Raw genomic sequence first — 56,974 nt, forward strand, 5'->3', positions numbered from 1 at the left:
CCAATGTGGTTCATTGCACCGCGGGTGGCGTAGTTTGCGTCAGATTTGGGCACTGTTTGCTTTGGGTCTTTGCCGGAATAAACAGCGACATAGCTGTCATCCCCACCGACGTGCACCGTATAGCCCGCGCCAGCCATGCCCTCGCCTTCCCAGCGGATACGCCAGCCAAATAGTTGCTCCAACATACGCGCGGTGCTTTTGGGGTTAGAGACGGTGATATTGATGTGTTCAAGACGGCTCATGTTTAGGTTCCTTTTCAGTTTGCCAATCATACGTTCAAGCAATCCACGCCGCCGGACAGATGGAAGCATGACGCTTTCATCTGTGTGACCCCAACCAAACCCGTCATGACGAAGGGCCGCAGCAGCACGGCTATCTGAAAGATAAAATCGTTGGCTAGAGTTATACATTGGCGTTTCTCACTAGATTTCTTCAGTGATTCAGGTTGTAATTTCTCAAGTTAACTTGAGATCAAGGATTATTTTCATGGCTGAAGGTTTATCCATCGGGGACTTGGCTGAACGCACAGGGTTAGCCGTCTCTGCGATCCGGTTTTATGAAACGCATGACATCGTCAAACCACTTAGAAACAAGGGTGGACATCGTCGGTATGGGCGTGCGGATATCAGACGTCTGTCATTCGTGATGGCCGCGCAAACGCTTGGCTTTCCGCTCGCCGAAATCGCAGAACACCTACGCGCCCTGCCCGATCACAAAGCGCCCAACAAGGCAGATTGGACCCGGATCAGCAAAACCTTTCGCGCAAAAATAGATGCTCGAATCGCGGCAATGGAGGAACTGCGCGACAAATTGGACGGCTGCATCGGATGCGGATGCCTAAGCCTGAAAAGCTGCGCGTTGTATAACCCGGCTGACATCAAATCGCGCGAGGGTCCTGGCCCGCGAAATTTGACCAAGCTACCGACTTGACTTTAGTCGGCGTGTGTCATTCCCATGCGGAATGGAACTCTCTGAACGTATTACGAATATCACCGCTGGCGGCTCTGACGGCTGGGACACATTTTATCGCGCAAGGCGTATGATCGCGGATGGAATCCCCGTGACCGAGCTCAACATCGGTGAACATGACATTCGCACCCACCCCGACATTCTGAACGCCATGCATAGCGCGGCGCTCGGCGGGCATACGGGCTACGCTGTTGTTCCCGGGACTGACAGCTTGCGCAGTGCAATCGCCCAACGAATCCAAGCGCGAACAGGTGTGCCAACCACCGCCGCCAATATTCTTGTGACACCGGGTGGTCAGGCCGGACTGTTCGCCGCGCATAACGCTGTATGCAACCAAGGCGACACCGCGCTTTACATTGATCCCTACTATGTAACGTATCCCGGTACGATACGCAGCGTCGGTGCTGTACCAAAGGCAATTATCACGACACCCGACACAGCGTTTCAGCCGACCCGTGCCGCGTTAGATACGGCAGCGCCGGGTGCGAAATCTCTGTTAATCAATAGCCCGAACAACCCAACGGGTGCTGTCTATTTGCGCGCTACGATGGAAAGCATCGCCGCCAGTTGCCAGCAACACGATCTTTGGCTGATCTCAGACGAGGTGTACGACACCCAAGTCTGGGACGGCGAGCACATCAGCCCCCGCGCCCTACCCGGCATGGCGGAACGCACGTTGGTTGTTGGTTCAATGTCCAAAAGCCACGCAATGACCGGTAGCCGCGTTGGTTGGGTTTGCGCCCCAGAGCATGTCATCAACCATCTGATTAACCTTGCCACCCATACGACCTACGGCGTTGCTGGGTTTGTTCAGGACGCGGCAGAGTTTGCTCTTGGCCAAGGCGTGTCGGTCGAAGAGACCGTGGCTGCGCCGTTTCGGCGGCGGCGCGAGCTGTCACTAAGTGTTCTGGCAGGTCAGAACGCAGTTCGCGCTGTACCTGCGCAAGGAGCCATGTACCTGATGCTTGATATCCGCGCGACCGGACTATCTGGCGAAGGCTTCGCCAATGCGCTGCTGGACGCCGAACAGATCGCGGTCATGCCCGGCGAAAGCTTTGGTGCGGCAGCCGCAGGTCACATTCGGGTTGCCATGACAATTGACGATGATCGCTATGTCGCCGCCCTGAAACGGCTGATCGCCTTTGCCTCTGATATGGTCAAACAATAGACGCCCGATTTTAGGCGGCACGACAGCCCAGAATCGCCTAAGCTGTTTTCATGCTTATGACCTTGCCAGATGACGACACGCTTTATGCAGCGTTGCTTGCCCGCGATGCGGCTTATGATGGAACCGCATTTGTAGGGGTTTCATCAACTGGCATCTTTTGCCGCCTTACCTGCCCTGCACGTAAACCAAAACGCGAAAACTGTAGCTTTTACAGCAACGTATCAGATTGCATTGATGCAGGTTTTCGGCCCTGCAAGCGATGCCATCCGGTCGCCCCTGCAGCGCAGAACGACCCCGCAATTGCCGCTTTGCTTGCGGCATTGGACAGTGATCCGGCGCGGCGCTGGTTTGAAGCTGATATTATCAGCATGGGATACGATCCTTCGACGATCCGGCGCAGTTTTAAGCGTCACTTTGGCATGACGTTTCTGGACATGGCGCGCCAAAGGCGGCTGGCCAACGGATTTACTGCGCTAGAAACTGGCAAGGTCATCGACGCCCAATTAGAGGCCGGTTTTGACAGCCCCGCTGCGTTCCGTACTGCGTTTGCTAAACTGCTGGGAACCCCGCCAAACAGTTTCAAAACTGACGCCATGTTACGTGCCGCAAATATCCCGACACCGCTGGGTGATATGATCGCAGTATGCGACAAACGCGCGCTGCATCTTTTAGAGTTTGCAGACCGCAATGCCCTGCCAACCGAATTAGCGCGTCTTCGTAAACTGACTAAAGGTGATATCGGCCTTGGTCGCTTTGACACAACGGATCAGGTTGAAACCGAATTGGCTGCATTCTTTGCTGGTGAAAGTGCCACTTTCGCAGTCCCTTTGGTTCTACACGGCACGCCATTCACGCGCCAAGTCTGGAACGTTTTGCAGCAAATCCCAGCCGGGGAAACCCGTAGTTATGGTGCGCTCGCGCAAGAGATCGACGCACCGGCCGCCAGCCGCGCCGTGGCCCGCGCCAATGGTGCGAACCAGATCGCACTGATCATCCCGTGCCACCGTGTGATCGGCGCGGACGGGTCGTTGACTGGATACGGTGGCGGCCTGTGGCGCAAACAGCGTTTGATTGATCTAGAAAAGACATATGCACAAAGGAATTTGAAATGACCCACCCCGGAGAAACATTTCGTGCCCTGCACATCGCGGGCGACCCATTTATTTTGGCCAACGTCTGGGACCGAGGCAGCGCTAAGATGATGCAGGTGATGGGGGCCAAGGCGTTAGCAACCTCATCCGCGGCACATGCGTTCACCATGGGGCGGCCAGACGGCGGCACCCTTACCCGGGATGAGGCGCTTGCCCACGCGAGCGATATCCTTTCCGTCGCGACGGTGCCCGTTCAAGGTGATTTCGAAAACGGATTTGGGGACAACCCTGAAGACTGCGCCGAGACTGTCCGCTTGGCTGGCGAAATTGGGCTAGCGGGTATCTGCATTGAAGACACGATCCTACCGGGCGATAGTCCCTATAATTTTGACCTTGCGGTTGAACGGATACGCGCCGCCGCCAGCGCCGCACGTGCGTTAAGCGACGATTTTGTCCTGACCGCGCGGGCTGACGGGATTATGATCGGGACCTACGATACCGACGAAGCTATCAAGCGCTTGCAGGCTTTTGCAGATGCAGGTGCCGACTGCTTGTACGCCCCGTTACCACCTAACATGGACGAATTGGCCCGCATCTGCCGGAGCGTAGACAAACCGGTAAATGCACTGGTTGCTGGCGACTTTGCCGCGAACAGTTTGGCCGACTTCGCGTCCATAGGCGTCGCGCGTTTATCACTTGGTTCGGCCCTTGCGCGGGTTACGCATCGCGCAATCTATGATGCCGGGCAGCAGATGTTCGGTGGGGTATTTAGCGCATTACAGAACGGGATCAGTAGCGACACAATTGATGAGATGCTGAAAGAATAGCAAAGGCCCACAGTTTTCACTGTGGGCCTAGCAGTTCATCCGTATGAGACCTCAGGGACAAAGGTTACCCATACGCATGAATTAAACGCGGTAACTCATTAGAACTGGAAGGATACGCGTGCCGCAGCAGTTGTCGCATCGATGTCTGTGCCAGTGCCGTCAAAGTCTTCGAACTGGTGTTGAAGAACTTCTGCACCAACACGAATACTATCGCTTACGCGGTATTCAGCACCCAGACCGGCAAAGCCGCCTGTGTCGTCTGCATCAATCGCACCAGATGTGCGGGCTTGCGCAACACCAGCAGTTACATATGGCAGCCAGTTGCCTGCATCGTAACCAAGGCGCAGTTTGGCACGTGTAATCGTGTCGACTGCAACGTCAGCAGTTTCATCTTCGATTTCTGTACCGTCGATATCTAGCTCGGCACCCAATACCCAGCTACCCATATCGTATAGGTAACCAGCGTGCGCACCGTATGTCAGACCATCTGGGTCTTCGGTCAGCGCATCAGAATCCAGCTGGCCGTAACCAAGTTGGCCACCAGCGTAGAAACCTGTCCAGTCAGAACCCGTCATAACAGGTGCAGCAACAGGCACTGGGGTCGGTGCTACGGTTTCAACTGGCTCAGAAAGCCCGCCTGCAGAGGCCATACCAGCGGCTAGTGCCAAAGGTGCAGCAAGGATGCTCGTGCGAACAATTTTGTAAGACTTAGTCATTTGTTTTCTCCGTTCGTCTTGTTGTCGTCTGTGCATACAACTGCCCACGAATGGAAAAGGTTCAATCCCACCTCACAACGCTGTGAATTAAGTCGGCGGGATCGAGCGCGCTACGGCTAAAAAGTGGCAAAACACCGCGTATTTTCAAACACTTGCCATCACATCACTGTGATCCAAAGGCATTTTACTTCGCAAGTGAATTGCGTGCGTCAGTCAATCACACTGAGTCGCGTGGCATTGCGACTCGGCCACCCGATATTGCGGCCTTTACGCCAGTCGTTTTAGGCGCAGAAATCGGCAAACCACGTGCAGCACGGACAGCGAGAAACGCAAAGGCTTGCGCCTCGAGCATATCGCCATCAAGCCCGACATCTTCGACAGAATGAACATCGCAACGAAGCGCAGCAGAGAGGCCATCCATGAGGGTCGCGTTCTTACGCCCGCCCCCACAAACCAGCAGACGGCTTGGCATTTCTGGACAGGCTGGCAGCGCCTGCGCGACACTTTCAACGACCGCTTGTGTCAATGTCGCGATGGCATCCGCGTCTGACAACGGCCCTATTGCAGCCGACAGTCCGGCAAAATCATCTCGATCAAGCGACTTGGGCGGCGGTCGTAAGAAATACGGGTGTGCTAGGAACTCTGTGATGACCTGCTGATCTGGCGTCCCTTGTGCGGCAAGCCGTCCCTCTACGTCATAACCCACGCCACGTCGGCTTTGCATCGCATCGTTGATCGGTGCATTCGCGGGGCCAGTATCAAAGGCAAGCAGTGCGCCACCCGCGGCCGGATCATCATGCCTTGGATCAACCCACGTGATATTCCCGACGCCACCAAGGTTGAGAAACGCAACCGGCGCATCGGCCTCAATCCATTTCGCAAGAGCAAAGTGATAGAAAGGTGCAAGCGGCGCACCCTGCCCGCCCTCGGCCACATCATTGCTACGAAAATCCCAAACGACAGGCACACCAAGCCCGTCTGCGATGCGCCGACCATCACCACATTGGTGCGTCCCACGTCCGCCGGGATCATGCGCCAAGGTCTGCCCGTGAAAGCCAGCGATATCGACACCGGCAAAGCGGGTCATGATCTCAAGATGTGCATCTTCGACAACCTTGGCCGCGTTCTGAACGCCGTCCTGTGGCCACAGGCCAAGGTGGCGACGCAAAACCTCCTGTTCCGTAGTTGTATAAGGTAGGTAATCGCCTTTTCCAAAACTCGCGATACTAACGCCATCCGTCTCGATCACAGCAGCATCAACGCCATCAAGTGACGTTCCTGACATCGTGCCAAGCGCCTTTACGAATCCAGTTTTCAACATACGCTTTCCCTTGCGCCTCGACCTGACTATAGAGTGCACCGTGCAAACCGCAGGAACAAGCCAATGACCTACCATCCGAAATCTGAATTTATGTCTGTCATGATGACGCGCGGCTTTCTGGCCGACTGCACAGACTATCAGGCGCTGGACGAAGCGCTGAGCAAAGGTGTTGTTCCTGCTTATATCGGCTTTGATGCCACAGCGAGTTCGCTGCATGTAGGATCGCTGATCCAAATCATGATGCTGCGCTGGCTGCAAAAAACCGGCCACAAACCGATCACCTTGATGGGCGGCGGCACGACAAAGGTGGGCGATCCTTCCTTCCGTGCAGATGAACGCCCGCTTCTTGGGCCAGAGCAAATTGACGCCAACATCGCTGGCATCAAAAAGGTCTTTGCGGCCTACATCGACTACGACACAGAGGCGCCTAATCAGGCACTCATGCTTAACAACGCTGAATGGCTGGACGAGTTGAACTACCTCGATTTTCTACGGGACATCGGGCGGCATTTCTCGATCAACCGGATGCTATCATTTGAAAGCGTAAAATCACGGTTGGACCGCGAGCAGTCACTGTCGTTCCTCGAATTCAACTACATGATCCTGCAGGCCTATGACTTCCTAGAGCTGAACCGCCGCTATGGCTGTTTGTTGCAGATGGGTGGTTCAGACCAATGGGGCAATATCGTTAACGGTATCGACCTAACACGCCGTGTGTTGGATCATGAAATCTATGGCCTGACCTCACCGCTGCTGACGACATCAGACGGTAAGAAGATGGGTAAATCCCAGTCTGGCGCAGTTTGGCTGAACGCTGACATGCTGTCACCGTATGAATTCTGGCAGTTCTGGCGCAACACAACTGACGCTGACACAGGTCGCTTCCTCAAGCTTTACACCGAGCTTCCGGTCGAAGAATGTGACCGCCTTGGCGCGCTGGAAGGTTCTGAGATCAACGCCGCAAAGATCATTTTAGCGAATGAAGTCACTACCCTGCTGCACGGTGCTGAAGCGGCAAAAGCTGCCGAAGCTACCGCACGCGAAGTCTTCGAAAAGGGTGGTGTTGGGGATGATCTGCCCACGCTGACGCTGACCGCAGATGAACTGGGTGACGGAATTTCCATCGTGCAGCTTTTTGTACGCTCTGGCCTTTCCGGCAGCGGTAAAGAGGCCAAACGCCTGATTGCTGAAAACGGTGCGCGTGTGAACGACGAACCGCTTGAAAACCCAGGTATGGTTATCGATGCGGCGGCACTTGCGAACCCAATCAAGCTTAGTGCGGGCAAAAAGCGTCACGCGCTTGTGCAGCTGGGCTAAAGCAGCAGTAAGTCTAGAACCAATAGAGCAACCCCAATTGGAAACGTAATCAGGGTGGCCACCACGGCCGCCCCTATTGTTGTTGGCCGGGGCGGCGGCGCATCGATCCCAGCAACGATATTTGAATTTTGGCTCTTTCTCATGGCTGCATTAACCACGCCTTAGGTTTCGAATGGCTTAACGGTTGGCATGTCCCTGCCCGTGTGCCTTCCGCTACAACAACATCCGCAATTTAGCGCCGCGCTAAACCGGATCGGCGTTTCGACCGCCGTTATTGTTCTGCCAAGCGCAGCCCCAGTGCAGGTAATCCGACGCTTTGGCCTAAATTTCGCAGCGCGCGGCCCAATATGGCATTCCGGTTCTCATGACGCGGATGAACTGAAGCGTTCCAGACTACGCCTCGTCAACAGTAACGGTGGCGATGCACAGGCCCTACGTGCCGCAGGGTTCAGGCAGCTAATGACACCGGCTCATGTCGCCGAACTTGCACTAGATCGCGACCTCGAACGACATATGGCCCCAAAATGGCGAAACATATGGCGGCGTGCGCAACATAGCCCGCTGAAAATATACAACGAACGTTACGACGGTGCGAAACATCAATGGTTGCTCAAAGCCGATCTAGGCCAGCAAAAGCAAAAGCGCTTTCGCGCGCTCCCCCATGGGATCATTCCCGGCTATTCCGCGATTGCACCGAATGATGTGACCGTTTGGACCGCTAAATCGCAAGGAGACATTGTTGCCGGAATGCTTTTTATTCGACATGGCAAATGCGCCACCTATCACCTTGGTTGGTCCAACGATGTGGGCCGCGAACACGCCGCGCACTATCGCATGTTGATCGCGGCAGCGGATGGTTTTGCGAAAACGGGTGTTGTCCAACTTGATCTAGGGACCGTCGACACCCACAGCGCCCCCGGCTTGGCCCGATTTAAGATCGGAACGGGCGCCAATATCCGCCCCTTAGGAGGGAGCTGGCTGCGGATGTTCTAGCGGGTAGCCCGGACGCACCCCACCTGATAAGACTTGGAAAATAATTCAGGGGACTACTATGACGCTGCTACAAATTACGTCGCTGCTTATTGTGCTAGCAGGGGTCTTTGGGTCCATTAATTATCTGTTTTTGCGGCTACCTGCGGCGATTGGCATTTTGGTTGTGTCGTTGTTGGCGTCATTTGGTGTGATGATCCTCGACTTTTTCGTGCCTAGCTTGGGCGTGGAAGCGGCTGTGCGTAGCACCGTCCTTAGCATCGATTTCTCAGATGCCTTGCTTGAGGGCATGTTGGGACTGTTGCTATTTGCAGGCGCATTGCATGTGAAAATCTCGGACCTGCGCCGCGAGTGGGTGCCCGTTGCGCTGATGGCGACGATCGGGATCGCGCTTTCGACCACGATTGTCGGCTATGGGTTTTCGTGGCTGACAGGCATGCCGATCCTAATTGCGTTGGTGTTTGGATCGCTGATTTCCCCCACGGATCCCGTCGCCGTTTTGGGGGTTTTACGCGAAGCAGACCTGCCAAAATCGCTAGAGACAAAGATCGCGGGCGAAAGCCTATTCAACGACGGTGTCGCCTATGTCGTCTTCCTAATCCTTGTTGGGTTGGCGTTTCCACACGGCGACAGTCACGGCAGCGGTGCCGCGGCAGCAGCTGAACTTTTCGTTCAAGAGGCACTTGGCGGCGCGGTTCTTGGTATCGTTTTGGGCTGGCTAACGTTCCGCGTTATGCGGCTTATTGATGATTACTCGCTTGAGGTTCTGATCACACTTGGCCTTGCTTTTGGTGGCTATGAACTCGCGGTGTACCTGCATGTCTCAGCACCCATCATGGCCGTCTGCGCGGGCCTTTTGATTGGCGACGTCGGCGCCAAACACGGTATGTCCGAAGAAACACGCCAATACGTTGATGCGTTCTGGAAGCTCATCGACGAGATCCTAAACGCTGTCCTGTTCCTGATGATCGGTGTCGAGGTCTTTGCTATTGCCTTCGACGCAAGCTTTGTTGTCACAGGCTTTACTTCCATTGCCCTTGCGCTGGTGGCGCGTCTGGCGGCGGTGGCCGTGCCAGTATTGATGCTCAAACCGTTCCGCAGCTTTGCGTCCGGTGTCATCCCGGTCATGACATGGGGCGGACTGAAGGGCGGCATTTCGGTCGCGCTCGCGCTGTCCTTGCCCGATAGTGAATGGAAGCCCGTCATCCTGACGGCAACCTATGTCGTGGTCATCTTCTCGATCATTGTGCAGGGGCTAACCATTGCAAAGCTGGCACAACGCGTCAGCAGTGAACCAGAGCTGCCCCAATGACCCACTACGTAGCCTATGACGTGTTCACCACACAGGCTTTCGGCGGCAACCAATTGGCTGTCATTCCCGATGCGGCAGCAATACCTGAAACCGACCTGCAGAAAATAGCGCGGGAATTCAACTTTTCGGAGACGACATTCGTCTATCCGCCCAGTGATCCTGCGCATACGGCGAAGGTCCGTATTTTTACGCCAACGATGGAGGTCGCCTTTGCTGGCCACCCCACCATAGGAACCGCGATTGCCCTGCGTGATCGCGGTCATACTTGCGATATGGTGCTAGAGCTTGGTGTCGGCCCGATCCCTTGTCGCTTTGACGGGGATACCGCGTCTTTCACGACCAGCGCCCCGCTTGAACGCATAAGCGAGCCTGAAACTGCGCTTGTTGCAGCAGCGCTGGGATTACCCGAAACAGCTATCACATCTGCTTCGCATAACCCGATTCAGTGCAGTCTTGGCCTGACATTTGTCATCGCAGAGCTTTCAGACCGCGAAAGCCTTGCCGCATGTGCGCCGGCCATGGACGCGATACGCAAAGGCGCGGAGAAATACCCTGCGGGTTTGGATTTCGCGATCTATGCCTATGTGCGCGATGGCAATGAGATTGATGCGCGAATGTTCGCCCCACTTGATGACATCCCCGAAGACCCGGCGACCGGTAGCGCAGCAGCAACGCTAGCCGCTCTACTGACTGAACAGACCCAAGCCCCACAACAGTTGTCTATCACTCAAGGCGAGGATATGGGGCGACCTTCGTTCATTACGGCAACAACCCAGCTAAAGACGCCGGTTCCGGTGACGATTAGCGGCTCTGCCGTGCGCACAATGGAGGGACAGCTTGTCTACTAACCCTACTCCCAAAGCTTTGCATGCATATGACATCACGCGTGATGGTCGCGCGACACCTGCCGCTGCGATTTCAGCCCAAGTACCAGAAGACATCGCTTATCGCTGGCTTCACTTTGATTTGTCGGACCCGGGACTGGCTTCGTGGTGCGCCGACGCATTGCCGCCCCGCGCAGCGCGCGCATTGCTTGCCGCAAAAACCCGCCCTCATATGGACGATGACGAAAAAGGCATCGTGCTAACCTTGCGCGGCATCAATATGAACGAGGGACAAGACCTGTCCAGCATGGTGTCGTTGCGCATTTGGATGACGGGAAATTTGGTCGTCAGCGTACGTCGTCTCAGGGTCTTTGCTATGGACGAACTCGGCAAGAGCGTTGCTAGTGGCGACTGCCCGGCCAGCTCTGCGCATATGATCTCACGGATTACAGAAAACCTTATTGATCGCATCGAAAACGTGTCCGTCGAGCTTGAAGAACAAGCCGACGCAATGGAAGACACCGTCTATGAAGGTGGTGCGACAGAGCTACCTGACCTGTTTGACATTCAACGCACAGCGATCCGGCTGCGCCGTCATATTGGCCCGATGAAGGATACGTTGTCAGCACTGGCTGAAAATCACAGTGGCCTTATGCCCGACAATCTACGTAACCGCATGCGCGACACGGCAAACCGTGCGATGCGATCCGTGGAAGAGGTCGAAGAAGTGCGCGACCGGTTGCGTGCGCTATCTGCTCATATCGATATGACCCACGAGGCAAAGGTTGCGCGAAACGGATATACTCTATCGGTTGTCGCGGCGATTTTTCTACCGCTCGGATTTATCACCGGCCTTCTTGGTGTGAACGTAGGCGGTGTGCCAGGAACGGATCATCCTCATGCGTTTGCGATTTTGTGCCTTATCATGGTTGCATTAGGGATTGGAACTTATGCCATTCTAAGATGGATCAAATGGTTCTAATCGGACCATCGCATCTGGAAACTGCTCGTCACTGACGCTAACAAGGACAAACCCAAAAAGCCGAGACGCCTATGAAACCCACAATCCTTGATCGTTGCGAATCCAATGGCCTGCGCATGACAGAACAACGCCGGACAATCGCGGCCGTTCTAGAGGCTGCAGACGACCATCCTGACGTCGAGGAATTATATAAACGCGCATCGGCCGCTGATCCGCGTATCTCATTGGCGACCGTCTACCGCACAGTAAAACTGTTCGAAGAATCCGGCATTCTGGAAAAGCACGAATTCGGTGATGGTCGCGCCCGGTACGAGACGGCTGATCGCGACCACCATGATCACCTGATCGACATGCACACCGGCGAGGTTATTGAATTCTTGGACCCCGAAATCGAAGCATTGCAAGAACGCATTGCGACTAAACTGGGCTATGAATTAAAGGGGCACCGCCTAGAGCTCTACGCAGTGCCCATCAAAAAAGATTAGACGCCAGTCAATCCAATCTCAGAGGTAAATGCCACGCGGCTTGGGCTCTGCGCTGTTGTCTTCACAATTTGCGCGGCTAACTGCAACGCGGTGCTGTCCCCAAAAACATTGTCGCTGCTAAGCGTTTGCACGGCCAAGTTCGGGATGCTTTCTGAATAGCGCGCGTCGGCAGCGTAATAGCCAGACACCAGCGCCTTTTCGAACGCGAGCTGCCCAACCAATAGCGCCTTTTCACCTGAAACGGCTGCTTGGGCGTTGCGGAATACTTCAAAGTGAACATGCGGCCAGCGGCCCCTATATGTCCCCGGCAGGATGCTGTTAAAAGTGACCGAGCCATTCGCATTGGCAATTTGCATCCCGCGCAGATAGTTTTGATCTTCGATTTCATAGAGCGAATACTGTCCCGCCGCGTCGCAATGCCAGATGTAAACGGCCATGCCGGCAATCGGGCTACAAGCCGTGTCGACGTTCACTAGGTTCATGGTCAGAGCCATGGGTACGCCTTCGGCCGTCCCTGACAGGCCCGCAATGCTACTTGTGATGTCAGGACGGATCACACCAGCCAGGGTCAGCGCGTTAACTGTCTGCCCTTCACGCGTGTTCGTGCCATCAGCCGGGAATGGGCCGTTGGTTTCTTGCGGCTGCCCGACACAGATCTCACCGTTCTCGGTAGTTCCTAAGACCTCAGGACTTGGGTTCATGGGAGGCGGGCGAACACCAGCCCCTTGCGCATAGAGCGCGGTCCCAGCCACTGACAACGCCCCTGCCCCAATTAACACATTACGACGTGTTAACATACGTTTGAAATCACTAGAAAAATCGCCGTCATGGTGCGGATCATTATCGTGCTGGGACATAGGGCCTTGCCTTTTTTATTGTGGCGCTGTGTACGCCGGATCAAAGCTGATACGCATCGCCCCGGAATTTCCGGCGGGGATTTAGAAGAAAGATAACGCTATCAGTCTTTGCTTCCCTGAAAACCCCGCGTATGCCTATCGCGAAACTCTCAGAGACGAGGCCATTTAATGGACAATATCCGCGGCAGCGCGTTGATGGTGGCTGCCATGCTTGGCTTTGCCTTCGAGGACATGTTTATCAAACTGATTGCCGATGCGCTTCATGTCGGGGAAATCCTGATCCTTTTGGGTGGTGCTGGCGGTATAGTCTTTGCCATTTTGGCACGCGCATATGGCGATACATTATGGTCGCGTGACCTGCTGCAACCTGCGGTCTTAATCAGAAACGCTGGCGAAGTCATTGGGACGCTGGGTTTTGTCACGGCCATCGCGCTCACCCCAATTTCTTCGGCCTCGGCCATTTTACAGGCGACACCGCTGGCCGTGACGATAGGTGCCGCCCTGTTTTTAGGGGAAACCGTCGGCTGGCGTCGCTGGCTTGCTGTGTGTATCGGGCTTTTTGGGGTTTTATTGGTTTTGCGTCCCGGCCTTGATGGATTTGACGCAAATTCCTTATTCGCAGTACAGGGCGTCATTGGGCTGGCTATCCGTGACCTCGCAACGCGGCGGGTGCCTGCTGGTGTCACATCGCGACAGCTAGCAACCTATGCATTCTTGATCCTTGTGCCGACAGGTGCCACGGTCATGTTGGTCACCGGCACGCCAATGGTCATGCCAGTACCCATAAACATTGCCCGCCTGACTGGCGCTGTCATTGTTGGGGTAGCCGCCTATTACATGCTTGTGGCTGCGACCCGCATTGGGCAACTGTCCCTCATTGCCCCATTCCGCTATACACGGCTTGTCTTTGCTTTGACGATCGGCTTTGTCGTGTTTGACGAAAACCCGGATGCGCTTACGCTACTTGGCGCTGCAATCATTGTTACATCCGGGATCTATACCCTCTGGCGCGAGGCACGACTGCGTCGTACTTCCCTTGCGTCAAAACCCGCGCTATAGAGCGCATGATACCGCTAACATCCCACTAACGGAGCACATTATGAGCACCATCATCGACATCCACGCCCGCGAAATTCTGGACAGCCGGGGGAACCCCACGGTCGAGGTGGACGTGATCCTAGAAGACGGCACAATGGGCCGCGCTGCTGTACCCTCTGGTGCCTCAACAGGTGCGCACGAAGCTGTTGAAAAGCGTGACGGCGACAAATCCCGTTACATGGGCAAAGGCGTTCTCGAAGCCGTCGCCGCCGTAAACGGTGAAATTGCCGAAGCAATCCTTGGCTTTGACGCCACAGAGCAAGTCGGCATCGACATGGCGATGATCGAACTGGATGGCACACCAAACAAGGGCCGCCTGGGCGCAAACGCGATCCTTGGTGTATCGATGGCCGTTGCTAAGGCCGCTGCTGATTTCACCGCTCAGCCATTGTTCCGCTATATCGGTGGCACATCGGCACGCACCCTACCCGTTCCAATGATGAACATCATCAACGGTGGTGAGCACGCAGACAACCCGATCGACATCCAAGAATTCATGATCATGCCTGTATCGGCAGCGAACATCAAAGAAGCCGTACGGATGGGTTCCGAGGTCTTCCACACGCTGAAAAAAGAGCTATCTGCTGCGGGCCACAACACTGGTATCGGTGATGAAGGCGGCTTTGCACCAAACCTTGGATCAACCCGCGAAGCGCTTGATTTCATTATGACGTCTATCGAAAAAGCTGGCTACAAACCGGGCGAAGACATCTATCTTGCTCTCGATTGTGCAGCGACCGAATACTACAAAAACGGCAAATACGAGATGGTCGGCGAAGGCGTGTCCCTCACGTCTGAAGAAAACGCAGCCTACCTTGCAAAGCTGGCCAGCGACTACCCCATCATCAGCATCGAAGACGGCATGTCAGAAGATGACTGGGATGGTTGGAAAACGCTGACAGACATGATCGGCGACAAAGTGCAGCTGGTCGGTGATGACCTGTTCGTGACTAACCCAGCCCGTCTGGCTGACGGTATCGCTAAAGGGTCTGCGAACTCCATGCTCGTTAAAGTGAACCAAATCGGCACGCTGACTGAAACACTGCAAGCCGTCGACATGGCGCACCGTGCGCAATTCACCAACGTGATGTCACACCGTTCCGGCGAAACAGAAGACGCGACAATCGCTGACCTTGCCGTCGCGACCAACTGCGGCCAGATCAAAACGGGCTCGCTGTCGCGCTCTGACCGTCTCGCGAAATACAACCAGCTGATCCGCATCGAAGAGCTGCTGGGCGAAACAGCAACTTACGCTGGGCGTTCGATCCTAAAAGCCTAACTTATTAGCCCCGCTTATCTTTTTAGGTTGGCGGGGCTTCTTAAATCTACTTGGCTCTGCCCCAGTAACCGGCCTAAGCTGCCCGAATGTTAAAACCCGGTTTTCACCAAATTCCGCGCGGCATGGTCGCAACTGTTGTTACTCATCTTGAGATGACAGCGCCGCCGTCCATTTCTACAAATCACCTTGAATCCACGTTTCATCGCCACCAGCGTGCCGATCTTGATTGGTATCGCGCGTTGTTTCGCGCCGTCGGTGAGGATTGGCTTTGGTTCTCGCGCCTGCATTTAGCCGACGATGCACTTGCCACGATATTGCACGACGCCAATTACGAAGTTTGGACAGTGCAACAGGACGGACAAGACGTAGGTTTAATAGAAATTGATCACCGTGTTCCGGTTGCCTGCGAACTTGCGTTCTTTGGACTGACCCCGGCAATGGTTGGCAAAGGTGCCGGTCGTGCCATGATGGCACATGCCATTGAGCGGGCATTCTCGCGTTCGATCGATCGTTTTCACGTGCATACTTGTACGCTCGATAGCCCACAGGCGTTGGGATTCTATACGCGGGCGGGATTTACCCCGACCAAACAAGAGATTGAAATCGCGCCAGATCCACGGCTTACCGGGCACCTGCCCCGATCCGATGGCGCACATATCCCGGTGTTCGAATGACTGCTGAAGCCATCATTGCTAAGCTTAATTTGCAACCACACCCCGAAGGCGGATACTATCGTCAAACATGGATCGCAGATAACGAAGGCCGCGCCACCGGGACCTGCATCTACTTCCTCCTAAAGGCAGGCGAATCTAGCCACTGGCACAAAGTCGATGCGACCGAAATCTGGCTCTACCATGCGGGCGCACCGATTACGCTTTCGTTGGCCAAGACTGAAAACGGCCCTGCCATCGATCACATTCTTGGACCAGATGTATTGGGCGATCAATCACCGCAAATCATTGTACCCACCGACCATTGGCAAGCCGCGCGCACCACGGGCGACTGGACCTTAGTCAGCTGTACCGTATCGCCGGGGTTCGACTTTGCTGGATTTACGCTTGCCGAGCCCGGTTTCGACATTCCGCGTTAACGGTCGCCAAATAGGTCGCCTAGCCCACCCAAAACGGACCCTTCGCCCTTACTACCGCCCGGCCCGGCCGCACGCAGGATACGGTCGGCAAGACGCGAGAACGGTAAGCTTTGCAAATATACTGTGCCCGGTCCGCGAAGCGTTGCGAGGAAGATCCCCTCACCCCCAAACACCATCGATTTCAGGTTGCCTGCGCGTTCAATGTCATAGGTGACGCCTGCATCAAATGCCGCGATACAGCCTGTATCGACGCGCAGCACCTCTCCCGCCTGGAGTTCGCGCTTAATCACCGTGCCGCCGACATGGATGAATGCCATGCCGTCACCGCGTAGACGCTGCAAGATAAAGCCTTCACCACCAAAAAAACCTGCCCCAAGGCGTTTTTGAAACGCGATATCAGTCGACGTACCAAAAGCCGCACAAAGGAACGCATCCTTTTGGCAGATCAGTTCACCGCCCACCTTGGACATATCGACAGGGATGATTTTTCCGGGATATGGCGCGGCAAAGGCCACGCGTTTCTTACCCTGCCCGTTATTGCTGAAATGGGTCAGGAAGATAGATTCGCCTGTGAGCACACGCTTACCGACATTCAACAGCGCCCCCATCATGCCACTGGTTGGGGTCGTTCCATCGCCCATTTTACTCTCAAAGCCGATTCCGTCTTCCATATAATTCATGGCACCGGCTTCGGCGATGACAGTTTCCTGCGGGTCCAATTCGACCTCAACGATTTGCATATCGTCGCCAAAAATCTCGTAATCTACTTCGTGGCAGCGCATTCAAAAATCTCCTGATAGAAAAGGTTACCGTTTAGATGGTGTCGGGCCGCCGAATTTCAAACAAGGCTACGGAAACTTTGAGATTTTTGGCAATATTCTGCCAGATACGGGAAGAAAAAAAGGGGGACCGAAGTCCCCCTGTAGTCTCGTTGATCAGGCTCACTCTTTATGTACTGCCCGGTTTATTGCCTGCGGCCTGATCTACGCCGAGGACGAGCGCACCCGCCCTGGATTCTTTTACGCTGCACTGAGCACGTCAAATACTGCGGTGCATCCATTTGCAGCGTCAGTTTCAATCGCCCTGATCGCATAGGCTGCTGAAAGCTCAGACGCCCCAAGGAATGAAACTGCCGTGTTGTTCAAGAAAGCGTCGGACAAAGGGCCCGCCGCATCTGTTTCAAAGCTGGCTTCCAATGTCCGGCCACGCATCCGCATGGAGTTGGCCTCGCATCTAAAACCCGCAATTTCGAAAGCAAAATCCATAGTCTTGATCTTCCTTAGCTACAGCCGCTCGTGCCGCCACAGGTGTTACACTTCATGCATGTGCCATTACGGACCAACGTGTAGTTGCCGCATTCGCCACATGGATCGCCTTCGTAGCCTTGCATCTTGGCCTTATCGCGGGCCGAAATGCTGACAGTGCCAGTGCTGATCGCCGTCTCAGAGGTTGTTGTTTCGGATACGATGGCTTGCAGCGTGACTTCGGGATCAGTTCCGTTTGCCCGTGCAGTCGTGCCCGCACCACCCTGTAGCACCACCAGATCCTGTGGCATGCGCTTGCGCAAATAACCAGTTGAGGAAATCTGTTTCAGAACTTCCAGTGACCGGGTTGCCGCGTTTTCAGTTGGCGTTTGAATGTTCGAAACGCCCTCTTCTTCGCCGCGACCGATATCATCGAAAGATGCGCCTTCGGGTTTCACGTGCGCCAGATCGGTACGATCCAGATAGGACACAGCCAATTCGCGGAAGATATAGTCAAGGATCGAGGTCGCATTCTTGATGCTGTCGTTACCTTGAACCATGCCTGCTGGCTCAAACTTCGTGAATGTGAACGCATCAACGAATTCCTCGAGCGGCACGCCATACTGAAGACCAACAGACACCGCGATGGCAAAGTTGTTCATCATCGCGCGGAAGCCTGCGCCCTCTTTGTGCATATCAATAAAGATTTCACCAAGGTTGCCGTCTTCGTATTCGCCCGTACGCAGGTACACTTTGTGGCCACCAACGATGGCTTTTTGCGTGTAGCCTTTACGACGCTGAGGCATCTTTTCGCGTTCGCGGTTGCGTACCTCTTGGATGATGACCTTTTCGATCACCTTCTCGGCCAGAACTGCCGCTTTTTCCTGCGGTGTACCGCTTTCAAGTGTCTCAGCTGCATCGTCATCATCTTCGACCAAAGCAGAAGCCAAAGGCTGCGACAGTTTTGAACCATCACGGTACAGCGCGTTTGCTTTCACACCCAGTGACCAAGAAAGCTCATATGCTTTCTGGCAGTCTTCGATGGTTGCGTCGTTTGGCATGTTGATCGTTTTTGAGATCGCGCCAGAGATGAACGACTGCGCTGCGGCCATCATGTGGATGTGGCTGTCAACGCTCAGATAACGCTTACCTTTTTTGCCGCAAGGGTTCGCACAATCAAAGATGTGGTAGTGCTCTTCCTTGAGGAAAGGCGCACCTTCGAGTGTCATTGTACCGCAGACGTGATCGTTCGCTGCTTCGATGTCTTGCTTAGTGTAGCCAAGATGACGCAGCAGATCGAATGTTGGATCGTTCAGCTTTTCGTGCGGGATACCGAGTGTTTTGGTGCAGAAGTCATCGCCCAGTGTCCACTGGTTGAACACGAAACGGATATCGAAAGCAGAGGCAAGCGCCGCTTCGACTTTGTCAATTTCTTCCTGACCAAAGCCATGACCGATCAACGATGTGTGGTTGATCGCTGGTGCCTGACCTATGGTACCGTGACCAACCGCATAGGAAATGATCTCTTCGATCTGCGCTGGACCATAGCCCAGCTTTTCAAGCGCGGCGGGAACCGATTGGTTGATGATTTTAAAGTAACCACCACCAGCAAGCTTCTTGAACTTAACCAGCGCAAAGTCAGGCTCGATACCGGTTGTGTCACAATCCATGACCAGACCAATAGTGCCTGTTGGCGCGATAACAGAAACCTGTGCGTTGCGGTAACCGTGCTGTTCACCCAGTTCCAGCGCTTCGTCCCATGCAGAAACGGCCAGTTCGATCAGACGCTGATCAGGGCAGTTTGCGTGGTCCAATGGCACAGGTTTTACGTCCAGCTTGTCATAGCCGGTTGTTTTACCAAGCGCCGCCAGACGGTGGTTCTTGATAACACGCAGCATGTGCTTTGCGTTTTTCTTGTAGCCAGGGAATGCGCCCAATTCGCCAGCGATTTCAGCAGATGTCGCATAAGATACACCGGTCATGATCGCAGTCAGCGCGGCACCCATGGCGCGGCCCTCTTTGCTGTCATAGCCAAAGCCCATGTTCATCAGCAGACCGCCGATGTTCGCATAGCCAAGCCCAAGCGTGCGGAAGTCGTAAGACCGCTGCGCGATTTCTTTGGATGGGAACTGTGCCATCATCACCGAGATTTCCAAGGTCACGGTCCACAGACGTGTTGCGTGCATGTAATCTTCGACTTGGAACTCGCCGTTCTTGTAGAATGTCAGCAGGTTCATCGAGGCAAGGTTACAGGCCGTGTCATCAAGGAACATGTATTCAGAACAAGGGTTTGACCCTCGGATCGCACCATCTTCTGGGCATGTGTGCCATGCGTTGACTGTGTCGTGGTACTGGATACCCGGATCGGCACAAGCCCATGCAGCGTGACCGACTTGTTCCCATAGATCGCGTGCTTTGATGATCTTTGCGACTTCGCCGTTTTTACGGTTGATCAGTTTCCAGTCGGCGTCTTTTTCAACGGCCTCAAGGAATGCGTCTGTCACACGGATCGAGTTGTTCGAGTTCTGGCCAGAGACCGATGAGTAAGCTTCCGAATCCCAATCTGTGTCGTAAGTTGGGAATTCAATGCTTGTGTGGCCCTGCTTTGCATAGTCCAGCACGCGCTTGATGTATGTCTCAGGGATTGCGGACTTTTTCGCAGCGCGAACAGCTGACGCCAGCGATTCGTTTGTCTTAGTGTCGTAGGCGCCCTCTTCAGAACCATCCCACGCTTTGATCGCAGCAAAGATATCGTTCAGATAACGTTCGTGCATCTTGGAACCAGCTACGATGCTCGCGACCTTCTGTTCTTCGATGACCTTCCAGTTGATGAATTCTTCGATATCGGGGTGATCCGCATCGACGATAACCATCTTAGCCGCGCGGCGTGTCGTGCCGCCTGACTTGATCGCTCCAGCCGCACGGTCACCAATTTTCAGGAACCCCATAAGGCCAGATGACTTACCACCACCTGACAATGGCTCGCCTGCGCCACGCAAAGACGAGAAGTTCGTACCAGTGCCAGAACCGTATTTAAACAAACGCGCCTCGCGGACCCATAGGTCCATGATGCCGCCTTCGTTCACAAGGTCGTCTCCGACCGATTGGATAAAGCAAGCGTGAGGCTGTGGGTGCTCATAGCTAGAGGCAGATTTAGTCAGCTCGCCTGTTTGGTAATCCACATAGTAGTGGCCCTGTGCAGGACCATCGATACCGTAGGCCCAGTGCAGGCCTGTGTTGAACCACTGTGGGCTGTTTGGCGCAGCACGCTGAGTCGCCAGCATGTAACGCATTTCGTCAAAGTAAGTGCGCGCATCTTCCTCAGACGAGAAATAGCCGCCCTTCCAGCCCCAATAGGCCCATGCGCCAGCCAATCGGTCGAAAACTTGCTTTGCAGATGTTTCGCCACCGAATGTCGCGCCTTTGGCAGGGACAGAGCGCCACAGGAATTCAGGAACACCCTTTTCTTTGACTTTCTTTAGCTCAGAAGGAACGCCAGCTTTGCGGAAGTATTTTTGCGCGATAACGTCAGATGCAACTTGGCTCCAACCACCCGGAATTTCACATTCATCCAGTTTAAAGACCACTGTGCCGTCAGGGTTACGAATCTCGGACGTTGTTGTCTTGAATTCGAGCGCTGCGTACGCGTCTTCCCCTGACTTTGTAAAATTACGTTCGATTTTCATCTGTCTGCCCCTGTTTATCGACATTGCTGACGTTGCAGCAAAAAACTTGATCCCAACCGCCTGCGCGATACCTAATATGTGCTTCCCGTGGGTTCATTTTGGCCGACCACAACCGTTCTGGCCAAAGGCCAAACCTGTGTTGGGATAACGTAAATGGCCTATGGCCTACCTGTTGAACCGCCCCCGGTAACCAGCACTACATCTTGTGTATCACCGATCTGCCCGCACAAACTGACGCATCTAGCCCTAGTGGGTCAACGGATTTTTAACACAAAATACGGATTAAAACGGTTGACGGCTCTATTCCGCCAGCCTCTTTCCCGCTGAAGTGATTCATCCACCAAATTGTCCACAGAAGGTTAATGAAACGGCGATTTCGGAAAGCCCTTTGGTTCGGCTAACTTAGTCAAAATTTCTCACACAACGGATGAAGTTTTCCACCGCCCCGGCCCGATCGTGTTAATCTTTATGATCAAATATTTAGCGCGGCTAAAACGACACAGCAGCCCGGAGGCTGCTGTCGTTTTATTCACTACTTTTCAGTTGAATGGTCGGGGCGGAGAGATTCGAACTCCCGACCCTCTGTTCCCAAAACAGATGCGCTACCAGGCTGCGCTACGCCCCGACAAGCGCTTCTCTAAACACAGTGAACTGATTTGAAAAGACCTAATTTGAACTCTTTTCGCCACAAGGCAAAATAGCCTTAGAACCAAAGCTAGGATGCTGCAAAACATTGCCCGCTTCGATCCCAAGACGGCTCGCGAGGCCCCCATTTATCTCAAGAACCATCTGAATTCCGTCCCCACCGGGAATCGGTGTGGTGTCTAAGGGAATCGCATTTTCGTGAATCGCGAGAATTTCGCCGTTTGGCGCAGCGAACAACATATCTAAAGGAATCAATGTGTTCTTCATCCAGAAGCTCACGCTCTGGGGCTGCTCATATACAAACAGCATTCCTGATAATGTCGGAAGGTCTTCGACGAACATCAGCCCTTGGGCGCGTTCAGCTGGGTCATCGGCGACATCCACATTAAAATGTGCCTGCCCCCAATCCCCGCTGACCGTCACCCTATTATCTTCGCAAACGGCCCATGCAGGCTGCGCCGCGATGATCATTCCAAAGGCAACGGCCCAGTATCTCACTTGGCGGCAATCTCCCAGCCGACAACCTCTATTGCCATACGGCCACGCTCTCCATCTACCAAGCGCAGACCAATTGCCTCGCCTGATTGCAGATCAGAAAGCCCTGAACGCCGCAGCACTTCAATATGTATAAAGACATCATCATTATTGCCAAAGATATTGGCAAAACCAAATCCCTTGGCCTTATCAAACCATTTCACACGCGCGGGTTCGATTTCCTTGCGTGCGATATCTTCTGCCGAGAATTCGGCCATGTCCTTTAGTGGTACGGATGTTTCAGCCTGCGGCGGCGTGATCGACAGCACTTCGGTGGCCTGAAGGCCACGCTGTGTATCCTGAACGACGATCTCAATATGAGATCCGTCAACCACCGATCCTTGTCCGAAATTGCGCAACACATTTGCGTGCAGCAGAATATCTGACCCACCTTGGTCTGCGACAACAAAGCCAAAGCCTTTTGCCGGATCAAACCATTTCACCAATCCGTTTACACGCCGTTGGTCACTAGCACCCTGCGTTTCCATTACGTCTTCCCCTCAGGCACGACACACGCCGCCCCTGTCTTCCTCAATTTATCCCGATCACGACCAGAAAAAAGATACGACTTCAACCTGAAGTTTTCACACCCTGTGAAACTCATGGGCTCAGTCGCGTGATTTCCCACGGCCGATCAGTTGTTTCGCGTGACCACCGAAACCGGTCATGCAACCTGTAAGCACCATCTGACCAAAACTCGATCTCCAGAGGTACAATCCGGAAACCACCCCAAAAAGGCGGCCGTCCCGGATCCGCCCCTTTTTGCAACGTTACTTTTGCAACTTCCGCCATCAGCGCTGCACGCGATGACAAAGGCTGCGATTGCCGTGAAGCCCAAGCGCCTAGGCGGCTTTTGAGCGATCGCGACTTATAATACTCATCAGCGATTGGCCCATCCTCTCGGGTAACCAACCCCCTTACTCTAATCTGCCGTGCCAACGACTTCCAGTGCAGCACGAACGCAGCTTTACTAGATTGCGCGATTTCTTGCGCTTTCTGACTCTCGTAGTTGGTGTAAAACACAAATGCCTCAGGCTCAATCTCCTTGAGCAATACCATACGCACGTTTGGTAATCCTGTTGCATCAACAGTAGCCAATGCAATTGCATTTGCATCATTGGGTTCCGTTTCAATCGCGGTATCAAGCCATTGTCGTGCAATAGCAAACGGGTCATTGCCCGCGAAAATACCGTCCCTGTCACCCATTAATGAGCCTCACCACTTCTTTGCGTGATAGGCTTAGGGTCAATCCGATGATGTAGCAACCTTTTTAGCTTCCCCCTCAAAAGCTTGCTGCGCCCCCAGCAATCGCCTAAACGAGGCTAACGCGGAGTAAACTAAGACGAAGGAACGACAGCGATGACGTCACAGCTGATGCAAGGCAAACGCGGTCTAATCATGGGCCTCGCCAACGACAAATCCATCGCATGGGGGATTGCAAAAACATGCGCCGATGCGGGTGCAGAACTGGCATTTTCCTATCAAGGTGAAGCGCTGAAAAAACGGGTGGGGCCGTTGGCCGCATCAGTCGGATCTGACATCGTACTGCCATGTGATGTAGGCGATGAAGCTTCAATTGACGACCTGTTTGCAGAGCTAGAGAAGCGCTGGGGCAAACTCGACTTTATCGTTCATGCCATTGGTTTTTCAGACAAAAATGAACTTCGTGGCCGCTACGTTGATACCAGCCGCGACAACTTTCTTATGTCCATGGACATCTCTGTCTACTCATTCACCGCCGTCGTAAAACGCGCCGAAAAAATGATGACCGAAGGCGGATCATGCCTGACGCTTACTTACTATGGCGCCGAGAAAGTGATGCCACATTATAATGTGATGGGCGTCGCCAAAGCCGCGCTCGAAGCATCGGTTCGTTACCTTGCCGAAGATCTGGGTAAAGATGGCATTCGCGTGAACGCAATTAGTGCCGGAACGATCAAGACTTTAGCCGCATCTGGCATCGGCGATTTTCGGCTCATCATGAAATGGAACGAGTACAACTCGCCCCTGCGTCGCACAGTGACCCAAGAAGAGGTCGGTAAATCAGCGCTCTATCTACTATCTGATTTGGGTAGCGCGGTGACTGGCGAAGTGCACCATGTTGATGCGGGCTATCACGTGGTCGGCATGAAAGCCGTCGACGCTCCTGACATAACAAAAGAGTAATCATGACACTGACAGCATTTGGCACGATCTGGTTTTTGCACCTTTTGGCGGCAATCAGCCCAGGGCCGGCTGTTGTCATGTCAGCACGAACAGGCGTCATCGAAGGAATGCGAACCGGGGCGATGCTCGCGGTTGGTATTGGAATCGGTGGCGTCATATGGGCGCTCGCAGCGCTCTGCGGCCTTGCCTTCGTGTTTCAAACCGCCCCCGCTCTACTGATCGGGCTCAAAGTATTAGCTGGGGCCTATCTTGTTTGGATGGCTTGGAAACTTTGGCGTTCCGCAGACAAGCCACTGGACATGGGCGACACGACTGCGCCACCTCGGCACCCGCTTTCGGCATTATGGCTGGGCATTACGACTCAGCTGGCGAACCCGAAACCGGCGATTCTATTCAGCGCGATATTTCTGGGAACGGTTCCAGAAGGCACAAGTCTACTCAGCTACGCGGCTATCCTATTAGCTGTGTTTTTGAATGAGGCAGTATGGAATATCTTGGTTGCACGCATCTTTTCACTTGAAAGGTCGCGCCAAGGCTACATAAGCCTAAAAACTCTCATCGACCGCGCGTTTGGCGCTACTTTAGCGCTGCTTGGCGTCAAGATCGCCGCCACATAGCCGCCGCCATAAGGAACAAAACCATGACCGACACCCGCCTGCCACACGAAAAAGGCTTTCACATTAGCTGGGATCAAATCCACCGCGATAGCCGTGCGCTTGCTTGGCGGCTTGACGGACAAGGCCCCGATGACGGCGCATGGAAAGCGGTTGTCGCTATTACGCGCGGCGGCATGGCCCCGGCGATGATCGTCGCCCGTGAATTAGACATTCGCACCGTCGATACGATCAGCGTCAAAAGCTACGACCATCAAGACCGTTCCGAAGCCAAGGTTCTAAAGGCGCCAGACGCTGAACTGATGGGCGACGGTACGGGCATTTTGATTATCGATGACCTTGTAGATAGCGGCAAAACGCTGGAACTCGTACGTCAGATGTACCCGAACGCGCAGTTCGCGACGGTCTATGCAAAACCCAAAGGCCGACCACAGGTCGACACATTTATCACCGAAGTCAGCCAAGACACTTGGATCTTCTTTCCATGGGATATGGCGCTGCAATACGTCGAACCCTACCGCGGCAAAGACTAAGCAGACTTGTAAGAAGACAACGCTTGCCGCACGGTGACCAAAAATACTGTGCGGCAAAGCCGCTCTATTGGATCAAGCCATGACACAACCTCGCACCGCTACCACCTTTGCTCCACCAGTGATGGAGGCACGACGTTGGTTAGATGGTGTGTCCCACCCGACTGACCGCCCATTGCTCAATGTCAGTCAGGCGGCCCCGATTGATCCACCGCCCGCGCCCCTGCGCGAGGCAATGGCGCAAATCGTCCTGAACGATCCGAACGCGCATTTATATGGTCCCGTTTTAGGGCTTCCTGAACTACGGGCAGAAATCGCAGAACGTTGGACCGGCGCATATGGCGGTCTTGTATCACCCGACCAAGTTGCAATCACATCGGGCTGCAATCAGGCCTTTGCCGCCGCGATATCCACCCTTTGCACCGAAGGGGATGAGGTCATCATTCCCGTTCCCTACTATTTCAACCACCGCATGTGGCTGGATATGTCGGGGGTAAAAACCGTCCCGTTGCTTGCAGGGGCCGGGATGATTCCCGACGTGGAAGCGGCCGCGGCTCTTATCACCCCCCGCACACGCGCAATCGCGCTTGTGACGCCAAACAATCCATGCGGCGCAGAATACCCTTCTGAGACGCTACGCGCGTTCATGTCATTGGCACGCATACATAAAATTTCGCTTATCGTTGATGAAACCTATCGGGATTTCGACAGCCGTGAGGGCGCGCCACACGATCTTTTCACCGATCCCAACTGGGACGATACGCTGATCCAGCTTTATTCGTTCTCCAAGGCCTACCGTCTGACAGGACACCGCGTGGGGGCCATTGTTGCCAGCCCTGCCCGCCTAGCCGAGGTTGAAAAGTTCCTCGATACGGTCACGATCTGCCCTAACCAGCTTGGGCAACGTGCCGCGCTTTGGGGTATGCAGAACCTTGACGCATGGCTTGCGGGTGAACGGTTAGAAATTCTTGATCGTCGCAATGCGATCAATGACCACTTCCCCAAACTTGCTGCCCAAGGGTGGGAACTATTGGGATGCGGCGCCTATTTCGCCTATATGCGCCATCCGTACGACATGTCTTCGGCAGAGCTTGCTCCGAAATTGGTCCGTGACGCAGGCGTCCTTTTGCTGCCCGGCACAATGTTTATGCCAGATGATCTACCCGGCGGTGAAAGCCAATTGCGGATCGCATTTGCCAATATCGACCGTAGCGGGATCGAGACCTTGTTCGATCGACTTTCGAACCTGCCCTACTGACCCTTGCACCCATGTGCGCAGGGCCGTATTCATGCTCCACCTATTAGGGCGGAGCGCACGAGACTTATGGCAGAAAAAAAGAAAAATCGGTACGGCCCATTGGTCATTGTCGGGGTTGTACTTGTTGGTATGGCTGGCTTTGGCTCGAGCGGGTTTTCAAGCAGCATGCGTAGCCTAGGCACCGTCGGCGACAAAGACGTGCCGATTACAGCTTATCAGCGCCAGCTAAACGCGCAGATTCAGAATATGTCACAGCAGTTTGGTACGCAAATCACGTTCCAACAAGCTGTTTCACTTGGCATTGACCGTCAGGCACTTCAGTCCGTGATCCTAAACCGTACGCTTGATAATGAAGCCGCCCAATTGGGCATTTCCGTTGGTGATCAACGTGTGTTTGATCAGCTAAAAGCCATTCCAGAATTCCAAGGCCGTGGCGGATTTAACGCCGATAGCTATCGCCTTGCGCTGCAGCAGGCAGGCCAATCAGAATCCGCGTTTGAAACAACACTCCGCGAAGAAATGGCACGCACATTGCTGCAAGGCGCAGTCGTAAGCGGCGTTCCAAGCATGGATGTCTTTGGTCAAACGATGATCGCCTATATTGGTGAACAGCGCAGTGCCACTTGGACATCAATCGATGCCGAGGCACTGACCGCACCAATTCCTGGTGCGACCGACGCTGATATACAAGAATACTATGACGCCCATCCCGAAGATTTCACTCTGCCCGAGGCACGTGACATCACATACGTCTGGCTAACCCCAGATATGATCCAAGATCAGATGGAAGTTCCTGAAACCGCCGTTGAACAGCTCTATCAGGAACGGATCGCTGAATTCATGCAGCCAGAACGTCGCTTGGTAGAACGCTTGGTTTATCTCGATTCTGCGAAGGCGGATGAAGCCCGTGCGCGTATCGATTCTGGCGAAGTCAGCTTTGAAGACCTTGTTGCGGAACGTGGCCTTACCCTGAACGATGTCGATATGGGCGACGTCGACCAAGAAGAACTGCGCGCCGCTGGTGAAGCCGTCTTTACGGCAACTCCGGGCGAAGTCGTCGGTCCGTTCAACTCTCCTCTTGGGCCTGCATTGTTCCGCATGAACGCGATTCTGTCTGCGCAAGAAACACCACTTGAAGAAGCAGCCGCTGAACTGCGCGATGAGCTTGCCGCTGATGCGGCTCGCGAGGTCATTTCAGACAGCACAGACGGCATCCTTGATCTAATCGCAGGCGGTGCAACGCTTGAAGATCTGGCGGAGCGCACTGATCTGCAGCTTGGCACCATTAATTGGACGACTGACGTCGCAGATGGAATCGCCGCCTATGATGACTTCCGCGATGCTGCCGCACGTGTTGAACAAGGTGCGTTTGCCGATGTGATCGATCTTGCCGACGGTGGCATTTTCGCCCTGCGCCTAGACGGTACGACACCGCCCACCGTACGGCCACTTGAAGAAGTGCGCGAAGCAGCCGCTGAAGCGTGGCAAGTTCAGGCGCGCCAAGACGCTGTTGTCGCACGTGCAGAAGAATTGGCCGCTGAGATTAAGCCAGATACTGGCTTTGATACGCTTGGGCTGATCGGAACCGTAGAAGAAAACCTGACACGCACCGATTTTGTCGAAGGTACCCCACCAGCATTCAACGAAAAACTGTTCGAAATGGCTGTTGGTGACGTTGTTGTGCTTGATGCAGACGACCGGGCCGTGATCCTGCGCCTTGACGCGATCACTCCGCCTGACACCGAGGATGAGCTGACCGCGGCACGGATCGAAGGTATCGCAGGCAATGCGACGACTTCTATCGCGCAAGACATCTTTGATGCCTATGCGACCGCGCTGCAAAAAGAGACAGACGTGAATATTAATCAGGCCACCGTGAACGCGGTCAACGCCCAGTTCCAGTAGGTCAACATGTCGCTTTTACCCGATTATGATAGCTTCGCCCGTGGATATGACGCGGGCGAAAATCAGGTTGTTTACACCCGGATTGCCGCAGATTTGGATACGCCCGTATCGTTGATGCTTAAGCTTTCTGGCGCTGGCAAAAACGCCTTTATGCTAGAAAGCGTAACAGGCGGCGAAATTCGCGGTCGTTATTCAATTATCGGGATGAACCCAGACTTGATCTGGGAATGCCGGGGAACGACATCGCGCGTGAACCGAAACGCGCGATTTGACGATGCCGATTTTACGCCGATGGATGATGATCCGCTGACGGCACTGCGTGCGCTCATTGCTGAATCAAAGATCGCATTGCCCGCCGATCTGCCCGCCGCGTCAGCTGGACTGTTTGGCTACCTTGGCTATGACATGATCAGGTTGGTTGAACATCTGCCTGACATAAACCCCGATCCGCTTGGATTGCCTGATGCAATGATGTTGCGTCCGTCGGTCGTGGCTGTTTTGGATGGGGTCAAGGGTGACGTGATCCTTGTCGCACCCGCTTATGTAAACCAGGGGCTCAATGCCCGCGCTGCCTATGCCCAAGCTGCCGAACGCGTCATGGACGCGCAACGCGCGTTGGAACGCCCTACTCCGGGCGATGGTCGTACGCTTGCTGATCCAGCACCGGTTAGCCCACCAGTATCGAATTTTACGCACAGCGGATATTTGGAAGCCGTCGAGAAGGCAAAAGAATACATTCGTGCCGGCGATATTTTTCAAGTCGTACCGTCGCAGCGCTGGACCCAAGAGTTCCGCGAACCGCCGTTTGCGTTGTATCGTAGCTTGCGCCGCACGAATCCGTCGCCATTTATGTTCTTCTTTAACTTTGGTGGCTTCCAAGTCATCGGAGCAAGCCCCGAGATCCTAGTCCGGGTCTTTGGTAAAGAGGTCACAATTCGTCCAATCGCAGGCACCCGCCCACGCGGTGCGACGCCTGCCGAAGACAAAGCAAACGAAGCAGATCTACTTGCCGACGAAAAAGAACTGGCAGAGCATCTTATGCTGCTTGATCTGGGTCGCAATGACACCGGCAAGGTCAGCAAAATCGGAACTGTACGTCCGACCGAAGAATTCATCATCGAACGCTATAGCCATGTGATGCATATCGTTTCAAACGTCGTTGGCGAATTGGCCGATGACCAAGATGCGCTTTCGGCTTTCTTTGCCGGTATGCCTGCGGGAACCGTCTCTGGTGCACCCAAAGTCCGTGCGATGGAAATCATCGACGAGCTAGAGCCCGAAAAGCGCGGCGTCTACGGCGGTGGTTGCGGTTACTTTAGCGCGAATGGCGACATGGATATGTGCATCGCGCTGCGGACGGCCGTGCTTCAGGATGAGAAGTTATATATCCAAGCAGGCGGCGGTGTCGTCTTTGATAGCGATCCAGAAGCCGAATATCAGGAAACCGTTCACAAATCGAACGCCATTCGCAAAGCTGCGTCTGACGCGACAATGTTCAAAACTGGCGGAAACTAAGCGCGACCACGTAGGGTGGATTTAAATCCACCCTGCTTATTCAGTGCCATCCAACAACACAGCAGAAACCGGTGCGACCAGCATTTGGTCTTGGTTGACGGTCAGCGCCCAGTTTGTGAGCGCCGAGATCGTTTCTGGCTGAACCCGCCCCAGCAATACAGCATCGCCAGTTTGACGCGCACGCAAAGCTGATTGATCTAGGGCACGCTCGATCGCTGATTGATCCTCGCCTGCGCCATCAAGGTCACGCAGTACAGTTGTCGCTGCAACGCCCACCTGTTCGGCCGCGCGTTGTGCGCTTCCCAAACCACGTTGGACGGTGACCAAACCACGGCCATCAGAGGCAAGTATTTGCATAACTTGGTCGGTCACAGCGCGATCATTTTGCAGAACTCCCGTTCCATCCGAGAACAGCATCACAGTTTCATGCAGAATGCCAAAGGCCGCTTCAAACGCGATCTCCACATCTGTTGGCACCGCCCCTTCTGGCAATGATGTTTGAAGCGCGACTTCAATCCCGGCAGCACGGTAAGCCTGCATGCGCGCAGCAGCGTTCGGGTCAAGCGCATGTAACACAACCGTCACCGGTAACGGCATTGAGGCAACGTCAGCCGCCATATCGCCGTTCGTGCCATCATCAACCAAGAGGATCGAGAGCAATGGCATTCCATTGGGGTTTTCGAACGCGGTTGCAAAGCGCTGTAGCGCTGGCAGGTCGGTCGCTTCGGCCTCTTCATCTGTCACCGCTTCCGTTTCTGGTTCTGGCGTCGTTTCAGGCTCTGCACTTGGGCGATTGACTTTGATCCGCTTGCCCGGTCCAGAAGTAATCACTGTAGGTTCGCTTTCGTCGGTCACCGAGGGTTCAGTTGGTTCTGGCGCCACGCCAACTGGAGTGGGCGTTTGCGGCGGGACCTCGGATCCCTCAGAAGGGGCATCTTGCCCGGTGGGCAATTCAACTGGGTCAGGAATTGTTTCTGGTTCGGGAATAATCACGATTTCCGGCACGGGTACTTCGGCCACTTCGCGCTCTGCAGCCACTTCAGGCTCTTCGGCATCCAAGAACGGCAATTCGTCGACGAAGATCTCTGTCGGGGCCGGTTCAGCAATCCATTCAGGTGCTGGAGCAACAAGCGCATCTTCTGCGATTCCTTCAACAGTAGGCACGTCAGCCTCACCAACCTCGGACGCGGGTTGCGTCGGTTGCGTTGCAATCACGACATTTTCGGCTGCGGACGGCATCTGCGGAGGTTCAACAGTAGTGGCGGGCAGAACGGGTTCTTCCAACGCTGTAACAATCGTTGATTCGTCTACATCAGTCGGAACGCTAAGTTCAGTTTCTAGCTGTAAGGTCTGGGGCGGTGCAGCTGGTTCTGTGTCGGTTGTGGGTTCCGCGACTTCGGCCTCGGGTGCCGATACACGTGGTGCCGTTACTGCGAACTCGCGGTCCACCTCTGGCGGCGTCGTCCCAGTATCAAGATCAATTTCAGCACTTTGCGTTGCTTGTGGTGCCGCAACCTGTGGCATCTGCGGCGGCTCATTTCCTGCGGGTTGTTCGCTTATTAGTGACGCGACACCTAACCCTGCACCACCAAGCACAAGCGCCCACACACTCCCTGAAACACTACCCCGCATATAATAATCGCCCTTCAAGTCGTCTGTAATCGCGCCGTTCGACCTTGACGCTGCCCCGCGTCCCGGCCCATGTATGGCATTGATTATACCGTCAGCCACGGGGGAGACGGTAGCCCTAATTCGACCTGCACGGGATTTTGTCATGCTTTTGCTGATAGATAACTACGATAGCTTCACCTACAACCTTGTTCATTACTTGGGCGAATTGGGCGCTGACGTCGTTGTGCGCCGGAATGACGCGCTTAATGTCCAAGAAGCAATGGCGATGCGTCCCGACGCAATTATGCTATCCCCCGGCCCTTGCGATCCGTCGCAAGCAGGCATTTGCCTGTCGATGGTCCATGCCGCCGCCGAAACCAAAACCCCACTAATGGGTGTGTGTCTGGGGCACCAAGCGATTGGCGAAGCTTTTGGCGGGAAAGTCGTTCGCTGCCATGAAATCGTGCACGGCAAAATGGGCGCGATGAAACACACTGGCAAAGGTCTTTTTGCTGGTCTGCCTAGCCCGTTTGATGCGACCCGCTATCATTCTCTTGTTGTAGAACGCGAAACCCTGCCCGAGTGTCTTGAAATCACGGCAGAGCTTGAAGACGGCACGATCATGGGGCTCCAGCACAAAACGCTGCCAATCCACGGCGTTCAATTCCACCCCGAAAGCATCAAATCCGAACACGGGCATAAGCTGTTAAACAACTTCCTTGAGATGACAAAGGTTTCAGCATGACCGACGCGATGAAGCCACTGATTTACGCCGCATCGGAAGGCCCACTTTCACGTGCGCAAGCCGAAGAAGCTTTTGGCTATCTGTTCGAAGGTACGGCAACACCGGCTCAGATCGCGGGTTTCCTGATGGCGCTGCGGACACGCGGTGAATCCGTAGCTGAGTATTCAGCCGCGGCCGCTGTCATGCGCGCGCATTGCGTACCGGTCAAAGCCCCCGAAGGTGCGATGGATATCGTTGGCACGGGCGGCGACGGCAAGCACACTTTGAACATCTCAACCGCAACCGCGTTTGTTGTGGCTGGTGCCGGGGTGCCTGTTGCAAAACATGGTAACCGCAATCTATCGTCTAAATCCGGCACCGCTGATGTGCAAAGTGCGCTTGGGATCAACGTGATGGTTGGGCCCGATGTGGTCGAACGTGCAATCGCTGAGGCTGGCATCGGCTTTATGATGGCGCCCATGCACCACCCAGCAATGAAACACGTTGGTCCTGTGCGCTTGGAATTGGGATGCAAAACGATATTTAACATCTTGGGGCCGCTTACTAATCCGGCCGGCGTGAAGCGCCAGCTTACAGGCGCATTTGCGATCGATTTGATCCACCCAATGGCCGAAACGCTCCAGCAGCTTGGCACTGAAAAAGCGTGGCTTGTGCACGGCAGCGATGGCACTGATGAGATCACGATTTGTGGCACAACCGCTGTAGCCGCGCTTGAGAATGGCAAGGTCACATCGCGCGAAATCCACCCAGAGGATGCAGGCCTACCAGTCCACAATTTCCGCGATCTTATCGGTGGGACGCCTGAAGAGAACGCAGATGCGATGCGCGCATTGCTGGATGGAGCGACCGGTGCCTACCGTGATGCCGTGCTTTTTAATGCTGCCGCTGCGCTTGTTGTCGCGGATAAGGCAGCCACCCTGCCCGAAGGCGTCGAAATCGCCCGCGAAAGCATTGATGCTGGCAAGGCAAAGCACGCCGTTGAAACGCTCGCGCGGATCACATCGTCCTGATGTTTGATCTTGGGCGTCTGGGCAGTTGGGCCGATTTACCGTTTTTCGGCAACGACCTTCCTGCTCTGACTTCCAAACTTGACGCCGATATTCTTCCGCCGCCAGCGCTGACGTTCGCGGCGCTAGATCGTTGCCAGCCAGACCAGACCCGCGTCGTGATTATTGGCCAAGACCCGTACCACACACCCGGCAAAGCTGACGGTCTGGCCTTTTCAATTCCCGATGACTTTGGCGGGCGGCTTGATAGTCTTGGCAACATTTTCAAAGAGATAGACAGCGATCTGGATCAAAAACGCACCAAGACTGGGCTACAGGACTGGGCGGATCAAGGCGTCTTGCTACTGAACACAGCCCTAACTGTGCCCCCTGGAAAGCCAAAGGCGCATGCTAAGCTTGGCTGGTCGAAATTGGTCGTCGAAGTGATCAAGCGGCTGGATGATGCACCGCGCGCGTTTATCCTTTGGGGCGGCCCGGCGCAGGCCTATGGCAAACACATCAACGAAAAGCATCTGACACTAAAATCAGCGCACCCTTCCCCATTGTCATGCCATCGTGGTTTTTTCGGCTCGCGCCCATTTTCAAAGACCAACCAGTGGCTTATTGATCAGGGGCAAGAGCCAATAAACTGGGCGGACCCATGACCGACATTCTCGAAAAAATCAAAGCTTATAAGTTGGAACATGTCGCCGCATGCAAAGCTGCCGTGCCCCTATCTGAGATAGAAGCACGCGCCAAAGACGCGCCACCAACGCGCGGTTTTGCAGAACGCCTACAAGAGGCCGCCCGCGAAGGGTACGGCCTCATCGCTGAGATCAAAAAGGCGAGCCCATCCAAGGGCCTGATCCGCCCCGACTTCAACCCACCTGAGCTTGCAAAAGCCTACGAGGCCGGCGGTGCTACATGTCTGTCCGTACTGACTGATGGCCCGTCCTTTCAGGGCGACGACAGCTATCTGACCGCCGCCCGCAGTGCCGTCGACCTGCCCGCCCTGCGCAAAGATTTCATGTACGATACCTATCAAGTGGCCGAAGCCCGTGCATTGCACGCCGATTGCATCCTGATCATCTTAGCGTCGGTCAGCGACGCCCAAGCCCAAGAGCTTGAGGATTCAGCGTTCGAATGGGGCATGGATGTCCTGCTAGAGGTACACGATGCCGAAGAGCTGGAACGCGCAAGCCTGTTGAAATCCCCCCTAATGGGTATCAACAATCGCAACCTCAAGACGTTTGAAACGACGTTGGACACGACGCGCACCCTGTCAAAATTGGTACCTGCAGATCGCACAATCGTCTGCGAAAGCGGTCTGAATACACCAGAGGAGCTGGCAGACATGGCTCGCTACGGCGCGCGCACCTTCCTGATTGGTGAAAGCCTAATGCGTCAGGATGACGTGGCAGCCGCAACACGCGCACTGCTTACTAAGCCCGCATCAGGAGGCATGTGATGTCAGGTCTCAGCCATTTTGATGCCGACGGCAAAGCCCATATGGTCGATGTGTCGGACAAACCTGTGACTGCACGTATCGCAGTCGCCGAAGGTTACATTAAAATGACGCCTGAGACCCTCGCTCTTATTGTCGAAGGACGTGCAGACAAAGGCGATGTTCTTGGGATCGCCCGGATCGCTGGGATTATGGGGGCCAAGAAAACAGCCGGCCTTATCCCGCTCTGCCACCCGCTCCCCATCACAAAGGTCGCGATTGAACTGACCCCTGACGAGGCGCTACCCGGTATCCGGATCAGCGCCACCGTCAAAACCGGTGGCCAAACCGGCGTTGAGATGGAAGCCCTAACAGCAGTCAGCACAACCGCACTAACCGTCTATGACATGGTCAAAGCGGTTCAAAAAGATATGGAAATCGGCGGGATACGGGTAACGCTTAAAGACGGCGGCAAATCTGGACGGTTTGAAAATCCATGAACAGATTGGGCCGCTCTCTCGAACTTTTCTTTGTAGACGGTCGGGCGGATGGGATGCTGACCGCTGAAGTGTTCAACTGGACAGGGCATGTTCTGCGTGCACCCCGCACACAGATCAAAGACGCACTAATGCGACCCGAATCTGGGTTCACGGGTGTATACGTCTTACTTGGAGAAACCGAAAACGGCCCGCTCGCCTACATTGGTGAAGCCGAGGACATGCGTGTGCGTCTACGCGACCATGTTTCAAACAAAGGTTGGTGGGACGACGCGATCCTAATTAGCTCAGCTGCGAATAATCTCCACAAGGCGCACATCAAATACCTTGAGTCACGGCTGGTAGAAATCGCACGAGATGTTGCTCATACACCGTTAGAAAACGGTAACACTCCACCACGCAGCAGCCTAAATGAAGCCGCCCAAGCCAATATGGAAAGCTTTATTGATACGCTGATGATGGTGCTGCCCGCGATCCGAGTGGATCTATTTTTAAGCCGCAAGCGTAGCATCAAAGCGGACATTGACGCGAACGAGCCCGAGGAAGTCACAAAATTTGAATTCAAAGTCCCTCGCCACGGCGTACACGCGTTTTCAGTGGTCCAGGGTGGTGAAATGATTGTTCAAGCAGGGTCCGTTGTGCGAAGCGCGTGGGTGGGGGACCGCACACATAAGACGAGTTACTGGAAGATACATGACGAACTCGTTGCGAACGGAACAATCTCATTGACGGGTGACACTGCCATTTTCACGCAAGACTTTGCCTTTTCTAGCCCGTCTTCTGCCGCTGCAGTCGTAGCAGGTAGATCTGCAAATGGGCGCACTTCTTGGGTGAACACTACGACACAACAGACCTACGCAGAGTGGGAAGAAGCACGGTTGGATGACCTCAACACATGATCCCAGTCAACGAAGCACTTGATCACTTATTCGCTCTTGTTTCGCCTCTACCCTCCGAAACCGTGCCACTGACAGAAGCCTTTGGACGTGTCTTGGCGCAGGATGTCGCCGCACGCCGTGATCAGCCCCCTTTTGCTGCATCTGCTATGGATGGTTATGCAGTTGCTGGTGCAGATGTTGCCCCTGGCGCAACCTTTGATGTTGTCGGAGAGGCTGCGGCCGGCCACGCATTCGCTGGCATCGTCGGGTCAGGTCAGGCTGCGCGGATTTTCACAGGTGCACCAATGCCCGCCGGAACAGATTGGGTCGTGATCCAAGAAGACGTTGACCGTGTCGACAACACCATCACCCTACGCGACACGTTAGAAACGAAATCCTACGTGCGCCCTGCTGGTTCCGATTTTAAGAATGGCGATCAGATTAAGGCACCGCGTGTCTTGTCTGCTTCGGATGTTGCGCTTCTTGCTGCGATGAATATTGCGCAGGTTCCTGTTGTGCGCCGCCCCGTTGTTGCGATTATCGCGACAGGGGATGAATTGGTGCAGCCCGGCGAAACTCCGGGCCCAGATCAGATCATTGCGTCGAACAGTTATGGTTTGGCGGCCCTTGCTGAAGGCGCAGGTGGCCATGCCCGTATGCTGCCAATCGCACGCGACAACGTTCCGGCCCTTGAACTAGCTTTTGATTTGGCAGCGGATGCAGATCTGATTGTCACCATTGGTGGTGCCTCTGTCGGCGATCATGATTTGGTCGGACAGGTTGCAGAAGCAAAGGGGATGGAGCGGTCGTTTTACAAGATCGCGATGCGTCCGGGTAAACCGCTGATGGCGGGCCGAATGGGTAATGCTGTGATGATTGGGCTACCGGGCAATCCCGTTTCTGCGATGGTGTGCGGGCACATATTCTTGCTGCCAGTCATCCGCCAGATACTTGGCCAAGGAACGGCACCTGCCCCACGCGAAACCGCACCCCTTGGCCATGACATTGGCCCAAACGGTATCAGAGAGCATTACACTCGCGCTCATATCGGCCCTGATGGCGTGACCATCTTTGATCGCCAAGACAGCGCGCTTTTGACCGTCCTAGCGGATGCAAATTGTCTTGCTGTTCGCCCGATTGGTGACCCGGCCCGCAGCGCAGGCGACGAAATCGACATTATCCGTATCTGACCTTGAATGTTCACAGCGCTCACGCAAGCGTTGACACAAAACAGGAACATGCATAGAACATATGCAAAACCTGCGAGGGGAACATGCGATGTTGACAAAAAAACAACTCGACCTGCTAGAGTTCATTCACAAGCGCGTACAGCGCGATGGGGTGTCGCCTAGCTTTGATGAAATGAAAGAAGCGCTTGATCTGCGATCCAAGTCGGGGATCCACCGTTTGATCACAGCATTGGAAGAGCGTGGTTTTATTCGCCGCCTCGCGCACCGCGCACGTGCCTTGGAAATCGTTAAGCTACCTGACGCGATGCAGGGCAAAACTGGGTTTACCCCGCGTGTGATTGACGGCGACAAACCCGACAGCACCCCTGCAACGGCAATGCCGATTGATAATGGCGCGATCGAACTTCCATTGATGGGCCGCATCGCTGCCGGTGTCCCGATCGAGGCGATTAGCCAAGTATCCCACAACGTTTCGGTCCCGCAGTCGATGGTCGGCGCAGGCGACCACTATGCGCTTGAAGTTAAAGGCGATTCCATGATCGACGCGGGGATTAATGACGGCGATGTTGTTGTGATCCGTGAAACCACCGTCGCTGATAATGGTGATATCGTCGTTGCGCTGGTCGAAGGTCACGAAGCCACACTAAAACGGTTCCGCCGGAACGGTAGCGCTATCGCGCTCGAGGCTGCCAACCCTGCATATGAAACGCGCGTATTCCGCGATGATCAGGTCAAGGTTCAGGGCCGGTTGGTCGGGCTAATCCGCACCTACTGATTAGAGTATTCACTCTGCTTCAAGGGTCGCTCTGGCGGCCCTTTTTGTCTTCTTGGGTCAGGATGATCTGTTCACCTGCAAGTACTGGTCCGGCGTTCCACGGACGATCCCCAGTGACCTCTTGTGCAGTGGTAACGACTAAATCACCACGTTCATTGGTATCCAAAGCAAGCGCGCCAGTCTGACGTAGCTGGTCAATATCAAAAACGGTACAGGGCCGATCAGTTACATCTTTTTGATTACTAACAATCACATCAGCGCCACCGCACCCATTTAGCTCCGCAAGCGCGGTTTTTCCCGATACTTGCAACACCGTCCAATCGCCGACTTGCACCCGAACAACCCGCCCTTCGTGCTGGTATCCGGGGCGGCCTGCCGCGATTTCTTGGTCAGTCACTGCGCCGTCATTTTCAAGCCAAATCCGCGCAACAAAACTGTCGCCGGCTGCCTTGGAAAGTGCCCTCCCCTCAGGCCCTAAAACCCCAATCAACGCTCCGCTGTCAGAGATCAGTAAGTGCGGTCGGGTTACTTGCGACCATGACACAAATGCGCAAATCACAAGGACAACGCCTGCGATTCGTGATTTGCCCTGCCACAGGACACCCCACAGCAAACCCATCGCAAGTACCGACAAAACCCAAGGACCGGGCGCAACGATATGACCGACAGCCCCGTCCCAGCCGGATACAGTTTCCGCAACCCGTAAGATCCAGCGCAAACCAACGGACATGACCACAAAACCGACGCCCGACAGCCCGAGCGGCGCAAGGCAGATCGCCAGAACGGCTGCGGGCATAACTAGCACGCCCATCAAGGGCACGCTGAGCAGGTTCGCGATGAGACCAAAATGTGCGACTTGGTTGAAATGAGCTGCAGCGAAAGGCGCGGTCGCAAGCCCTGCAACAAAGGATGACAAAACGACAGAAAACACCGCCCGCAGCCATTTCGGCCAACGCGACATGTCAAAGCGGCGCAATGCGCCAAAGACCACAACCAGCGCGGTCGTCGCAGCAAAAGACATCTGAAACCCCGGCCCGGTAAGCGCCTCTGGCTGCCATAGCAGCACGATGATTGCAGCCATTGCCACAGCGCGCAAAGTTAACGCGCGACGGTCCAGAAGGACTGCAACCAACATCACTGCAACCATTATGAATGCGCGCTCTGTCGCTACGTTTCCTCCGGAAAGTGCCAGATAGAATGCACCGACAACTAATGCGCAGACTGCAGCAATTTTCTTGGTCTGATACCGAAGCGATATCGTCGCACTTAGCGCCAAGCCGTACCGGACAAGCGCAAAGATGAATCCGGTCAGCAAACCCATATGCAGACCAGAGATCGCTAACAAATGCGCCAGATTCGCGGCACGCAAATTCGCTAATGTTTCTTGGCGCATCGCGGATCGGTCGCCTGTCATGATTGCAGCAGCAAATGCCCCTGCCTCGCCCGGGATCGCCGCCTGAACAAAGCTGGATAACTTCATCCTTATGGCAAACACGCGCATCGCCAGTGTTGGGTCACTCGGGGCCGCCAGCCTTAAGACCGGAGTGCGTGTGTAACCGACGGCCCCCAGGCCCAGAAACCAAGCATGTCGTTGAAAATCAAAACCACCCGGTTCCGCAGGACCTGCGGGAGGCGAAAGATGCCCGGTGAGGATCAGGGTTTCGCCCGGCTGATAATTTTGAAGCACCTGATCCCCATGAACTGAGACTCGCACTCGTTCCGGGGTACGGGCTGGTGACATGCGCGCAAGGACCACGTTATCAAGCGTCAATCGAGGTGCGTCACTTGCAGACCGATCAATATTAACCACACGCCCCTCAATCGGCCCATAGTAGCGAAAACTAAGTACTGGTTCAGCGACATGAGCCGTCCGCCACTGCGCGATGCCTGCACCGGCGAGGATAAGTGAACAGCCCACAACTACGGGGGCCAGTGCGGGATGGACCCATCGCGATATCAACAGCAAGGTTATCGCCAACAGCCAGACGCTGGCCATTATCACTTGATTAGGTTCTTGAGAAAGCGAGAAATAGGTGTCGATGCCGATGCCCAGGCAAACAGGAACCCAGCCAATCAGCCCACCGCGTTGCGCCAGAAGTGCGTCAAGAAAAGCGGTGCGCACTTGTTCTTTACCCCGCAGTTTCGTATCTCCCATTCAATCCGGACACTACCGGAAAGCTGGTTAGCGAAAGGTTAATTCTCCATGTCAGTCGTCACTCGTTTCGCCCCGTCACCCACTGGTGCCTTGCACATCGGCGGTGCGCGCACTGCTTTGTTTAACTGGCTTTATGCGCGTGGTCGTGGTGGCAAATTCCTGTTGCGGATCGAAGACACCGATAAGTCACGCTCGACTGATGAAAACAAACAGGCGATCTTGGATGGTCTGACTTGGCTTGGGCTTGACTGGGATGGCGAACCAACCAGCCAAGCAGAAAACGCCCCGCGCCATGTCGAAGTCGCGCTAAAGATGCTAGCCAATGGCCACGCTTATAAGTGTTTTAGCACCCAAGACGAAATCGAAGCGTTCCGCGAAAACGCGCGTGCAGAAAAGCAGTCGACGCTGTTCCAGTCACCTTGGCGCGATGTGCCAGAGGCAGATCATCCTGACCTGCCCTACGTGATCCGTCTAAAGGCACCGCGCACTGGCAAAACAACCCTTCATGACGAAGTACAAGGTGATGTCACTTGGTCCAACGACCAGCTAGACGACATGATCCTGCTGCGGTCTGATGGTACCCCAGTTTATATGCTGGCCGTTGTTGTCGACGACCATGATATGGGCGTGACGCATGTCATCCGTGGTGATGATCATCTTGCCAACTCCTTCCGTCAGAACCTGATCTACGAGGCCATGGGTTGGGAGAAACCCGTGCTTGCCCATATTCCATTGATCTTTGGTCCAGACGGTAAAAAGCTATCGAAACGCCACGGCGCGACTGGTGCGGCAGAGTACCAGCAAATGGGTTATCCGGCCGCTGGTATGCGCAACTATCTGACTCGTCTGGGCTGGAGCCACGGCGACGACGAATTCTTCTCGGATGAGCAGGCCCGCGAATGGTTTGACCTGAGTGGAATTGGCAAATCGCCTGCCCGTTTTGACTTTAAAAAGCTCGCAAATATCTGTGGCCAACACATTGCCGTGACTGGCGATGCTGCACTGCTGCAGGAAGTGCACGAATATTTAGCATCTGTTGGCGAACAGGCCCTTACAGATCAGCAATCTGATCTTCTTTTGCGCGCAATGTACTGCCTAAAAGAACGTGCAAAGACCATTCCGGAATTACTTGAAAAAGCACACTTTTCACTTGTTTCTCGCCCACTAGAGATCGACGAAAAAGCCAAAGCGCAGCTGGATGATGTATCCCGTGGTATACTGTCGGAATTGACGCCGCAGTTGCAAAATGCTAGCTGGACGCGTGACACCTTAGAAGGGATTGTCACGTCCATTGCCGAAGCTCACGATACGAAACTTGGCAAACTTGCTGGGCCGCTTCGTGCGGCGCTCGCAGGGCGTGCTGTCTCACCAAGCGTGTTCGATATGATGTTGGTCTTGGGGCAAGAGGAAACAATTGCCCGGCTTCAAGACGCCAGCGACTGAAACCAATTCGTTACGATTGGCAGTTACCTGGAACACCGACGAATAAAGATGCGCCGGCGATGATTTGTCGTGCGCACCATATAAGGGGAAGAAATATGGCTGAAAATACAGACACTGCGAAGTTAACCATCAAGGGCGAAACATACGAATTGCCGATCCACTCCCCTACGGCAGGCCCTGATGTAATCGACATCCGCAAGCTTTACGCACAAGCTGACGTATTCACATACGATCCAGGCTTTACGTCTACATCCGCGTGCGACAGCACGATCACATTCATCGACGGCGACAAAGGTGAATTGCTTCACCGTGGTTACCCAATTGACCAGCTGGCAAGCCAGTCTCACTATCTCGAAGTATGTTACCTGCTGCTTTACGGTGAACTGCCTTCAGCTGCTGAGCTTGAAAAGTTCGAGCGTTTGGTAACCAACCACACGATGATTCACGAGCAGATGCACAACTTCTTCCGTGGCTTCCGCCGTGATGCACACCCAATGGCGACAATGGTTGGCGTTGTTGGTGCGATGTCCGCATTCTACCATGATTCCACTGACATCAACGATGCGCATCAGCGCGAGGTCGCTTCGATCCGCCTGATCGCGAAGATGCCAACAATCGCTGCGATGGCCTATAAGTATTCGATCGGCCAGCCGTTCGTATATCCACGCAACGATCTGGATTATGCTGCGAACTTCTTGCACATGTGTTTCTCGGTCCCTGCCGAAGAATACAATGTGAACCCAATTCTGGCCCGCGCGATGGATCGTATCTTTACGCTGCACGCGGATCACGAACAAAACGCATCAACTTCGACTGTGCGTCTGGCGTCATCTTCTGGTGCAAACCCGTTTGCATGTATCGCTGCTGGTATCGCTTGTCTTTGGGGTCCTGCCCACGGTGGCGCGAACCAAGCATGTCTGGAAATGCTTAAGGAAATCGGCACTGTTGACCGTATTCCTGAATTCATCGCCCGTGCGAAAGACAAGAACGACAGCTACCGCCTGATGGGCTTTGGCCACCGCGTTTACAAAAACTTTGACCCACGTGCGACTGTGATGAAACAGTCCGCTGACGAAGTTCTTGAACTGCTTGGCGTCGAAGACAACCCACTGTTGCAGGTCGCAATGGAGCTTGAAAAGCAAGCGCTGGCCGATCCGTATTTCGCTGAAAAGAAACTGTTCCCGAACGTTGATTTCTACTCGGGCATCATCCTCGAAGCGATGGGTTTCCCAACTTCAATGTTCACACCGATCTTTGCATTGGCGCGGACTGTTGGTTGGATTTCCCAGTGGAAAGAACAGCTTGCTGATCCACAGCTGAAAATCGGTCGCCCTCGTCAGCTTTATCTTGGCGAAACATCTCGCGACTACGTCGACATCGAAAAACGCTAAAAGATGCAGGCCACCTTCGGGTGGCCTTTTTCTTAGCTAACATCATGCCCCAAGCGACACATAAGATGGATAACCCGTGACGCTAACGACTGACCGCCTTGTCCTTCGTGAACCGCGTGTTGACGATTTAGACGCGATGTACACGCTATACAGTGATCCGCGTGCAATGAAATATTGGTCAACGGCCCCACATGCGGATCGATCAGTAACCAAAGCGCTGCTCGATCGCTGCATCGCGTCGTGGCAAGATAGCCCAACCTACTTTCAGGTCACATTAGACGACGCCTACATCGGAAGCGCCGGAAACCATCGTGACAACGAAGTCGGGTTTATTTTGCACCCTGACCACTGGCGCAAGGGCTATGTGTTTGAGGCCATGCAAGCCGTGATCCCATATCTATTTGATACGACCGATCATTCCGAACTCACCGCAGAAGCCGACCCGCTAAATGCGGCCTCTGTCGGGTTAATTCGTCGTTTGGGATTTACCGACACCCACCGCGAGAAGAATACTTTTTGCATAAACGGTATTTGGTCCGACAGCGTATATTTCGCCTTGCCGCGCCCGAATGGAACGCGCTAGCATAGTCTTGGTCATCAGTTCACCAAGGCGTCGCCGATCCGGTTGGATCACGCTAAACCTGACATTGGCAAAATAGACCGCTGACCTATCAATCAGCCGGGCGACAAGGGCGACCATCAGACCGAACCGGGTTCCGGCACAGATTGCAGGGGCAAAATATGCCACGCCAAACACAACAAATCGCGATCAGCGACTTATCCGCCTTTACCAAAGCGCTGCGAAGCGCGTTGCAGCAGCAAGACAGTTTCCCGGGACATGCAAAGATGCTGTCATTGGTCGCTAAGGCTGCAGGATACGATAATTATCAGCACTTAAAGTCTGACGCGCCTACATTAGCCAAAGAACCAACCACTCGCACGCTAGAAAAGGCGCAGCGAGTCTTTGACGATGGTACCATGACACGCTGGCCGCAGCAGACTTCGGTGCAGGGATTATGCCTATGGGTGTTTTGGGCTGCGTTACCGGCCAAGCAGGATCTAAGCGAAACCCAAGTCAACGATGTACTGAAAGCCGGGCACAGCTTTGGTGATCATGCACTGTTGCGGCGGTCATTGATTGACCACCGCCTTGTGACCCGAACAACCGATGGAAAGACCTATTGCCGGATTGAACAAGCGCCTCCAGCGGACGCGCTTGCCCTACTTGCACAGGTTCACCGCCCTTGGTAGCGGGGCGCGCGCTTTTCAAGGAAGGCTGTGACGCCTTCTTTGAAATCATGGGTGTTACCACAAACGGCTTGCAGTTTGGCCTCGACCGCCAACTGCTCGTCCAATGTGTTTTCTAATGACCCGCGAATAGCCTTTTTAAGCTGTTCGTAGGCGACGGTTGGACCATTCGCCAACTGCTGCGCACGAGATTTGATATGTGCTTCAAATTCAGCCGCGGGTGCGGTTTCATAAATCATGCCCCAGTCGCGGGCCTGATTGGCGCTTACCTTATCAGCGAAAAGCGTTGAACCCATCGCACGCGCTGCCCCAATTTGGCGCGGCAGCCAATAGGTGCCACCTGCATCCGGGATCAAGCCAATGCGGGTGAAGGCTTGGATGAAATACGCATCCTCGGACGCGATCACCACATCGGCCGCCAAAGCGAGGTTCGCCCCTGCCCCTGCGGCTGGCCCGTTTACAGCGCAAATCGTCGGGACTTTGCAATCAAAGATCGACTTGAGCATCGGGACGTATTCATCACGCAGCGTGGCCTCCATGTCGATGGTTCCGCCAGCTGCCGCATCGGCCAAATCTTGACCGGAACAGAAAGATGCACCCGCCCCCGTCATGACGACCGCACGCGCGTTTTGCTCTGCGTCTTTAAAGGCATGCGTAATCTCAAGCCGCATCTGCGTGTTCAACGCATTCATCAAAGCAGGCCGGTTCAGCGTGATATAGGCCACGCCTTCGGTGATCTCATAAGTGATTGCTTGATAATCCATGCGCGTATCCTCTGTCTGCGTTGTGCATACAGTATCCTAGTGACGCGCCACGCAAAGCACGACGGGGCGTCACTGTTTCATGATTTTTTCGAGCGCTTCTTCTTCGTCTTGGCTTAGCGGCTCTGCTGCGATGTTCCTACGGCGAATGGTCGTTATCCCAACCCAAAGCGCAAGCAGCAGCATCAAAGGCGCGGCCAACCATAGGATCAGGTTGGCACCGCTCGCATCAGGACGCAGCAGAACATATTCCCCATAGCGGCTAACCATGTAGGTGACAGCCTCTTCGTCGGTATCACCAGCGACCAGCCGTTCACGCAGAACGATCCGTAGTTCTTGCGCAAGGGTCGCATTCGATTCATCGATGGTTTCATTCTGACAAACCGGGCAACGCAGCCCTTGCGACAATTCACGCGCGCGCTCCTCTAGTGCGGGGTCATCCAGCATTTCTGAGGGTTCAACCGCAAACACAGGTGCCGCAAGAATACATAAGATCAGGATCAAACGTTTCATTCTGCGGGCACCATGTTTGTTTTCTTTGCAGATGCCGCACCAACACGTAGCCGGCGGTCAGACAAGGAAACGAAACCACCAAGCGCCATTAACAGCGCCCCACCCCAAATCCAGTTCGCGAATGGTTTGACGTAAACGCGTACCGCATAGCCACCATCCACCTGCGGATCACCGATAACGACGTAGATATCGCGCAGGATACCATTCCGAATTGCTGCTTCGGTCGTGGGCATTTTAGCAACCGGATAGAAACGCTTTTCTGGTGTTAACACGGTTAGCTGCTTGTCCCCGCGCCAGACTCCCATGTCTGCCATCGTGGTCACATAGTTCGGCCCTTCGACGCGGCGCACATCATCAAGCGTGAAGCTGAACTGCCCAACGTCCCAACGGTCACCGATTTCGGTCACGCGAATGTCTTCGATTTCCCACGCCATCATTGCAGCGATACCAAAGATCGTGACACCCATGCCCATATGCGCAAATGCTTTGCCCCAGTCTGCGCGCGGCAAACGCCGCATTCGGCCAAGGCGATCCATCCAACCGCCACGACCACTACGCATCCAAAGATCGGCTAGTGCACCACCGACGACCCAAACGCCAAGTGCAACGCCAATTGGCCCCATCGCGGAACGACCACTTTGAACAGCATAGGCAAGCAAGCCCAGTGCAATCGCCAAAACGAACCAAGGTAGCAACGGTTTTGTAGCACGAGACAGGCTGCCCCGCTTCCAAGCGAGGATTGACCCAATCGGCAACACCAACGCGAGCCCGACCATAAAGGGCGTAAACGCGGCCTCAAAGAATGGGGGGCCGACGGATAGCGTGCGACCGAACAGCATCTCCGCGACAAGCGGCCAGATTGTTCCGATGAAGACAACAAAGCAGCTAACGGCTAGCAAGACATTGTTCAGCACCAGCGCGCTTTCGCGACTTACCGCTGAAAACACACCTTTGGATTCCATCGAACCCGCACGCACAGCAAACAGGGTAAGTGCCCCGCCTAGGAAAACAGCCAGAATAATCAGAATTAGCACGCCACGCGCCGGGTCGTTTGCAAATGCATGGACCGATGTCAGCACGCCAGACCGCACAATGAACGTCCCTAGCAAAGAAAACCCGAATGCCAGAATGGCGAGCAAGATTGTCCAGCTTTTCAACGCTTCGCGCTTCTCCACCACGATGGCAGAATGCAGCAATGCCGCTGAAATAAGCCAAGGCATAAATGATGCGTTTTCAACCGGGTCCCAGAACCAAAAACCGCCCCAGCCCAATTCGTAATAGGCCCACCAAGACCCCAAAGCGATTCCAAGCGTCAGGAATACCCAAGCCGCCAGCGTCCATGGGCGCACCCAGCGCCCCCATGCGGCATCAACTTTGCCTTCGATAAGTGCAGCGATTGCAAAGGAAAACGCCATGCTTAGCCCCACATACCCGAGGTAAAGAAACGGCGGATGGAACGCGAGGCCGGGATCTTGGAGCAGCGGGTTCAGGTCGCGTCCGTTCAGCGGTGGCACAGCCAGTCGCAAAAACGGATTAGAGGTGAACAGGATAAACGCAAAGAACGCGACGGCAATCGAGGCCTGTACCGCCAGCACGCGAGCCCGCAGCCGGTCAGGAAGGTTACCGCCGAAAACCGCAGCACTGGCACCAAACAGCGTCAGGATCAGTTGCCACAAGAGCATAGAGCCTTCGTGGTTCCCCCAAACGCCGCTGATCTTATAGATCATCGGTTTGTCAGTGTGCGAGTTCGCGTAGACTAGTTGCAGTGAAAAGTCTGATGTCACAAAGGCCCACGTCAGCGCACCGAACGAAAGCGCCACAAGCAGGAACTGCGTGATGGCCGCAGGTTCAGCGACCGCCATCCATGCGGGGTTGTTGCGATGCGCGCCAACCATCGGGATTATCATCTGAACAATGGCGATGCCAAACGCCAGAATCAGTGCGAAATGTCCAAGTTCTGTAATCATAACAGATGTCATAACCGAAATATGGCAATGACAACATGCCAAGGATGTCAAATCACCGATACATTTTGACGCGACTTCATTCAGATCCGAAAACCGCCCTGTAACGCATAGGTCAGCGCCCCCATTAAAAAGCCGCCAATCATCAGACGAACAAGCCACTTCAAAGTGTCTTCAATGGCGCCCAACCGGTCGGCGACATTTTCGCGGTGGACCTCATCCACTGCGTTACGTGTTTCAAGCGCGGTGATACGGCGCGCAACCTCATCAAACCAATCCCTATCCATTCTCGGCCAACCAATCCCGTAGTGCTGGATTTTCGACCTCGGCTATGGGCTTTCGCCGGGACTCTGAGACAGCCATAGTTGCCGCAATAGAACGTTGAAATTCTTGACCTTTCACTTGATGCCTTGCGCCAAAATAGAAACTAACAATCGCTGTCATCAACCACCAAAGCGGTTCAGGAACGAGCGCGAGCCCCTCCATCCCACGGCTGAATTCTTCGGGGTTCACCATTGCTCCCACGAACAGCCAGATTGTACCTAGCGCCAAAAATGGGCGCGGCAATCGGTTCAACCCGTCGACAAAGCGATCAAACAGACCGCGTCGCGGATGGATAAACTCTGCTGCGAACTGCTGCAAACTTTCCGATCGCGCGTTCGCAACACGCACAGCGCGCCCTTCCGCGTTTTCACGAAATACTTCTGCTGTCTCAGACACGACATTGCGACCGTCACTAAATAGGAACGTCATCAAACCTGCGATCAAACCCATTGTGCGGTCCTTTCACAATGTTGCGCCTCGGTCAGATGATAACGCTCGCTGATGAATTCCTCGGCGCGGGTAATCCACCCGCCCTTACCACCATCACGCCGCCGCGCGTATTTACGGCTGGCTGGACGACGACCAGCAAGGTCGTAATAGTAATTTCGACGCGCTATCCCGTAGGCATCGACCAAATGATCGGGTGCTGCCTCTATCGCGCGGCTCGTCGCCAGTATCGTCTGAGGGCCGATGACCCCGTCTACAGAAACCTCGATACGCATATCGTTCAAAAGGCGCTGCAGTATCCGCACAGCGTTCGCACCTGCATTCACATACATATCAAACACTGACGCCTGAATTGCTTCAGGCAGCTTGTCGATCTTGGGTGCGCGAAAGTAATGCTCGACGAAAATTGACACCGCGTGGGTACGGGTTAGCACACGAACGTCAGCCTCTGTGACTTGATCGTCGCCAGTCAAATCTATCCCAAGCCTGCGCAGGGTATGCACGGTGACACCGTATTTGGTCGCCCCGCCGGGGTCATCCGCATCGTTCACATAGCCGCCTTCGCGGGCGACAATATCGGTGGCAATTTCGGTAATGCTTTGCATCGGCAGCCCTCATGTCTGTGCGACACAAAGGCTGCGCTAGATAAGTTAATTCGTTACCGCAGTACCGTCCGGTGCAACATACGTGCCCTGTTCTTTCAGCGCATCAAGCACTTCTTTTGGCATGTATGTTTCGTCATGTTTTGCAAGAATTTCAACAGCTTCAAAGCGGCCATTAATGTAATTACCCTGCGCAACCATCCCCTGACCTTCGTCAAAAAGATCAGGCAAGATGCCAGAATACGCAACATTGATTGATGCGCCGCCGTCAGTGACAGCAAATGTGATTTCTTGGCCCTGACCGCGGACCAGTGTGCCCACCTCGACCAGCCCGCCAATGCGGAAACGCTCATTTGGTGCGGGTGGTGCGGCGACCACCTCGCTTGGTGATCGGAAGTATTGGAAACTGTCATCAGGCAAGAACCACAAGGCTGTCAAAATCGCCGCGACACAGGCACCGGCAATGCCGATGACCTGAACGCGACGACGCTTTTTGAGGCTCTTTAACCCACTCATGGAAACACCGGTGCCAACATCAAACCTTCGGTCTCTGGCAGCCCCAACATCAGGTTCGCGTTTTGCAGCGCCTGCCCCGACGACCCTTTGGTCAGGTTGTCCAAAGCGGCAATCACGATGGCACGGCCGGGAATACGATCAGCAACAACGCCGATATGGCAAAAGTTCGACGCACGAATGTGTTTGATCGACGGGTGCTGCCCCATTGGGAGCATCACGATAAACGGCTCGTCCGCATAGGCGGCAGCCAGCGTGTCATAGATAACCTGCGGATCGCCCTGCACATATGTCGTCGCCAAGATGCCCCGGTTCGCAGGGATCAGGTGCGGCGTGAATTGGATATTCACCGGGCGACCAGCAATAGCGCTGAACTCTTGATCAAACTCACCCAAATGGCGATGGGTGCCGCCAACCGCATAGGCATGCGCCCCTTCGGACAGTTCGGCGTGCAGCAGGTTTTCTTTCAGGCTACGCCCTGCGCCCGACACTGCGGCCATCAGGTTCAGCACGATCTGGTCGAGGTCAATCACACCCGCCGCGATCAACGGACGCAATGCGTATTGCCCAGTGGCAGCGTTACACCCTGTGCCCGCAACCAAGCGCGCGTTCTTGATGTCATCGCGGTAGAATTCAGTCAGGCCATAGACGGCTTCTTTTTGCATTTCCAATGCCGCGTGCGGTTTACCGTACCATTTTTCATAGGCGGCCGGATCACGCAGCCGGAAATCGGCAGATAGGTCCACGATTTTCAGATGTGTTGGTAGTTTTGAAATCACGGCTTGTGATGTGGCATGCGGCAAGGCACAAAACACAAGATCCACGCCATCAAATGACATTTCTTCGATTGTCGTCAGCACAGGCAAGTCGAGATGGCGCAGATGCGGAAACACATCGGCCATCGCCATGCCGGCTTTGGAGTTACCAGAAAGCCCGACGATATTCAGGCTTGGATGAGTAGCAATCAACCGGACAAGCTCTGCCCCGGTGTAGCCAGAAGCGCCAAGAATGGCGACATTGTAAGTCATAGTGTTATCCCTTTGGGACTATATTTAGGTACGATCAGGCTGCAGTAAAGGTGATCTGTCGTCGCAGGAACTGCGTCGCACGTGCCGATACCTTTTTCGGGTCGCCAGTCGTCAGGAATGCCGCATCTGTACCCGGCCCCACCATTTCAGGGCGACGGGTCAAATAATCGGCAAGGCTGTCGGCAACCAAGTTGGCCTGACTAAATACTTTAACATCCGGACCAAGCGCCGCCTGAAATTCTGCTTCCATCAACGGATAATGGGTACATCCCAAGATCGCCGCATCTGGCGACGGCATCTTACGCATCAGCGCATCGACGTGGGACCGCACCAATGCATCGGCAAGTATCATGTCACCGTCTTCGATCGCATCAACGACGCCGCCACAGGCTTGGGCCTCTACATCGACACCAATTGCACGGAATGCCAGTTCACGCTGAAATGCGCGGCTTGCCACGGTTGCTGGGGTTGCGAATAGCGCGACATGCTTCGCAGCAACTTCTCGTGGTGGCGAATTATCGCCCCACTGGCGTTCAGTCAGCGCCTCAATCATCGGCACGAATACACCCAATACACGCTTGTCTTTAGGCACCCAGCCTTCTTGCATCCGGCGCAATGCAGCGGCAGAGGCCGTATTGCACGCCAGAATGACCAAATCACAACCGGCATCAAACAAGCGCGTCGTCGCGGCCGTTGTCAGGTTGTAGATATCATCTGGGGTCCGCACGCCATAAGGCGCATGCGCACTATCACCCAAATAAACAAGAGGAACATCGGGCAACCGCTTTGCAACAGCATCAAGTACTGTCAGCCCACCTAGCCCACTATCGAAAATCCCGACGGCCATCACGCACCTTGTATTTTGCCTCAAATTCATGCCCCAAACGACTTGAGTCTATAGGGCTTGGGCTAAGGTCATACGTGGCTTTACGCAGGAAATCCATGCATCCTTTGGGGTCTTTTTTATACGCCAACAGCGTGTCCGGAGATATGGGATCGCCGATGACCACGCGAACGGGCTTATTCACGCGGGTTTTGAACTCTCTGATCAAAAGCCCCATGCGCAAATTGTTGTGAATATGGCTAGCCAATTGGAACAGACGGCTATTACCCCCTTCAAAGAAAATCGGAACGACCGTCGCGCCTGATTTTGCGATCATCTTGGCGGTGAACGTCCGCCAGCCCGGATCCATAGGTGCAGAAAAAGGGGTCGCAGCGGTGGATACGGTACCGCCCGGAAATACGCCAATTGCGCCGCCTTCGGACAAATAACGCACGGCTTCGGCGCGGGTGGCCAAATTCAGCTTAGCCGCTTCTTTTGTCTCATCGAACGAGATCGGTAAGATCACACGCTCTAGGTCGGGAGACCGACGAAACACGCGATGCGCCAGGACCCGAAAGTCTCCATCACGGCGCTGCGACATGATCCGCCCCAGCATCAGACCATCCAAGATCCCATAGGGATGATTGGCGACGACGATGACCGGCCCGGTCGCAGGAATGTTTTCAATCGACCCCGAAATTACATTAAGATCTAGCCCGTAACGCGTTGTTATAACTTCCCAAAAATCTTGCCCAGACGCGACATCCAGATCATAGCCTCGTGCTTTGCGGATAAGCTGCAAGCGGCCCGTCGCGTTTTCCATGGCACGGACCAGAGCACGGCTACCGCGTCCCTTTACTGAGGTCGCATAGGATATGTCGCGTGCGACTTCGCGTTCTTTTTTCGCCATTTACTCGGGCCTGATCAAACTCGTTCCGCTCAGATTACCATATTCAGGCAACAAGCAAATGACATTTCCAATCATTCGGCGGCATCTTGAATGGGCGGCGCGTGCAAGACGGCAAGCAATTCTTGTCGCCGCGCTTGCGCCTTTTGAATGCTCGCCTCTTTGACCGGGCCAAAGCCTCGTATTTCTTGCGGCAGATTTGCCAGCGCAATCGCGGCATCACGTGTGTCAGTACGGATCACACGCTGTACATCGTTCATATCGTCAACGAATTGCCTGATAAGTGCGCGCTCTTGTTTGCGCTCGGATGAATAGCCAAACGGATCAAATGGCGTCCCGCGCAAGAATTTCATCCGCGCCAACTGCGGCATCAATCGCCCGATCCACTGACCGAACGCGCGTTTTTGGGGCCGACCATCGTGCCCCTTACGCGCCAACAGTGGCGGAGCCAAATGATAGGTAAGCTTAAGGTCCCCATCGAATTCAGCCTCGGCCTTGACCTTTGTGTCGGATAGCATCCGAGCAACTTCATATTCATCCTTATATACCAATAACTTATGGTAGGATATCGCCACGGCACGGCGCATAGGCTCGTCCTGAAACTGATCCACAAACTGGCGATACCGCCGTGCGAGCCGCTTACCTTGGTAGGTCGTCAGCGCCACCTCGCGGAATGCGATCTGATCCTCCAAGGAACGCGGCATTGAAACCACATTGGGTGTAATCACCGCATCTGCCTCAGCAGGATGCAGATAGGCCCAGCGCCCGATTTCAAATGCTCGTAAATTTTGATCGACAGCTGCGCCATTTAGCGTGATCGCTTGCGTAATTGCCGCGTACGAAAGCGGGATCGCCCCCATTTGCCAAGCCGCGCCAAAGATCATCATGTTTGAGAAAATACTATCTCCCAGCAACGCCTTGCCCAGCGCAGAGGCGTCGAACATGTTAAGCTTGTCGTGCAATCTTGCCTCTAGCGCGACGCGCAGTTGGTCAGTTGGCAATTTGAACGTCGTGTCACGTGTAAAGTCGCCAGTGATGATCTCGTGACTATTGACGACACCCATCGTACGGCCTGATTTCATCAGCCCAAGCGTCTTGGCACCAGCACTAACCACCAGATCGCCACCAATCAACGTACCGCATTCCCCCGTCGCAACGCGGATCGCGTTAATATCAGCGGGCGCATCGGCAATCCGACAATGAATGTGCACAGCACCACCCTTTTGGGCAAGCCCCGCCATTTCCATCATACCGACACCTTTGCCATCAAGATGTGCGGCCATAGCCATAACTGCACCAATCGTGACGACACCTGTACCGCCCACGCCAGTGATGACGACGTTATGGGTGCCATCAATTGTTGGTAGCTCTGGTTCTGGCATATCCGGCAGATCCACATTCGTCGTGGCATTTTTCCGAATTTTCGCACCTTCAATAGTGACGAAGGATGGGCAGAAACCGTTTACGCAGGAAAAGTCTTTGTTGCAGCTAGACTGATCAATGGCCCGTTTACGCCCCAGCTCGGTTTCAACAGGAACGATGGAAACGCAATTCGATTGCACACCACAATCGCCACAGCCTTCGCAGATATCAGTATTGATGAAGACACGCTTATCTGGGTCAGGGAATTGCCCCCGTTTGCGCCGTCTTCGTTTTTCGGCAGCGCAAGTCTGCACGTAGACGATGGCCGACACGCCCTTATGCTGACGATAGGTATCTTGTACCTGTGGCAGCTCATCACGTTGATGCACATCCAGACCTTTTGGGAACTGTGCCAGATCGATATCTTGGTTCGGATCATAGACAAGGGCCACATGCGCAACCCCCATCGCAAGCAATTCACGACATATTTGTTCTGCGGTCAGTCCACCGTCATTCCCCTGTCCGCCGGTCATCGCGACAGCGTCGTTATACAGGATCTTATAGGTGATATTGGTCCCGGCCATCAGTGCAAAGCGGATCGCCTGAACGCCGGAATGGTTATAGGTGCCATCCCCCAGATTTTGGAACACGTGGTCGCGGGTAGAAAACGGGGCCTCACCGATCCAGTTAGCACCTTCCCCCCCCATATGGGTAAAGCCCACCGTGTCGCGATCCATCCATTGCACCATGTAATGGCATCCGATCCCGGCATAGGCGCGACTTCCCTTGGGAACCTTGGTGGAAGTGTTATGTGGACAGCCAGAACAGAAATACGGCAAACGCGCGGCGATCTCAGAGGAGTTATCCGCACGCCGGGCAGCATCAAGCATCTCTAGCCCGGCAAGCACACCATCAGTGGCGCATCCTTCCTCGGCGAGTATCCCGCCAACCTTTTCAGCGATCCATATAGGGTCAAGCGCCGCCTTTGTCGGGAATACCTCTTCACGACGACCAGCGGAATGCTCATCCCCTTTATGCCAACCATACACACGCCGCCCATGACGATCGTCAAACAGGGCCTCTTTAACCTGCACCTCGATCAACTTGCGTTTTTCCTCAACGACGACGATCAGATCAAGCCCTTCGGCCCAATCATGAAAGCTAGCCATATCTAGCGGCCATACCTGTCCGATCTTATACGTCGTGATCCCAATCGCTTCGGCGGTCTGCTCATCAATGTTGAGCAATGCCATAGCATGCTGCAAATCCAGCCAGTTCTTGCCCGCAGCAACAAAACCGATGCGCGCACCGGGTTTCCCCCATTTGCGTTGATCCATCTTATTGGCTCGTGAAAACGCCTCAGCAGCAAAGCGGCGATGGTCGATCACCCGGGCCTCTTGTAACTGCGGCGTATCAACAAGGCGGATATTCAGCCCATCTTCTGGAAGGTCCAAATCAGGAGTCGCGAAATCCAGCCTATGCGGATCACCATCTATGACAGATGTAACCTCAATCGTGTCCTTCATGGTCTTCAGGCCAACCCAAAGCCCCGAGTAACGCGACAATGCATAAGCATAGAGCCCGTAATCAATGACCTCTTGGACACCCGCAGGTGAAACAATGGGCATATACGCGTCAACCATTGCCCAATCAGATTGGTGCAACGTGGTAGAGCTCTCTCCCGTATGGTCATCCCCCATAGCCATGACAACGCCACCATATGGGGACGTGCCAGCCATATTGGCGTGGCGCATCGCATCGCCTGAACGGTCAACACCCGGCCCTTTGCCATACCATAGACCAAAGACACCGTCGTATTTGCCTTCGCCGCGCAGTTCAGCCTGCTGTGTGCCCCATAGGGCCGTCACAGCAAGATCTTCGTTCAAACCGGGCTGAAAAGTGACCTGCGCATCCCTAAGGGACTTACCCGCACGTTCCATCTGCATATCTACAGCGCCCAAGGGCGAACCACGGTAGCCAGTGACATAACCGGCTGTGTTTAACCCCGCCCGTTCATCACGCGCACGCTGCATGAGCATCAATCGAACAAGCGCTTGGGTGCCATTCAGCAGCACCTGCGTCTTGGTCAAATCATATCGGTCATTCAAAGATGCCTTCTGATTGGTCATTCCGCACCTCCCCTGCGCATGAAACCGCTCAAATTCAGCATAGGTCAAAAATGCTGACCTACAAAGAACAAATTATTACGCTAACAGGTTTGCAACCGTTTAGTGCAATAGCGTACAAACGACGATGAACCGCCAATAACAATAAACACAGTGGGCTAATATGGACTGGGACAAACTACGAATTTTCCACGCGGTTGCTGACGCAGGGTCGCTTACCCATGCTGGCGACACGCTTCACCTGTCCCAGTCTGCCGTGAGTCGACAAATCAGAGCGCTCGAAGAATCGCTTAACACCACGCTATTCCACCGCCACGCCCGCGGCTTGATTCTGACCGAGCAAGGGGAACTGCTGTTCGATGCAACTAAGTCGATGAACAAACGGCTAGAGGCAGCAGCCGCACGGATCAAAGACAGCGAAGAAGAAGTATTTGGCGAACTACGCGTCACGACGACAACGGGGTTTGGTACGCTGTGGCTCGCGCCACGCTTGCCCAAGCTATATGAAAAGTACCCCGATTTGAAAATCGATCTAATGCTCGAAGAGCGCGTGCTTGACCTTCCAATGCGTGAAGCCGACGTGGCGATCCGTATGAAAGAACCATCGCAAGCCGATCTAATCCGCAAACGGCTGATGTCCGTGCGTATGCGCCTATACGCATCCGAGGAATACATCGCCAAACACGGCATGATTAATGACGTAGAAGACATCACCAACCACCGGCTGATCTGCCAAAGCCTGAATTCAACCCAAGTCAGTGCTGGCGCTACACTTGTGCAGCACCTAATGACATACGACGTTCACAGCCTTTTCACCG

Annotated in this window: 56 protein-coding genes and 1 tRNA gene (2 of these 57 only partly in view); 33 read left to right on the top strand and 24 right to left on the bottom strand. The window is 54.5% G+C overall.

The window, feature by feature from the left end; all coding sequences use genetic code 11:
* Positions 1-242 carry the 5' portion of a VOC family protein gene (locus tag ACHUEV_RS04130; protein WP_394177799.1) on the bottom strand. It extends 148 nt beyond the left edge of the window, so only the first 242 of its 390 coding nucleotides appear in the window; its start codon is at positions 240-242; its stop codon lies off the left edge, out of view.
* Between the two features lie 244 nt (positions 243-486).
* Between ACHUEV_RS04130 and soxR the strand changes: the two genes are divergently transcribed.
* The 4 genes from soxR to ACHUEV_RS04150 are packed head-to-tail and all read left to right on the top strand — an operon-like array spanning position 487 to position 4,055.
* Positions 487-930, top strand: coding sequence for a redox-sensitive transcriptional activator SoxR (soxR, locus tag ACHUEV_RS04135; RefSeq protein ID WP_394177800.1), 444 nt, complete (start codon positions 487-489; stop codon positions 928-930).
* A gap of 31 nt (positions 931-961) precedes the next feature.
* Positions 962-2,137: a pyridoxal phosphate-dependent aminotransferase gene (locus ACHUEV_RS04140; protein ID WP_394177801.1), complete on the top strand. Its 1,176-nt coding sequence runs from the start codon at positions 962-964 to the stop codon at positions 2,135-2,137.
* A 50-nt stretch (positions 2,138-2,187) separates the two neighbouring features.
* The gene (locus ACHUEV_RS04145) at positions 2,188-3,249 is read left to right on the top strand and encodes a bifunctional transcriptional activator/DNA repair enzyme AdaA (protein WP_394177802.1); all 1,062 of its coding nucleotides are present in this window, start codon (positions 2,188-2,190) and stop codon (positions 3,247-3,249) included.
* The gene (locus tag ACHUEV_RS04150; RefSeq protein WP_394177803.1) at positions 3,246-4,055 is read left to right on the top strand and encodes an isocitrate lyase/PEP mutase family protein; all 810 of its coding nucleotides are present in this window, start codon (positions 3,246-3,248) and stop codon (positions 4,053-4,055) included. Before ACHUEV_RS04145 ends, ACHUEV_RS04150 begins: the two co-directional genes overlap by 4 nt.
* A gap of 98 nt (positions 4,056-4,153) precedes the next feature.
* Here ACHUEV_RS04150 and ACHUEV_RS04155 read toward each other — a convergent pair whose 3' ends face one another.
* Positions 4,154-4,771: an outer membrane protein gene (locus ACHUEV_RS04155; RefSeq protein WP_394177804.1), complete on the bottom strand. Its 618-nt coding sequence runs from the start codon at positions 4,769-4,771 to the stop codon at positions 4,154-4,156.
* Between the two features lie 217 nt (positions 4,772-4,988).
* Complete coding sequence (locus ACHUEV_RS04160; RefSeq protein WP_394177805.1) at positions 4,989-6,092, bottom strand: anhydro-N-acetylmuramic acid kinase; 1,104 nt, start codon at positions 6,090-6,092, stop codon at positions 4,989-4,991.
* Positions 6,093-6,155: 63 nt separating this feature from the next.
* On the opposite strand from ACHUEV_RS04160, the gene tyrS reads away from it, so the two are divergent.
* The 6 genes from tyrS to ACHUEV_RS04190 all read left to right on the top strand — a co-directional run bounded on the left by tyrS (position 6,156) and on the right by ACHUEV_RS04190 (position 12,002).
* Positions 6,156-7,409: a tyrosine--tRNA ligase gene (tyrS, locus tag ACHUEV_RS04165; RefSeq protein ID WP_106355593.1), complete on the top strand. Its 1,254-nt coding sequence runs from the start codon at positions 6,156-6,158 to the stop codon at positions 7,407-7,409.
* Positions 7,410-7,598: 189 nt separating this feature from the next.
* The gene (locus ACHUEV_RS04170; RefSeq protein WP_394177806.1) at positions 7,599-8,402 is read left to right on the top strand and encodes a GNAT family N-acetyltransferase; all 804 of its coding nucleotides are present in this window, start codon (positions 7,599-7,601) and stop codon (positions 8,400-8,402) included.
* A 58-nt stretch (positions 8,403-8,460) separates the two neighbouring features.
* Positions 8,461-9,711 (top strand): cation:proton antiporter, encoded by a 1,251-nt coding sequence (locus ACHUEV_RS04175; RefSeq protein WP_394177807.1) that lies wholly within the window; start codon positions 8,461-8,463, stop codon positions 9,709-9,711.
* On the top strand, positions 9,708-10,559 hold the full coding sequence (locus ACHUEV_RS04180; RefSeq protein WP_394177808.1) for a PhzF family phenazine biosynthesis protein: 852 nt from the start codon (positions 9,708-9,710) through the stop codon (positions 10,557-10,559). Before ACHUEV_RS04175 ends, ACHUEV_RS04180 begins: the two co-directional genes overlap by 4 nt.
* Positions 10,549-11,517 (top strand): CorA family divalent cation transporter, encoded by a 969-nt coding sequence (locus ACHUEV_RS04185; RefSeq protein ID WP_394177809.1) that lies wholly within the window; start codon positions 10,549-10,551, stop codon positions 11,515-11,517. Before ACHUEV_RS04180 ends, ACHUEV_RS04185 begins: the two co-directional genes overlap by 11 nt.
* A gap of 71 nt (positions 11,518-11,588) precedes the next feature.
* A complete protein-coding gene (locus ACHUEV_RS04190; RefSeq protein WP_394177810.1) occupies positions 11,589-12,002 on the top strand; it encodes a Fur family transcriptional regulator in 414 nt (137 codons plus the stop codon).
* Here the strand turns inward: ACHUEV_RS04190 and ACHUEV_RS04195 are convergent.
* Positions 11,999-12,859 carry a dioxygenase family protein gene (locus ACHUEV_RS04195; protein WP_394177811.1) on the bottom strand — a complete coding sequence of 287 codons (861 nt, stop codon included), beginning with the start codon at positions 12,857-12,859 and terminating at the stop codon, positions 11,999-12,001. The genes ACHUEV_RS04190 and ACHUEV_RS04195 overlap by 4 nt on opposite strands.
* Before the next feature lie 168 nt (positions 12,860-13,027).
* Here ACHUEV_RS04195 and ACHUEV_RS04200 point away from each other — a divergent pair, with 168 nt between their 5' ends.
* The 4 genes from ACHUEV_RS04200 to ACHUEV_RS04215 all read left to right on the top strand — a co-directional run bounded on the left by ACHUEV_RS04200 (position 13,028) and on the right by ACHUEV_RS04215 (position 16,326).
* Positions 13,028-13,918 carry a DMT family transporter gene (locus tag ACHUEV_RS04200; RefSeq protein WP_394177812.1) on the top strand — a complete coding sequence of 297 codons (891 nt, stop codon included), beginning with the start codon at positions 13,028-13,030 and terminating at the stop codon, positions 13,916-13,918.
* Positions 13,919-13,958: 40 nt separating this feature from the next.
* Positions 13,959-15,236: a phosphopyruvate hydratase gene (gene eno, locus ACHUEV_RS04205; protein WP_106355613.1), complete on the top strand. Its 1,278-nt coding sequence runs from the start codon at positions 13,959-13,961 to the stop codon at positions 15,234-15,236.
* Positions 15,237-15,322: 86 nt separating this feature from the next.
* Positions 15,323-15,910, top strand: coding sequence for a GNAT family N-acetyltransferase (locus ACHUEV_RS04210; RefSeq protein WP_394177813.1), 588 nt, complete (start codon positions 15,323-15,325; stop codon positions 15,908-15,910).
* Positions 15,907-16,326 (top strand): cupin domain-containing protein, encoded by a 420-nt coding sequence (locus ACHUEV_RS04215; protein WP_394177814.1) that lies wholly within the window; start codon positions 15,907-15,909, stop codon positions 16,324-16,326. Before ACHUEV_RS04210 ends, ACHUEV_RS04215 begins: the two co-directional genes overlap by 4 nt.
* Here ACHUEV_RS04215 and ACHUEV_RS04220 read toward each other — a convergent pair.
* From ACHUEV_RS04220 to pdxH, 7 genes are all read right to left on the bottom strand, one after another.
* Complete coding sequence (locus ACHUEV_RS04220; RefSeq protein ID WP_394177815.1) at positions 16,323-17,108, bottom strand: TIGR00266 family protein; 786 nt, start codon at positions 17,106-17,108, stop codon at positions 16,323-16,325. The genes ACHUEV_RS04215 and ACHUEV_RS04220 overlap by 4 nt on opposite strands.
* Positions 17,109-17,345: 237 nt before the next feature.
* The gene (locus ACHUEV_RS04225) at positions 17,346-17,591 is read right to left on the bottom strand and encodes a hypothetical protein (RefSeq protein WP_394177816.1); all 246 of its coding nucleotides are present in this window, start codon (positions 17,589-17,591) and stop codon (positions 17,346-17,348) included.
* Between the two features lie 14 nt (positions 17,592-17,605).
* Positions 17,606-21,256: a vitamin B12-dependent ribonucleotide reductase gene (locus tag ACHUEV_RS04230; protein WP_394177817.1), complete on the bottom strand. Its 3,651-nt coding sequence runs from the start codon at positions 21,254-21,256 to the stop codon at positions 17,606-17,608.
* Positions 21,257-21,804: 548 nt separating this feature from the next.
* Positions 21,805-21,881, bottom strand: a tRNA-Pro gene (locus ACHUEV_RS04235).
* Positions 21,882-21,922: 41 nt separating this feature from the next.
* A complete protein-coding gene (locus ACHUEV_RS04240) occupies positions 21,923-22,372 on the bottom strand; it encodes a DUF192 domain-containing protein (protein ID WP_394178270.1) in 450 nt (149 codons plus the stop codon).
* Between the two features lie 23 nt (positions 22,373-22,395).
* Positions 22,396-22,923, bottom strand: coding sequence for a cold-shock protein (locus ACHUEV_RS04245; RefSeq protein WP_394177818.1), 528 nt, complete (start codon positions 22,921-22,923; stop codon positions 22,396-22,398).
* Between the two features lie 112 nt (positions 22,924-23,035).
* Positions 23,036-23,641 (bottom strand): pyridoxamine 5'-phosphate oxidase, encoded by a 606-nt coding sequence (gene pdxH, locus ACHUEV_RS04250; protein WP_394177819.1) that lies wholly within the window; start codon positions 23,639-23,641, stop codon positions 23,036-23,038.
* Between the two features lie 153 nt (positions 23,642-23,794).
* On the opposite strand from pdxH, the gene fabI reads away from it, so the two are divergent.
* The 6 genes from fabI (at position 23,795) to trpE (ending at position 30,423) form a co-directional block, all read left to right on the top strand.
* A complete protein-coding gene (fabI, locus tag ACHUEV_RS04255) occupies positions 23,795-24,601 on the top strand; it encodes an enoyl-ACP reductase FabI (protein WP_394177820.1) in 807 nt (268 codons plus the stop codon).
* Positions 24,602-24,603: 2 nt separating this feature from the next.
* Positions 24,604-25,218, top strand: coding sequence for a LysE family translocator (locus ACHUEV_RS04260; protein WP_394177822.1), 615 nt, complete (start codon positions 24,604-24,606; stop codon positions 25,216-25,218).
* Between the two features lie 23 nt (positions 25,219-25,241).
* Positions 25,242-25,748, top strand: a complete 507-nt coding sequence (gene gpt, locus ACHUEV_RS04265; protein ID WP_394177823.1) for a xanthine phosphoribosyltransferase — start codon at positions 25,242-25,244, stop codon at positions 25,746-25,748.
* Positions 25,749-25,827: 79 nt separating this feature from the next.
* Positions 25,828-27,003 carry an aminotransferase gene (locus ACHUEV_RS04270; protein ID WP_394177824.1) on the top strand — a complete coding sequence of 392 codons (1,176 nt, stop codon included), beginning with the start codon at positions 25,828-25,830 and terminating at the stop codon, positions 27,001-27,003.
* 66 nt (positions 27,004-27,069) lie between these two features.
* Positions 27,070-28,908, top strand: coding sequence for a peptidyl-prolyl cis-trans isomerase (locus ACHUEV_RS04275; RefSeq protein ID WP_394177825.1), 1,839 nt, complete (start codon positions 27,070-27,072; stop codon positions 28,906-28,908).
* 6 nt (positions 28,909-28,914) lie between these two features.
* Positions 28,915-30,423, top strand: a complete 1,509-nt coding sequence (gene trpE, locus ACHUEV_RS04280) for an anthranilate synthase component I (RefSeq protein WP_394177826.1) — start codon at positions 28,915-28,917, stop codon at positions 30,421-30,423.
* A 36-nt stretch (positions 30,424-30,459) separates the two neighbouring features.
* Here the strand turns inward: trpE and ACHUEV_RS04285 are convergent, their stop codons facing one another.
* Complete coding sequence (locus ACHUEV_RS04285) at positions 30,460-31,947, bottom strand: divergent polysaccharide deacetylase family protein (RefSeq protein ID WP_394177827.1); 1,488 nt, start codon at positions 31,945-31,947, stop codon at positions 30,460-30,462.
* Between the two features lie 250 nt (positions 31,948-32,197).
* Between ACHUEV_RS04285 and ACHUEV_RS04290 the strand changes: the two genes are divergently transcribed.
* The 8 genes from ACHUEV_RS04290 to lexA all read left to right on the top strand — a co-directional run bounded on the left by ACHUEV_RS04290 (position 32,198) and on the right by lexA (position 38,549).
* The gene (locus ACHUEV_RS04290) at positions 32,198-32,779 is read left to right on the top strand and encodes an anthranilate synthase component II (protein ID WP_394177828.1); all 582 of its coding nucleotides are present in this window, start codon (positions 32,198-32,200) and stop codon (positions 32,777-32,779) included.
* Entirely contained in the window at positions 32,776-33,789 is a 1,014-nt protein-coding gene (gene trpD, locus ACHUEV_RS04295) for an anthranilate phosphoribosyltransferase (RefSeq protein WP_394177829.1), read from the top strand. Before ACHUEV_RS04290 ends, trpD begins: the two co-directional genes overlap by 4 nt.
* Positions 33,789-34,430 carry a uracil-DNA glycosylase gene (locus ACHUEV_RS04300; RefSeq protein ID WP_394177830.1) on the top strand — a complete coding sequence of 214 codons (642 nt, stop codon included), beginning with the start codon at positions 33,789-33,791 and terminating at the stop codon, positions 34,428-34,430. The genes trpD and ACHUEV_RS04300 overlap by 1 nt, the downstream gene beginning before the upstream one ends.
* Positions 34,427-35,233 carry an indole-3-glycerol phosphate synthase TrpC gene (gene trpC / locus ACHUEV_RS04305; protein WP_394177831.1) on the top strand — a complete coding sequence of 269 codons (807 nt, stop codon included), beginning with the start codon at positions 34,427-34,429 and terminating at the stop codon, positions 35,231-35,233. The genes ACHUEV_RS04300 and trpC overlap by 4 nt, the downstream gene beginning before the upstream one ends.
* A complete protein-coding gene (moaC, locus tag ACHUEV_RS04310; protein ID WP_394177832.1) occupies positions 35,233-35,709 on the top strand; it encodes a cyclic pyranopterin monophosphate synthase MoaC in 477 nt (158 codons plus the stop codon). The genes trpC and moaC overlap by 1 nt, the downstream gene beginning before the upstream one ends.
* Complete coding sequence (locus ACHUEV_RS04315) at positions 35,706-36,605, top strand: GIY-YIG nuclease family protein (RefSeq protein ID WP_394177833.1); 900 nt, start codon at positions 35,706-35,708, stop codon at positions 36,603-36,605. Before moaC ends, ACHUEV_RS04315 begins: the two co-directional genes overlap by 4 nt.
* Entirely contained in the window at positions 36,602-37,774 is a 1,173-nt protein-coding gene (locus tag ACHUEV_RS04320; RefSeq protein ID WP_394177834.1) for a molybdopterin molybdotransferase MoeA, read from the top strand. Before ACHUEV_RS04315 ends, ACHUEV_RS04320 begins: the two co-directional genes overlap by 4 nt.
* Before the next feature lie 88 nt (positions 37,775-37,862).
* Positions 37,863-38,549, top strand: coding sequence for a transcriptional repressor LexA (lexA, locus tag ACHUEV_RS04325; RefSeq protein ID WP_394177835.1), 687 nt, complete (start codon positions 37,863-37,865; stop codon positions 38,547-38,549).
* A gap of 19 nt (positions 38,550-38,568) precedes the next feature.
* On the opposite strand, the gene ACHUEV_RS04330 is transcribed toward lexA, so the two are convergent.
* A complete protein-coding gene (locus tag ACHUEV_RS04330; RefSeq protein WP_394177836.1) occupies positions 38,569-40,704 on the bottom strand; it encodes a ComEC/Rec2 family competence protein in 2,136 nt (711 codons plus the stop codon).
* Between the two features lie 48 nt (positions 40,705-40,752).
* Between ACHUEV_RS04330 and gltX the strand changes: the two genes are divergently transcribed.
* The 4 genes from gltX to ACHUEV_RS04350 all read left to right on the top strand — a co-directional run bounded on the left by gltX (position 40,753) and on the right by ACHUEV_RS04350 (position 44,789).
* Positions 40,753-42,147 carry a glutamate--tRNA ligase gene (gene gltX, locus ACHUEV_RS04335; RefSeq protein ID WP_394177837.1) on the top strand — a complete coding sequence of 465 codons (1,395 nt, stop codon included), beginning with the start codon at positions 40,753-40,755 and terminating at the stop codon, positions 42,145-42,147.
* Positions 42,148-42,242: 95 nt separating this feature from the next.
* Positions 42,243-43,538, top strand: coding sequence for a citrate synthase (locus ACHUEV_RS04340; protein ID WP_394177838.1), 1,296 nt, complete (start codon positions 42,243-42,245; stop codon positions 43,536-43,538).
* Positions 43,539-43,614: 76 nt separating this feature from the next.
* Entirely contained in the window at positions 43,615-44,121 is a 507-nt protein-coding gene (locus ACHUEV_RS04345; protein ID WP_394177839.1) for a GNAT family N-acetyltransferase, read from the top strand.
* Positions 44,122-44,279: 158 nt separating this feature from the next.
* On the top strand, positions 44,280-44,789 hold the full coding sequence (locus ACHUEV_RS04350; RefSeq protein ID WP_394177840.1) for a DUF2087 domain-containing protein: 510 nt from the start codon (positions 44,280-44,282) through the stop codon (positions 44,787-44,789).
* Here ACHUEV_RS04350 and ACHUEV_RS04355 read toward each other — a convergent pair.
* The 11 genes from ACHUEV_RS04355 to ACHUEV_RS04405 form a co-directional block, all read right to left on the bottom strand.
* Positions 44,774-45,550: an enoyl-CoA hydratase-related protein gene (locus ACHUEV_RS04355; protein WP_394177841.1), complete on the bottom strand. Its 777-nt coding sequence runs from the start codon at positions 45,548-45,550 to the stop codon at positions 44,774-44,776. The two genes, ACHUEV_RS04350 and ACHUEV_RS04355, sit on opposite strands and share 16 nt — an antisense overlap.
* A gap of 69 nt (positions 45,551-45,619) precedes the next feature.
* On the bottom strand, positions 45,620-46,060 hold the full coding sequence (locus ACHUEV_RS04360; RefSeq protein WP_394177842.1) for a cytochrome c-type biogenesis protein: 441 nt from the start codon (positions 46,058-46,060) through the stop codon (positions 45,620-45,622).
* Positions 46,057-48,027 (bottom strand): heme lyase CcmF/NrfE family subunit, encoded by a 1,971-nt coding sequence (locus tag ACHUEV_RS04365; protein ID WP_394177844.1) that lies wholly within the window; start codon positions 48,025-48,027, stop codon positions 46,057-46,059. The genes ACHUEV_RS04360 and ACHUEV_RS04365 overlap by 4 nt, the downstream gene beginning before the upstream one ends.
* 80 nt (positions 48,028-48,107) lie before the next feature.
* Positions 48,108-48,311, bottom strand: coding sequence for a pseudouridine synthase (locus ACHUEV_RS04370; RefSeq protein ID WP_394177845.1), 204 nt, complete (start codon positions 48,309-48,311; stop codon positions 48,108-48,110).
* The gene (locus tag ACHUEV_RS04375) at positions 48,304-48,798 is read right to left on the bottom strand and encodes a holin family protein (protein ID WP_394177846.1); all 495 of its coding nucleotides are present in this window, start codon (positions 48,796-48,798) and stop codon (positions 48,304-48,306) included. Before ACHUEV_RS04375 ends, ACHUEV_RS04370 begins: the two co-directional genes overlap by 8 nt.
* Positions 48,789-49,400 (bottom strand): holin-associated N-acetylmuramidase, encoded by a 612-nt coding sequence (locus ACHUEV_RS04380; protein ID WP_394177847.1) that lies wholly within the window; start codon positions 49,398-49,400, stop codon positions 48,789-48,791. Before ACHUEV_RS04380 ends, ACHUEV_RS04375 begins: the two co-directional genes overlap by 10 nt.
* Before the next feature lie 45 nt (positions 49,401-49,445).
* The gene (ccmE, locus tag ACHUEV_RS04385; RefSeq protein WP_394177848.1) at positions 49,446-49,913 is read right to left on the bottom strand and encodes a cytochrome c maturation protein CcmE; all 468 of its coding nucleotides are present in this window, start codon (positions 49,911-49,913) and stop codon (positions 49,446-49,448) included.
* A complete protein-coding gene (argC, locus tag ACHUEV_RS04390; protein WP_394177849.1) occupies positions 49,910-50,938 on the bottom strand; it encodes an N-acetyl-gamma-glutamyl-phosphate reductase in 1,029 nt (342 codons plus the stop codon). The genes ccmE and argC overlap by 4 nt, the downstream gene beginning before the upstream one ends.
* A gap of 34 nt (positions 50,939-50,972) precedes the next feature.
* Positions 50,973-51,785 (bottom strand): glutamate racemase, encoded by an 813-nt coding sequence (locus ACHUEV_RS04395; RefSeq protein ID WP_394177850.1) that lies wholly within the window; start codon positions 51,783-51,785, stop codon positions 50,973-50,975.
* Positions 51,763-52,671, bottom strand: a complete 909-nt coding sequence (locus tag ACHUEV_RS04400) for a lysophospholipid acyltransferase family protein (RefSeq protein WP_394177851.1) — start codon at positions 52,669-52,671, stop codon at positions 51,763-51,765. The genes ACHUEV_RS04395 and ACHUEV_RS04400 overlap by 23 nt, the downstream gene beginning before the upstream one ends.
* Positions 52,672-52,742: 71 nt before the next feature.
* On the bottom strand, positions 52,743-56,159 hold the full coding sequence (locus ACHUEV_RS04405) for an indolepyruvate ferredoxin oxidoreductase family protein (RefSeq protein WP_394177852.1): 3,417 nt from the start codon (positions 56,157-56,159) through the stop codon (positions 52,743-52,745).
* A gap of 160 nt (positions 56,160-56,319) precedes the next feature.
* Here ACHUEV_RS04405 and ACHUEV_RS04410 point away from each other — a divergent pair, with 160 nt between their 5' ends.
* A protein-coding gene (locus ACHUEV_RS04410) for a LysR family transcriptional regulator (RefSeq protein ID WP_394177853.1) crosses the window boundary here: on the top strand, positions 56,320-56,974 show its 5' portion. 260 nt of this gene lie beyond the right edge of the window; the window shows 655 of its 915 coding nt (coding positions 1-655); it begins with the start codon at positions 56,320-56,322; its stop codon lies beyond the right edge, outside the window.

It is taken from the genome of Yoonia maritima (assembly GCF_043641945.1).
Taxonomy (GTDB): Bacteria; Pseudomonadota; Alphaproteobacteria; order Rhodobacterales; family Rhodobacteraceae; genus Yoonia; species Yoonia maritima_B.

What these genes read in the sequence shown, in the direction of transcription:
- soxR (WP_394177800.1), top strand. Translation starts at nt 487, where the DNA reads ATGGCTGAAGGTTTATCCATCGGGGACTTGGCTGAACGCACAGGGTTA.
- ACHUEV_RS04140 (WP_394177801.1), top strand. Translation starts at nt 962, where the DNA reads ATGGAACTCTCTGAACGTATTACGAATATCACCGCTGGCGGCTCTGAC.
- ACHUEV_RS04145 (WP_394177802.1), top strand. Translation starts at nt 2,188, where the DNA reads ATGCTTATGACCTTGCCAGATGACGACACGCTTTATGCAGCGTTGCTT.
- ACHUEV_RS04150 (WP_394177803.1), top strand. Translation starts at nt 3,246, where the DNA reads ATGACCCACCCCGGAGAAACATTTCGTGCCCTGCACATCGCGGGCGAC.
- ACHUEV_RS04155 (WP_394177804.1), bottom strand. Translation starts at nt 4,771, where the DNA reads ATGACTAAGTCTTACAAAATTGTTCGCACGAGCATCCTTGCTGCACCT.
- ACHUEV_RS04160 (WP_394177805.1), bottom strand. Translation starts at nt 6,092, where the DNA reads ATGTTGAAAACTGGATTCGTAAAGGCGCTTGGCACGATGTCAGGAACG.
- tyrS (WP_106355593.1), top strand. Translation starts at nt 6,156, where the DNA reads ATGACCTACCATCCGAAATCTGAATTTATGTCTGTCATGATGACGCGC.
- ACHUEV_RS04170 (WP_394177806.1), top strand. Translation starts at nt 7,599, where the DNA reads ATGTCCCTGCCCGTGTGCCTTCCGCTACAACAACATCCGCAATTTAGC.
- ACHUEV_RS04175 (WP_394177807.1), top strand. Translation starts at nt 8,461, where the DNA reads ATGACGCTGCTACAAATTACGTCGCTGCTTATTGTGCTAGCAGGGGTC.
- ACHUEV_RS04180 (WP_394177808.1), top strand. Translation starts at nt 9,708, where the DNA reads ATGACCCACTACGTAGCCTATGACGTGTTCACCACACAGGCTTTCGGC.
- ACHUEV_RS04190 (WP_394177810.1), top strand. Translation starts at nt 11,589, where the DNA reads ATGAAACCCACAATCCTTGATCGTTGCGAATCCAATGGCCTGCGCATG.
- ACHUEV_RS04195 (WP_394177811.1), bottom strand. Translation starts at nt 12,859, where the DNA reads ATGTCCCAGCACGATAATGATCCGCACCATGACGGCGATTTTTCTAGT.
- ACHUEV_RS04200 (WP_394177812.1), top strand. Translation starts at nt 13,028, where the DNA reads ATGGACAATATCCGCGGCAGCGCGTTGATGGTGGCTGCCATGCTTGGC.
- eno (WP_106355613.1), top strand. Translation starts at nt 13,959, where the DNA reads ATGAGCACCATCATCGACATCCACGCCCGCGAAATTCTGGACAGCCGG.
- ACHUEV_RS04210 (WP_394177813.1), top strand. Translation starts at nt 15,323, where the DNA reads ATGTTAAAACCCGGTTTTCACCAAATTCCGCGCGGCATGGTCGCAACT.
- ACHUEV_RS04215 (WP_394177814.1), top strand. Translation starts at nt 15,907, where the DNA reads ATGACTGCTGAAGCCATCATTGCTAAGCTTAATTTGCAACCACACCCC.
- ACHUEV_RS04220 (WP_394177815.1), bottom strand. Translation starts at nt 17,108, where the DNA reads ATGCGCTGCCACGAAGTAGATTACGAGATTTTTGGCGACGATATGCAA.
- ACHUEV_RS04225 (WP_394177816.1), bottom strand. Translation starts at nt 17,591, where the DNA reads ATGGATTTTGCTTTCGAAATTGCGGGTTTTAGATGCGAGGCCAACTCC.
- ACHUEV_RS04230 (WP_394177817.1), bottom strand. Translation starts at nt 21,256, where the DNA reads ATGAAAATCGAACGTAATTTTACAAAGTCAGGGGAAGACGCGTACGCA.
- ACHUEV_RS04240 (WP_394178270.1), bottom strand. Translation starts at nt 22,372, where the DNA reads ATGATCATCGCGGCGCAGCCTGCATGGGCCGTTTGCGAAGATAATAGG.
- ACHUEV_RS04245 (WP_394177818.1), bottom strand. Translation starts at nt 22,923, where the DNA reads ATGGAAACGCAGGGTGCTAGTGACCAACGGCGTGTAAACGGATTGGTG.
- pdxH (WP_394177819.1), bottom strand. Translation starts at nt 23,641, where the DNA reads ATGGGTGACAGGGACGGTATTTTCGCGGGCAATGACCCGTTTGCTATT.
- fabI (WP_394177820.1), top strand. Translation starts at nt 23,795, where the DNA reads ATGACGTCACAGCTGATGCAAGGCAAACGCGGTCTAATCATGGGCCTC.
- ACHUEV_RS04260 (WP_394177822.1), top strand. Translation starts at nt 24,604, where the DNA reads ATGACACTGACAGCATTTGGCACGATCTGGTTTTTGCACCTTTTGGCG.
- gpt (WP_394177823.1), top strand. Translation starts at nt 25,242, where the DNA reads ATGACCGACACCCGCCTGCCACACGAAAAAGGCTTTCACATTAGCTGG.
- ACHUEV_RS04270 (WP_394177824.1), top strand. Translation starts at nt 25,828, where the DNA reads ATGACACAACCTCGCACCGCTACCACCTTTGCTCCACCAGTGATGGAG.
- ACHUEV_RS04275 (WP_394177825.1), top strand. Translation starts at nt 27,070, where the DNA reads ATGGCAGAAAAAAAGAAAAATCGGTACGGCCCATTGGTCATTGTCGGG.
- trpE (WP_394177826.1), top strand. Translation starts at nt 28,915, where the DNA reads ATGTCGCTTTTACCCGATTATGATAGCTTCGCCCGTGGATATGACGCG.
- ACHUEV_RS04285 (WP_394177827.1), bottom strand. Translation starts at nt 31,947, where the DNA reads ATGCCACAGGTTGCGGCACCACAAGCAACGCAAAGTGCTGAAATTGAT.
- ACHUEV_RS04290 (WP_394177828.1), top strand. Translation starts at nt 32,198, where the DNA reads ATGCTTTTGCTGATAGATAACTACGATAGCTTCACCTACAACCTTGTT.
- trpD (WP_394177829.1), top strand. Translation starts at nt 32,776, where the DNA reads ATGACCGACGCGATGAAGCCACTGATTTACGCCGCATCGGAAGGCCCA.
- ACHUEV_RS04300 (WP_394177830.1), top strand. Translation starts at nt 33,789, where the DNA reads ATGTTTGATCTTGGGCGTCTGGGCAGTTGGGCCGATTTACCGTTTTTC.
- trpC (WP_394177831.1), top strand. Translation starts at nt 34,427, where the DNA reads ATGACCGACATTCTCGAAAAAATCAAAGCTTATAAGTTGGAACATGTC.
- moaC (WP_394177832.1), top strand. Translation starts at nt 35,233, where the DNA reads ATGTCAGGTCTCAGCCATTTTGATGCCGACGGCAAAGCCCATATGGTC.
- ACHUEV_RS04315 (WP_394177833.1), top strand. Translation starts at nt 35,706, where the DNA reads ATGAACAGATTGGGCCGCTCTCTCGAACTTTTCTTTGTAGACGGTCGG.
- ACHUEV_RS04320 (WP_394177834.1), top strand. Translation starts at nt 36,602, where the DNA reads ATGATCCCAGTCAACGAAGCACTTGATCACTTATTCGCTCTTGTTTCG.
- lexA (WP_394177835.1), top strand. Translation starts at nt 37,863, where the DNA reads ATGTTGACAAAAAAACAACTCGACCTGCTAGAGTTCATTCACAAGCGC.
- ACHUEV_RS04330 (WP_394177836.1), bottom strand. Translation starts at nt 40,704, where the DNA reads ATGGGAGATACGAAACTGCGGGGTAAAGAACAAGTGCGCACCGCTTTT.
- gltX (WP_394177837.1), top strand. Translation starts at nt 40,753, where the DNA reads ATGTCAGTCGTCACTCGTTTCGCCCCGTCACCCACTGGTGCCTTGCAC.
- ACHUEV_RS04340 (WP_394177838.1), top strand. Translation starts at nt 42,243, where the DNA reads ATGGCTGAAAATACAGACACTGCGAAGTTAACCATCAAGGGCGAAACA.
- ACHUEV_RS04350 (WP_394177840.1), top strand. Translation starts at nt 44,280, where the DNA reads ATGCCACGCCAAACACAACAAATCGCGATCAGCGACTTATCCGCCTTT.
- ACHUEV_RS04355 (WP_394177841.1), bottom strand. Translation starts at nt 45,550, where the DNA reads ATGGATTATCAAGCAATCACTTATGAGATCACCGAAGGCGTGGCCTAT.
- ACHUEV_RS04360 (WP_394177842.1), bottom strand. Translation starts at nt 46,060, where the DNA reads ATGAAACGTTTGATCCTGATCTTATGTATTCTTGCGGCACCTGTGTTT.
- ACHUEV_RS04365 (WP_394177844.1), bottom strand. Translation starts at nt 48,027, where the DNA reads ATGATTACAGAACTTGGACATTTCGCACTGATTCTGGCGTTTGGCATC.
- ACHUEV_RS04370 (WP_394177845.1), bottom strand. Translation starts at nt 48,311, where the DNA reads ATGGATAGGGATTGGTTTGATGAGGTTGCGCGCCGTATCACCGCGCTT.
- ACHUEV_RS04375 (WP_394177846.1), bottom strand. Translation starts at nt 48,798, where the DNA reads ATGGGTTTGATCGCAGGTTTGATGACGTTCCTATTTAGTGACGGTCGC.
- ACHUEV_RS04380 (WP_394177847.1), bottom strand. Translation starts at nt 49,400, where the DNA reads ATGCAAAGCATTACCGAAATTGCCACCGATATTGTCGCCCGCGAAGGC.
- ccmE (WP_394177848.1), bottom strand. Translation starts at nt 49,913, where the DNA reads ATGAGTGGGTTAAAGAGCCTCAAAAAGCGTCGTCGCGTTCAGGTCATC.
- argC (WP_394177849.1), bottom strand. Translation starts at nt 50,938, where the DNA reads ATGACTTACAATGTCGCCATTCTTGGCGCTTCTGGCTACACCGGGGCA.
- ACHUEV_RS04395 (WP_394177850.1), bottom strand. Translation starts at nt 51,785, where the DNA reads ATGGCCGTCGGGATTTTCGATAGTGGGCTAGGTGGGCTGACAGTACTT.
- ACHUEV_RS04400 (WP_394177851.1), bottom strand. Translation starts at nt 52,671, where the DNA reads ATGGCGAAAAAAGAACGCGAAGTCGCACGCGACATATCCTATGCGACC.
- ACHUEV_RS04405 (WP_394177852.1), bottom strand. Translation starts at nt 56,159, where the DNA reads ATGACCAATCAGAAGGCATCTTTGAATGACCGATATGATTTGACCAAG.